This window comes from Symbiopectobacterium sp., assembly GCF_047692315.1.
Classification (GTDB): Bacteria; Pseudomonadota; Gammaproteobacteria; order Enterobacterales; family Enterobacteriaceae; genus Symbiopectobacterium.
Genome location: NZ_JBLLJS010000029.1, coordinates 171,371 through 219,290 on the forward strand (window position 1 = coordinate 171,371; position 47,920 = coordinate 219,290).

The following is a 47,920-nucleotide window of genomic DNA, read 5'->3' on the forward strand; positions in this document are numbered from 1 at the left end:
GCGTGCTAATCGCTCCGGCTGGTATCTGTACAATCAGGCACCCTCCATGGATGCCATCATCAGCCATCAGCCGCTGGAATATAACCGCTACCTGAACAAGCTGGTGGCGTGGGCCTATTTCAACGGACTGTTGACGCCGAATACGCGTCTGCACATTAAAGGCAGCGAACAGGTTGATATCGCGCGCCTGCGCGAGCTGGTGGATGACGTTTCTTGCCACTTCCCGCTACGTTTGCCGGCACCGACGCCTAAAGCGCTGTACAGCCCGTGTGAAATCCGTCATCTGGCGATTATCGTTAATCTGGAACACGATCCCACCACAGCGTTCCGCAATCAGGTGGTGCACTTTGATTTCCGCCATCTGGATGTGTTCAGCTTCGGTGAGCAACAGCAGTGTCTGGTGGGCAGCATTGACCTGCTGTACCGCAACTCATGGAACGAAGTGCGTACCCTGCATTTCAATGGCGAACAGTCGGTGCTGGAAGCGCTGAAAACCATTTTGGGTAAAATGCATCAGGACGCGGCGCTGCCGGAATCGCTGGAAGTATTCTGCTACAGCCAGCACCTGCGCGGTTTGATTCGTACGCGCGTGCAGCAGTTGGTTTCCGAGTGCATCGAACTGCGCCTGTCCAGCACTCGACAAGAGCCGGGCCGTTTTAAAGCGGTAAAAGTGGCAGGGCAGACCTGGGGTCTGTTCTTCGAACGCCTGAGCGTATCGGTGCAAAAGCTGGAAAACGCGGTGGAGTTCTACGGCGCGATTTCCAACAACAAACTGCAAGGGTTGCCCACGCAAGTGGAGACCAACCATATCCACCTGCCTGCGGTGATCGATGGCGTAGCCAGCGAGGGGATCATTCAGTTCTTCTTTGAAGATCTGCCCGAAGAGCAGGGATTCAATATCTTTATTCTGGATGAATCGAACCGCGTTGAAGTCTATCACCACTGTGAAGGCAGCAAGGAAGAGCTGGTGCGTGACGTGAGCCATTTTTACTCGTCGTCTCATGACCGCTTTACCTACGGTTCCAGCTTTATCAACTTCAACCTGCCGCAGTTCTACCAGATAGTGCAGTTGGAGGGACGGGCGCAGGTGATTCCTTTTCGCAGTACGACGCTATCTCATTTAAACATATCGCCGAGCAAAGAAGGTGCCTCGCCTGCGGTCAAACAGCGGCTGCATATGCTTTAGCGCTCTGGTTGTCCTTGGTGACAACAGAGCGCCTTCTCTCCTTAGTAGCCGAAAGAGACACCCTCACCTGATTGCGCACTGCACGCCTGCGCCAGCAGGGCAAAAAAGGGCTCACCGCTGCGATCGCAGACCCACTGCTCATTCTGATAAGTAAAGTGGTAACCACCGGCTTTGGTGGCTAGCCATACCTGATGCAGCGGCTCCTGGCGGTTGATAACAATCTTGCTGCCGTTCTCGAAACTCAGTGTCATGACGCCGCCGTTGGTTTCGTAATCGATGTCGGCATCACTGTCGAAGTCGTCCAATGCTTCTTCGATCGTCAACATTAACGCATCCGCTAATTGATGAAACTCACTGTCGTTCATTTTCGATTCCTATTGCTTTTCATGATCCACCTGCGATTATAGAGAGCATGCATAGATGATTGACAGGTCTTAATGACATGAAGCAGGTATTTCGTTCATTTTCTCTGGCGCTGACGCTGCTGGGATTGGTGGGTTGCGGGCTGAAAGGGCCGCTTTACATGCCAAATGGCGAACCGACCAACACCACAGACTCACAGAAAAACACGCATCAAAAACCGTCGATGCGTCCGTAAACGGCACGGTTGCATTTCTATAACGAATAACAGGTCACGATAACTATTACCGCGCCCGGTTACATCAGCGGAGTCAGAATAATGCAGTTCGCTAAAATGCACGGTTTGGGCAATGATTTTATGGTTGTCGATGCCGTTACACAAAATGTCTATTTCTCGCCGGAGCTGATTCGCCGTTTGTCGGATCGCCATCGTGGGGTAGGGTTTGAGCAATTGCTGGTGGTCGAGCCGCCATACGATCCTGAGCTGGATTTTCATTATCGCATTTTCAATGCAGATGGCAGCGAAGTGGCCCAGTGCGGTAACGGTGCACGCTGTTTTGCGCGTTTCGTGCGCATCAAGGGGTTGACCAACAAACGCGATATTGCGGTCAGTACCCATACCGGACGGATGGTGCTCAGCGTTACCGATGACGAACTGGTGCGGGTGAATATGGGCGAGCCGGATTTTGAACCGCAGCGCGTGCCGTTCCGGGCTGCCAAGGCGGAGAAAACCTATATTCTGCGCGCCAACGATCATTCGGTGCTGTGTGGCGTGGTGTCGATGGGTAACCCCCACTGCGTGATTCAGGTTGAAGATGTTAATTCGGCCAATGTTGAAACACTGGGCCCGGTGCTGGAAAGCCACGAGCGTTTTCCTGAGCGTGTCAACGTCGGGTTTATGAAGGTTGTCGATCGTAGCCACATACGCCTGCGGGTGTATGAGCGCGGTGCTGGCGAAACGCAGGCCTGCGGCAGCGGTGCCTGCGCCGCAGTTGCGGTGGGCATTCAGCAAGGGCTGTTGGCGGATGAGGTTCGCGTCTCGTTGCCGGGGGGCGATCTGGATATCCATTGGAAAGGGGTCGGCCATCCGCTGTATATGACCGGTCCTGCCACCCATGTTTATGATGGATTTATTCATTTATGAAGCATGTCGAGGAACAGGCAGAACGCCAGAACGCACTGAGTGACGAACTGATTTTGCAGTTCCTGCAACAGAATCCTGATTTCTTTATCCGTAATGCGCGTCAGGTCGAGCAAATGCACATCCCGCACCCGGTGCGGGGGACGGTATCACTGGTCGAATGGCAGTTGGCGCGTCAGCGGCATCAGATTGCGCAACTGGAAGAAGAGATTACCTTGCTGATGGAGCAGGCGCGCGGCAATGAAGTGCTGTTCCGTCGTCTGCTGGCGCTACAAACCGATTTGTCATCGGCCAATGGTCTGCATGACTTGCTGGAACGTCTGCAACGCTGGGCGCGTCAGCAGGGATTGGCCAGGGCGGATATCCGCCTGTTCAGCGACAAATGGCGCATCAGCGCGCCCTCGCGGTTTACCCATTTGGCGCTCTCTCGTTCGCTATTTGAACCGCTGCGCATACAGCGTTTGCGCGCCAGCAGCCACTATCTTGGCAGCCTGAACGGGCCGGAGTTGCTATTACTGTTACCGCAGGCGCGGCAGGTGGGTTCCGTGGCGCTGTCGCTGCTGGGAGAACACGAATCGCTGGGCGTGGTAATTTTCAGCAGCCGCGACAGTCATCACTATCAAGACGGCATGGGTACCGTGCTGCTGCAACACCTGGCCAACCTGCTGCCGGATATGCTGGCGCGCTGGGTTGAACGGGTATGAGCGAACCCGACCAGGCTGCGCTGCCTTCGCCATTGTTGACGTCGGTCGCGGTGTTTTTACGTTATCTGAAGGCAGAACTCCAGCTTAGCCCGCTGACGCAGAAAAACTATTGCCGCCAACTGGGGGCCATTGCTGCCATGCTCGATGAAATGGGCATTACCGACTGGCGCACTCTCGATGCGGCGGGAGTGCGTTCGGTGGCCGCGCGCAGCAAACGCGGTGGGTTGCAAGCGGCCAGCCTGGCGCTGCGCCTTTCCGCACTGCGCAGTTTTCTTGATTGGCAGGTGGCGCAAGGGGTGTTAACTGCCAATCCGGCGCGCGGTATTTCTGCGCCCAAAGCGGGTCGGCATTTGCCGAAAAACATGGATGTGGATGAAGTGAACCGCCTGTTGGAAATCGATCTTAACGATCCGCTTGCGGTGCGCGATCGCGCCATGCTGGAAGTGATGTACGGCGCTGGCTTGCGTTTAGCCGAACTGGTCGGCATGGAGTGTCGTCACGTTGATTTGGACGGCGGCGAAGTGTGGGTGGTGGGTAAGGGCAGCAAAGAGCGCAAACTGCCGCTGGGTCGTACCGCCGTGCACTGGTTGCGTGAGTGGCTGGAGCGGCGTGAGTTGTTTGGCCCGGAAGATGATGCCATCTTCATTACCCGACAGGGGAAACGCATTTCGATGCGCAACGTGCAAAAGCGTTTTGCCGAGTGGGGCATTAAGCAGGGGCTGAACTGCCACGTCCATCCCCATAAGCTACGTCACTCTTTTGCCACCCATATGCTGGAATCGAGCGGCGAGCTTCGTGCCGTGCAGGAACTGCTGGGGCATGCCAATCTTTCTACCACGCAAATTTATACCCATTTGGATTTTCAGCATTTGGCGACGGTGTACGATGCCGCGCACCCGCGCGCCAAACGAGGGAAGACATGATGCATTTTTACCGTCCACTGGCGCCGATTGCGGCCATGACGTTTGATTTAGACGATACGTTATACGATGACCGTGAAGTGATTCGGCGCACACAGGTGGAATCGGTGCGTTTTCTGCAAGCATTCCACCCGGCACTGAACGCGGTGCAGTCAGCCGATTTGCAGCGCGTTCGCGAGACACTGCGTGAGCAGGAGCCAGAGATATACCATGATGTTACGGAGTGGCATCGCCGGGCGGTAGAGCAATTGCTGCTTGAGGCGGGGCTCGATGCGGCAACGGCCAGCAGCGGTGCGCAGCAGGCGATGGCGCACTTTGCCCACTGGCGCAGCCAGATTACCCCTACGCAAGAAACGCACGATACGCTGCATGCCTTGTCCCAGCGCTGGCCGCTGGTTGCTATCACTAATGGCAATGCCGATCCCAGCCGCTTCGGGCTGGATCGCTACTTTCGGTTTATCTTGCGCGCTGGACCGGATGGTCGCGCCAAACCTTTCGGTGATATGTATCATCGGGCGGCGCAAGCGCTGGGTGTGGCACCGGGGCAGATTCTGCATGTGGGGGACGACTTGACCACCGACGTGGCCGCGCAGTGCGCAACGGATTGCAGGCCTGCTGGATTAACCTGCACGCGGGTAACCTGATGCAGATTGAGGATGCGCGGTTATTGCCGCACGTCGAAATTTCCCGGTTGGCATTGCTCACTACACTGCTATAATTCTGCTAATTTAGCTGTATAAATAACCAGTTAAGTAAGTGCCCCTGGGGTTACTGCTTGTCTGTTAACGGATGACTGTACCGATGGACATTTCTGAACTTCTTGATGACCTGAACAATAAACAGCGCGATGTGGTTGCCGCGCCGCGTGGAAACCTTTTGGTGCTGGCGGGTGCCGGGAGCGGCAAAACGCGCGTGCTGGTGCATCGTATCGCCTGGTTGATGTCGGTTGAGCAATGCTCGCCCTATTCCATCATGGCGGTGACCTTCACCAACAAAGCGGCGGCGGAAATGCGTCATCGCATCGAGCATTTGATTGGCACCAGCCAGGGCGGCATATGGATCGGCACCTTCCACGGTCTGGCGCACCGCCTGCTGCGCGCGCATCATCTTGATGCCGGTTTGCCGCAGGATTTTCAGATCCTGGACAGCGAAGATCAACTGCGTCTACTCAAACGCTTGATTCGGGCGCTGAATCTGGATGAGAAGCAGTGGCCACCGCGTCAGGCGATGTGGTACATCAACGGTAAGAAAGACGAAGGGCTGCTCCCGCAACATATCGAAAGTTATGGCAATCCCGTCGAGCAGACCTGGCTTAAGATGTATCAGGCCTATCAGGAAGCGTGCGATCGCGCCGGGCTGGTGGATTTTGCCGAGCTGTTACTGCGCGCTCACGAGCTGTGGCTGAACAAACCCCATATTCTCAATCACTACCGCGAACGCTTCACCAATATTCTGGTGGACGAATTTCAGGATACCAACCGTATTCAGTATGCCTGGATCCGCATGCTGGCGGGAGACAGTGCCAGTGTCATGATCGTGGGTGATGACGATCAGTCAATTTATGGCTGGCGTGGGGCGCAGATAGAAAATATCCAGCTGTTTTTGAATGACTTCCCCAAAGCCGAAACCATCCGTCTGGAACAGAACTATCGCTCTACCGGCAATATTCTTACCGCGGCCAATGCGCTGATTGCGCATAACGGTGGGCGGTTGGGTAAGAATCTGTGGACAGAAGATGCGCAGGGTGAGCCGATCTCTCTTTACTGCGCCTTTAACGAGCTCGATGAAGCGCGTTTTGTGGTTAACCGCATCAAAGTGTGGCAAGAAAATGGTGGCGCACTCAAGGACAATGCCATCCTGTATCGCAGCAACGCCCAATCGCGCGTGCTGGAAGAAGCCTTGCTGCAACAGAGCATGCCGTATCGTATTTATGGCGGTATGCGCTTCTTCGAGCGTCAGGAAATCAAAGACGCGCTTGCCTATTTACGCCTGATTGCCAACCGTAATGATGATGCGGCTTTCGAGCGCGTGGTGAATACCCCGACACGCGGTATCGGCGATCGGACCCTGGACGTAGTGCGTCAGACAGCGCGCGACCGGCAGGTGACGCTGTGGCAATCGAGCCGCACGTTGTTGCAGGAGAAAGCGCTGGCAGGGCGTGCCGCATCTGCGTTACAACGCTTCCTGGAGCTGGTGGAAGCACTGGCCTATGAAACTGCTGATTTGCCACTGCACGTGCAAACCGATCGTGTCATCAAAGATTCCGGCCTGTGGCAGATGTACGAGCAGGAAAACGGCGAGAAAGGGCAGGCCCGGGTAGAAAACCTGGAGGAACTGGTGACCGCGACGCGCCAGTTCAGCTATCAGGAAGAGGATATGGACCTGATGCCGTTGCAGGCATTTCTCTCTCACGCCGCGTTGGAAGCAGGTGAAGGGCAGGCCGATGCTTATCAGGATGCGGTGCAATTGATGACGCTCCACTCCGCCAAAGGGCTGGAATTCCCTCAGGTGTTTATCGTTGGCATGGAAGAGGGGATGTTCCCGAGCCAGATGTCGCTGGATGAGGGCGGACGCCTCGAAGAAGAGCGCCGTTTGGCTTATGTTGGCGTGACGCGCGCCATGCAGAAGCTGACCCTGACCTATGCAGAAAACCGGCGTTTGTACGGTAAAGAAACCTATCATCGCCCATCGCGTTTTGTCGGTGAGCTACCTGTCGAGTGCGTGGAGGAAGTCCGCCTGCGTGCCAGCGTCTCTCGTCCAGTCAACCACCAGCGGTTGGGTACGCCGGTGAGCCAGAGTGACAGCGGTTACGCGTTGGGCCAGCGCGTCCGTCATGCCAAATTTGGCGAAGGCACCATCATTAATCTGGAAGGCAGCGGTGAGCATTGCCGTTTGCAGGTCGCTTTCCAGGGACAAGGCATCAAGTGGCTGGTCGCAGCCTACGCGCGGTTGGAGACGGTATAACTCAGGCAGCAAAGCCGCCGTGTATCAAGGTAAAAAAGGAGATCAACCGGGATGACGTTAGACGAGATAATAACCGCTCTGCGCGGCAAAAAATGGGTGGACCTGACGCACAGCGTAACGGAATCTATTCCTATCTTTAGTTAGCGCTTTTCCCGGCGTGCAGCGTAACACGCTGTATACGGTTGAGCAGGATGGCTTTTTTGCCCAGCAACTGACCTTTGTGACCCAGACCGGTACGCACATCGATGCGCCTGCTCATTTTTCTCTGGGCAAACGCTGTCTGGATGGCCTTGCCAACAAGGAGTTGCTGCTGCCGCTTCGCGTGATCCACAAACAAGAGGCGGTGGCGCTTGATGCAGACTACCGTCTCAGCGTGCAGGATATTGTGGATTTCGAGCAACAATATGGGCAGATCCCTGCGGGTTGCTTTGTGGCATTCGCCAGTGGTTGGAGCCGACGTTGGCCGGATGTGCAGGCCTTTGCCAACAACGATGCCGAAGGCAATAGCCACACGCCGGGTTGGTCCATTGAGGCATTGCGCTTTCTGTTCGAACAGCGTCATGGTCACGAAACGCTGGACACCGACGCCGCCGTGGATTTTCGTCGCAACAACGGACTGATTGGCGAATTCTACGTGCTCGACCACAACGCCTGGCAGGTTGAGGTGATGAACAATCTGGATCAGGTGCCTGCAGTAGGGGCGTATATTCAGGTCAGCTTTCCCAATTTTGCCGGTGCGCCGGGCTTTCCGGTTAGGGCGATTGCCTATCTGCCCGACGACGATCGGTAAGCGAGACGGAGGCGGTGCGGGGTATGCCGCCTTCTCGACACGGGCTCATTGTCTGGCGTCGAATTGAACAATCCGAGCATCTTTTATCTGCCACAGTTTAAAAGTTGACAGCCTTTTTCATCTCGGCGTAACATGCGCCCATCATTATTTCCGGAGGGCCCCGCCTTGGACACACCCAGTCGATACTAGCTAATTAATTAATTGATTACTAACAATTTCTAAGGCTGCCCTGCTGTTTTTGCCGGTAGCCCTGGTGGTTATCAGTGATGTTGTATTCCTCCGTCATCATTTTGAGTCAGCACCGTCGGTTTGAAACCTGTTGGTGCCATGTCATCACCGTTTCTGTGCTTCAACGCGTCCGCCCTTCTCTGTTACCGCACTAGGAGCACATGGCCTATGCTGAGCGCATTTAAACTGGATAACTGCCGCTTATCCCGTCTGGAACTGGACGGCACCGATGATACCGCCGCCTCCGTGTGGGTGGATTTGGTCGAGCCTGAAGATGAAGAGCGTGAGCTGGTGCAAAACCGGTTGGGACAGAACCTGGCAACTCGCCCGGAACTGGAAGATATCGAGGCATCGGCACGTTTCTTCGAAGACGCGGACGATCACGCTGGAAACTCCCACCGTGGCATTCACCATTCGCGACGGGCGTTTGTATACGCTGCGCGAGCGTGAATTGCCTGCCTTTCGTCTGTACCGTATGAGTGCGCGCAACCAGACGCTGGTGGACGGTAACGCCTACGAACTGCTGCTCGATCTGTTTGAAACCAAGATTGAGCAGCTGGCCGATGAAATTGAAAACATCTACAGCGATTTGGAATCGCTCAGCCGCGTTATCATGGAAGGACGTCAGGGTGAAGAGTACGACGAGGCGCTCTCGACGTTAGCAGAATTAGAAGACGTGGGTTGGAAGGTACGCCTGTGTTTGATTACTCAGCGCGCATTGAACTTTTTGGTGCGCCGCGCGCGCTTGCCGAGCGGTCAATTGGAACAGGCACGAGAGATTCTGCGAGATATCGAATCCCTGCTGCCACATAATGAATCCCTGTTTCAGAAGGTCAACTTCCTGATGCAGGCGACGATGGGCTTTATCAATATTGAGCAGAGCCGCATTATCAAGATCTTCTCGGTAGTTTCCGTGGTGTTCCTGCCGCCGACGTTGGTGGCTTCCAGCTATGGAATGAACTTTGAATTTATGCCGGAGTTGCACTGGTCATTTGGCTATCCGGGGGCCATCGTGCTGATGATTCTGGCCGGACTGGCACCGTATCTCTACTTTAAGCGTAAAAACTGGCTGTAACGACATGTCCATGCTTCCCGGCGCAAGCCGGGAACGCCCTCATTTTCTGCTTCTACGATTATTTCCATATTAATTTAGTCCCCCCTTCTGTTTAGAATGAAACCTCTACCAGTTTTGTCATATCAGGTTGTCTCTATGGGAAGGGTTTCGCCCCTGGCGCAGTGGGTGGGGAGTGCTGCTGGTTGTTTCTCTGCTGCTCGGGCTGGCATTGCAGTGGTTTCATGTTCCGGCCGCATTTCTACTGGGGCCAATGATAGTTGGTGTGGTCATGGGGCTGAAGGGTGCAACGATTCGCATGCCACCGGCTTATTTTTGGGCCGCTAACGCTATTCTTGGCTGTCTGGTGGCGCAAAGCCTTTCTCTCTCCATTCTGAGTCCGCTGTTAAATGAATGGCCGTTGGTGCTGGGCATTCTGGTGGCAACCCTTGCCACCAGCGGTTTTTTCTGGCTGGCTACTGGTGAGATTCAGTGCCTTGCCCGGCACCACCGGCGCCTGGGGCGCGTCCCCCGGCGGAGCCTCGGCGATGGCCGCCATGTCGAGCGAGTTTGGTGCCGATGTGCGGCTGGTGGCGTTTATGCAATACCTGCGCGTGCTAATGGTGACCGCGGCGGCGGCGTTGTGTGGCGCGCTTGAGCCTCGGTGAAACTGCGGCACACAACACCGCCGCGTTGGTCTGGTTTCCTGCGATCGACTGGCGTTTTTTTGCCACGCTTGGCGTGGCATTTTGCGGCGTGCTATTGGGGCGCTGGCTGCGCCTTCCGTCCGGTGTGCCGCTGGGGCCGATGATCCTCGGCGCAGCGCTGCACTCTACCGGCACGCTGACGCTGCAAACCCCGGAGTGGATATTGTCATTGGCCTATGCGTTTATCGGCTGGAGCGTGGGACTAAGTTTTACCCGCCCGATTTTCCTGCTGGCGATCCGCACCTTGCCGCATATGATGGCCTCTATCATCGGGCTGATGGTGCTGTGTGGGGGCATGGCTTACGGCGTAACGCTGCTGCTGCCGGTAGATATTCTTACCGCGTATCTGGCGACCAGTCCCGGTGGGCTGGATTCTATTGCGGTCATTGCGGCGGGCAGCAACGTTGACATGGCTTTTGTGATTGCCATGCAAACGCTGCGGCTGTTTTCGACGTTGTTGTTTAGTCCGGTATTGTCGCGTTACATCTCACGCCACACTGCGATGGACGCGACGTAATTTTTGCTGGGCGATGAAGGCGTCAATGATAAACAGCGCCAGAGCCGCCCAGATAAAACCGAAGGCGACCATTTTGTCGCTGCCAAGCGGTTCGCCATACACGGTGACAGCGATAATAAACATCAGCGTTGGACCGAGATACTGGAAGAACCCGAGGGTGGACTGGCGCATTCTCACTGTGGCTGCGGTGAAAAACAGCAGTGGCATGGTGGTCACGATGCCCGCACTGACCAACAGCAGATTGAGCGTCGTGCTGTTATTGCCAAGGTGACTGCTCGGTGTATCGGCAATAAAAAACAGGTAGATAATTGCGGCGGGCAGCAGCCACAGCGTTTCAATCAGCATGCCGGTCTGGCCGTCTACGCCAAGTTTCTTGCGTAATAAGCCGTAGATAGCGAAGCTGAAGGCCAGCGCCAACGCAATCACCGGTACCGAGCCAAACTGCCATAACTGAATCAGTACGCCACTGAAAGCCAGCAATACCGCACACCATTGCAGGCGACGAAAGCGCTCGCCGAGAAAAATCATCCCCAGCATCACGTTAACCAGCGGGTTGATAAAATAGCCCAGGCTGGCTTCCAGAATGTGATCATGGTTGACCGCCCAAATGTAGAGCAGCCAGTTGCCGCCGACCAGTACGGCGGTCAGGGCAAGCATCAGCAGCGTTTTGGGTGAACCCATTACGTGCTGTACCTGACGCCATTTGCGGCTAACGCTCACCAGAACCAGCATAAACAGAAATGACCAGATAATGCGGTGCGTAAAAATCTCTGTGGCTGGAACTTGTCCAATCAGCTTGAAATAGACGGGCGCGATGCCCCAAATGAAATAGGCACCAAGGGCGAATAACACACCCTGGCGTGATTGCTGTTCATTCATGTGGAAGGCTTACTCAACGGTCGGAAGAACAGGTACTGTACGCGAAACCGCAGCGACTTTCATCTTATCCTCCGGTTTTAGTGCTTCGTTTTGCTAAATTAGGATTGTTCAGTCTTTTCTATCGTTACCGTGCGAATAATTCGCCATTATCCGACAATATAGGTGGCAGTGGCGGTGGCGATATGCACCTGTGCTTCGTTGTGCAACTCGGCGCGCGCCACGGCGATTTTATTCCCCCCGCGCAGCAGCGTACTGGTCAAGGTAAAGTGCTCGCCGCGACCCGGACGCAGATAGTCCACACGCAGATCGATGGTGTCCATTCGTGCCAGTCGTTGGTGAAATTCATGGGCGCTGATGCTTTGATGACGTAACAGGGCGCTGCCGACGCAGACCAGCCCCGCAGCCACATCCAGCCCAGCGGCGATCACCCCGCCGTGGAGAATTTTTTGCAGCGCATTCCCCACCAATCGCTCCTGACGATCGAACACCAGAATGGCATGGTCGGCCTCAAATTCACGCAGTTCAAGCCCCAGCTCCCGGTTAAATGGCATCTGGTAGATGAATATGTCGCTGACGCGCTGGCGAACGCTCTCCTGCGGTAACATTGCATCAGGAGGGAGTGTGTCATCTTGTTGTACAAGAGGAAGTGACATGGGGAGCGGCCCTCAGTAGAGATCGGAACAGAGAATAATGATAGTGTAACGTTAAATTTTTGTTTATTTTATGAGGCGTTTCTGTTTATTTCCAGAAAAGCATGAATAACTAGGAAGTGGATGATTCAAATATAGATTATGAAGCTAGAATAATAGCGAGCGTGTCTATCATTTTTCCTCACTTTCATGTTGGTCGGAGATACCGTATGCGCAAAATTGCGGGCATCGTGACGCTATTGTTGGCGGCACAGGTTCAGGCAGAAGAAGCAAAAATTCAGATTGTACACGACAGGCCCGCAGTGCGTGGCAGCATTATTGCCAATTTGCTGCAAGACCATGATAATCCTTTTATTCTTTATCCGTACGAAAGTAACTACCTGCTTTATACCTACACCACCAACATCAACAAACAGGCGATCAGCAGCTACGATTGGGCTAAAGAGGCGCGCAAAGACGAGGTGAATTTCCAGCTCAGTCTGGCCTTCCCTGTCTGGCGCGGCATCATGGGCGACAATTCGCTACTGGGTATTTCTTACTCTTACACGCAGCAGTCCTGGTGGCAGATGTCGAATGCCGATGAATCATCACCGTTTCGTGAAACCAACTATGAACCGCAAGTGTTTCTTGGCTGGGCGACCGACTACACCTGGGTGGATGGATGCTGCGCGACGTGGAGGTGGGGTTGAATCACCAGTCCAACGGCAAAGTGGATCCAACCTCACGCAGTTGGGATCGCGCCTATGTGCGCCTGATGGCGCAAAACGGCAACTGGAAGGTGGATCTCAAACCCTGGTTCCTGATTCCCGATCGTAAGGATGATAACCCGGATATCACCAAGTATCTGGGATATTATCGGGTACGTGTCGGCTACGTCTGGGGCGACAGCATCTTCAGCGTGGCAGGGCACTACAATTGGAACACCGGCTACGGCAATGCAGAGCTGGGCTGGAGCTACCCGCTGACCAAACATGTGCGCTTCTATACCAAGGTGTTCAGCGGTTACGGCGAATCGATGATCGATTACAACCACAAGCAGACGCGCTACGGTGTGGGCGTGATGTTGAACGATATCTTTTGAGGCGCGTTTTCAGAAACAGTAATTCTCGTGGTCAAAAGATTGCAGTTTTTATCGCAGGCGCTGAAAATAGCGCCTGTTTGATTTTATCGGTCACTGGCCGATGTGGCGCAAAGAGGATCGGGGAACTCGTGTCTACGGCGGAAGTGTTAAATAAGGAAGCGTTAGCGGCTCAGGTTTTGCGCGAGACGTTCGGTTATCAGCAATTCCGGCCCGGGCAGGATGCGGTTATTCAGGCGGCTGTCAACGGTCAGGATTGTCTGGTGATTATGCCGACCGGGGGCGGGAAATCGCTGTGCTACCAGATACCCGCGCTGGTGCTGGATGGCCTGACGCTGGTGGTGTCTCCGCTGATCTCTTTGATGAAAGATCAGGTAGATCAGCTTCTTGCCTATGGCGTTGCTGCCGCCTGCCTCAACTCTACCCAGACCCGCGAGCAACAGTGGGATGTGATGAACCGCTGTCGCAGCGGCGAGATCAAACTGTTGTATATCGCCCCTGAGCGTTTAACGACCGACAGCTTCTTTGACCAGCTTGTCCAGTGGAATCCGGCGCTGATTGCTATCGATGAAGCGCACTGTATCTCCCAGTGGGGGCATGATTTCCGGCCGGAATATCGCGCGCTCGGGCAAATCAAGCAGCGTTTCCCCACACTGCCAGTGGTTGCCTTGACGGCCACGGCCGACGAAACCACGCGCAGCGACATTGTGCGTCTGCTTGATCTGCACGAACCGCATATTCATCTGAGCAGCTTTGACAGACCCAATATTCGCTACACGCTGGTGGAGAAATTCAAGCCGCTCGATCAACTGTGGATGTTTGTGCAGGGGCAGCGTGGTAAAAGCGGCATCATTTATTGCAACAGCCGGGCGAAGGTGGAAGATATCAGCGCCCGTCTGCAAAACCGCGGCCTTAGCGTGGCGGCCTATCATGCCGGGCTGGATAACGAGCGGCGAGCACAGGTTCAGGAAGCGTTCCAGCGCGACGATTTGCAAGTGGTCGTGGCGACGGTCGCCTTCGGCATGGGCATCAACAAGCCGAACGTACGCTTTGTGGTGCATTTTGATATTCCGCGTAATATTGAATCTTACTATCAGGAAACCGGGCGCGCAGGGCGTGATGGCCTGCCAGCGGAAGCTGCGTTGTTTTACGATCCGGCGGATATGGCCTGGTTGCGCCGCTGCCTTGAGGAAAAACCGCCCGGTCAGCAGCAAGAAATTGAACGACATAAGCTTAATGCGATGGGCGCGTTTGCGGAGGCACAAACCTGTCGTCGTCTGGTGCTGCTCAACTATTTTGGTGAAGGGCGGCATGCCCCTTGTGGCAACTGTGATATCTGCCTCGATCCGCCTAAGCGCTATGATGGGCTGGTGGATGCGCAAAAAGCGCTCTCCTGCGTGTATCGCGTGGGGCAGCGCTTCGGTTTGGGCTATGTGGTGGAGGTGCTGCGCGGAGCCAACAACCAGCGTATTCGCGAGTGGGGGCACGACAAGCTGCCAGTGTATGGTATTGGCCGGGAGCAGTCTCATGAGCATTGGGTCAGCGTGCTGCGTCAGCTGATCCATCTGGGGTTCCTCACGCAAAATATTGCGTTGCACTCAGCGGTGCAGCTTACCGAATCTGCCCGTCCGGTGCTGCGCGGTGAGATACCCTTGCAGTTGGCGGCGCCGCGCGTGGTTAACCTGGAGCCGAAAGCGAACCAAAAATCGTATACAGGGCTTTATGATCGCAAGCTGTTTGCCAAACTGCGCAAATTACGCAAAGCCATTGCCGATGAGGGCGATATCCCCCCTTACGTGGTGTTCAGTGATGCTACGCTGCTGGAAATGGCCGATCGCTTGCCGGTAACGGCAAGCGAATTGCTGACGATTAACGGCGTCGGACAGCGTAAACTGGAGCGCTTTGGTACGCCATTTATGTCGCTGATCAGCGAACATCTGGACGATGTGCGCTGATCGGGCTTGAATTTCGTGGCTATGTAGTAAAAAAGGAAAATATCATGATGTTGTTTTTGACCGTGGCGATGGTGCATTTCGTCGCATTGATGAGCCCGGGGCCGGATTTCTTTTTTGTCTCCCAGACGGCGGCGAGCTGCTCACGTAAAGAGGCCATGATGGGCGTGCTGGGGATTTCCTTGGGGGTGATGGTGTGGGCCGCTATTGAGTTGATGGGGCTGCACCTGTTGCTGCAAAAAATGGCCTGGTTGCATGATGTCATTACCATCGGCGGCGGATTGTATCTGTGCTGGATGGGATGGCAGATGTTACGCGCTGCGCGCCGCAAAGGGGAACAGCAAACGGTTGAACCGGTGGAACTGCCTTCGAAAGGGAAAACCTTTATGCGTGGTCTATTGACCAATCTGGCCAATCCCAAAGCGCTGATCTATTTCGGCAGCGTGTTCTCCCTGTTTGTGGGAGACAGCGTTGGTACCGGTGCGCGTTGGGGGCTGTTTGCGTTGATCTCACTGGAAACACTGCTGTGGTTTAGCCTGGTGGCGCTGGTGTTTGCACTGCCTGCGATGCGTCGCGGCTATCAGCGTTTGGCCAAATGGATTGACGGTTTGGCGGGCGTTCTGTTCACTGGCTTTGGGTTGCATCTGATTATTTCGCGCTGAGCGACAGTGCCATAGACAACGCCATTGTTTTTTCTCGCCGCCGGTTGGCGGCGAGTTGCCGACTACACCTTACGCGCCGTTGCCAGCAGGGCACCCACCAACATAAACAATGAACCAAACAGGCGGTTGAGCAGGCGAATTTGGCGCGGCCCTTTCAGCCATACAGCAATGCGGGTGGCGAGCGTGGCGTAACCGATCATCACCATAATATCGACTGCCACGGTGGTCACGCCCAAAATCAGATACTGAGCGACCTGCGGCTGATGCGGCACTATAAATTGCGGAAACAGTGCGGCCAAAAAAACGATGCTTTTGGGGTTGGTAAGATTCACCAGAATGGCGCGACGAAACAACTGGCGGCGTGGCATAGTGCCCGCCAGTGCATGCAGGTCGAGCGAGCCGGCCGCTCGCCATTGCTGGATACCGAGCCAGATCAGATAGGCGGCACCGAGCCATTTCAAAATGTCAAAAGCCAGCAGCGATTGTGACAGCAGTGCTCCAAGACCGATACCCACCAAGACAATATGGATAGCCAGCCCGACTTGTAACCCGGCGATTGACGCCGCCGCCCCGCGATAACCGTGGCTGATGGCAGTGCTCATGGTGTTGATGGCACCCGACCCCGGTGAAAGGCTAAGAATAAGCGTTGTGAGTAAATAGGTTAACCACCAGTCGAGGGTCATAGCTGCTTCCTGATTGCGTCTTGTTGCGTTGTTTGCGATGCGTTACGTTGTTAAACATTGCTACCGAATGTGCCACAATACGCCATTGCTGATTGTTGTGCCAGCGATCACAAAACTCTCTTGTAGACCCTGCGTTGCAGGTGTTTAGCGCGGTGCCGTGCATCAAGGAGAAACGCGATATCACCCGAAATTTCCGGTCTTTTGTTAAGAGAAAAGCAGTTTTCGGCATTTGTCACCGGGACGCTGTTGGATTTCTAGCGTCAGCGAGAAGAGGGCTAATTTCCCGGCGTCGATGACGTGCCGATCCGTTTTGTGCGCTTTACCTCCCCGCAACACACGCGTTTGGTGGTGGTGTTCCCCGGCCGCATTGAAAGCTATGTAAAGTATGGTGAAGTCGCCTACGATTTGTTCCAGGCAGGTTATGATGTGCTGATCATGGATCATCGTGGCCAAGGGCGCTCCGGGCGGATGCTGGAAGACGGCAACCGCGGACATGTGGTACTCTTTGGCGATTATGTGGACGACGTCGAGCAATTCTGGCTGCGCTATGTCGATGCGGTTAAAACAGCCGATCCCGTGCGCTACAGCCGCTGCTTTGCACTCGCCCACTCAATGGGCGGCGCAATCCTGGCGCATTTTTTGGCTCGTCGTCCGGATGCGTTCGATGCCGTGGCGCTGTGTGCGCCTATGTGTGGCATCAAATTGCCGATGCCGGGCTGGCTGGCATCGCGTATTGTTGCCTGGGCAGAGCTGCATCCCCGTATTCGTGATTACTATGCTATCGGCACCGGGCAATGGCGACCGCTGCCCTATTTGATTAACGTGTTAACGCACAGCCGTGAGCGTTACCGTCGCAGCGTGCGTGCCTATGCCGATGAGCCTGGTCTGCGCGTTGGTGGCCCAACTTATCATTGGATGCGGGAATCGATGGCTACCGGGCGCGAGCTGATTGCACTGGCCCCACACATTACCACGCCCTTGCTATTGCTTCAGGCGCAGGAAGATATCGTGGTGGATAATCGCAGTCAGGATGCGTTTTGTCAGGCGTTGGCTCGGGCCGGACATCCCTGTATAGGTGGTGCTCCGGTTGTTATTGCGGGAGCCCGCCATGAACTGTTATTCGAAGAAGATGGGATTCGGACGCAGGTGTTTACCCATATTCTCAATCATTTTGCACAATATCCGTAAATGTTGCGGCCAGTGCCGCGCCATTCCCCTTAGAGGTGAGAGTTCACTGTTATGTTTCACGTTGTTGCTTCCGATTTAGATGGCACGCTGCTGTCGCCAGATCACACGCTGTCTCCGTTCGCCAAAGAGACCCTGAAACTGCTGACCGCACAGGGCATCCACTTTGTGTTTGCCACCGGACGGCATCATCTGGATGTGGCGCAAATTCGTGATGGGCTGGGGATCAGCGCCTTTATGATCACCTCTAACGGTGCGTGCGTGACAACACTCAGGGTGAACTTATCTTCAGCCACAATCTGGATCAGGATATTGCGCACGATCTCTATGGCATAGTGTACCACAACCCGGAGATGCTGACGCATGTCTACCGCGACGATGAATGGTTTATGAACCACCACCGCCCGGAAGAGGAGCGCTATTTTCAGGAGTCGGTTTTCAAATACAAATTGTTTGAACCGGGCCTGCTCGGTACCGATGGCGTGAGCAAAGTGTTCTTTACCTGTGACAGCCATGACAAGCTGTTGCCGCTGGAAGAGGCGATCAATGCGCGCTGGGGCGATCGGGTCAATGTGAGCTTCTCAACGCTCACCTGTCTGGAGGTGATGGCAGGAGGGGTGTCCAAAGGTTATGCGCTTGAGCAAGTCGCGAAACTGATGGGCCATACCCTAAAATCGTGCATTGCGTTTGGTGATGGTATGAACGATTTTGAAATGCTGTCGATGGCAGGCAAAGGATGCATCATGCGCAACGCGCATCAGCGTCTGAAAGATTTACTGCCGCAGTTGGAGGTCATTGGCAGCAATGCCGACGATGCGGTGGCACACTATCTGCGTCGCCTTTTTCTCACCGCGGTTTAATGGCGTTGCTGGCGGCGAAAGCCGCCAGCAGACAGAAGCGTTTAGCGATTAAGCGCGTTTCTCCATTTCTGCCTTATGTTTCTTCTCATTGATCATGGTGATAAACAGCAGTATCACAGCCATGATGCTGCCGCCGATCATTACCATAAAGCCGCCGTCCCAACCGAAGAAGTCAACGGTGTAGCCGACGATGGCGCTGGCCGCAACGGACCCGCCGAGGTAACCGAACAGGCCGGTAAAGCCCGCCGCAGTGCCCGCCGCTTTTTTCGGTGCTAGCTCCAGCGCGTGCAGGCCGATCAGCATTACCGGGCCGTAGATCAGGAAGCCGATAACAATCATACAGGCCATATCGATGCCCGGATTGCCAGCCGGGTTCAGCCAGTAGATCACTGTCGCGATGGTGACCAGCGTCATAAAGAACACCCCGGTGGCGCCGCGGTTGCCCTTGAACACTTTGTCAGACATCCAGCCGCAGATCAGCGTGCCGGGGATCCCCGCATATTCGTACAGGAAGTAGGCCCAGGAGGATTTATCCAGTGCGAAGTGCTTCACTTCTTTCAGATAAGTTGGTGACCAGTCGAGAATACCGTAGCGCAGCAGGTAAACGAACACGTTGGCGATGGCGATATACCACAGCAGTTTGTTCGGGAACACGTACTGCATGAAGATCTCTTTTGCCGTCAGTTCCTTCTCTGAGGTTTCGGTGTAATCCACCGGGTAGTCATTCTTGTACTCTTCGATAGGCGGCAGGCCGCAGGATTGCGGCGTATCGCGCATCATCACGAAGGCAAACATAGCAATCAGGATCGCGCCAAGCGCGGGCATGTAGAGCGCTGCTCGCCAGTCATGGAACCAGGCCATCCCCAGCAGGAACAACAACGGCGGGATACCGCCACCCACGTTGTGGGCGCAGTTCCAGACAGAAACAATCCCGCCGCGTTCTTTCTGCGACCACCAGTGCACCATGGTACGTCCACACGGCGGCCACCCCATGCCCTGGAACCAGCCGCACAGGAACAACAGTACAAACATGATGGCGATGCTGGACGTTGCCCAAGGCACAAAGCCCATAAACAGCATCACCGCCGCCGCCAAAATCAACCCAGCGGGCAAGAAGACACGCGGGTTGGAACGGTCGGAGACGGAGCCCATGATAAACTTGGAAAAACCATAGGCGATAGAAATCCCTGACAACGCAAAGCCAAGGTCGCCGCGAGAGAATCCCTGCTCAATCAGGTACGGCATAGCAAGTGCGAAGTTTTTCCTTACCAGATAGTAAGCGGCATAACCGAAAAAAATCCCCAGAAAAATCTGCCAGCGCAGACGACGGTACAGAGAATCGACCCGATCGTCGCTCACTCTGGGCTGGTGCTGGGCGGGTTTAAAAATACTCAGCATAACTTTCTCCAATACGCTTAAAAGCGATAATTATTTTGTGCTAAATCGCGCGTATGGTAGCGAAATGGCGCAGGGTTTCAATGTGAGCTACCGCTAAAATGTTACATTTTTATGAGTGCAATTATTGTGCTGCGCTTAACAAAACACCCCCATATAGGCCCCATGTTTGTGTGACTTTTATCGCGAAACGGTTACATACATAGTCTGTTATTTTCGTTTTTTGCTCGAATTTGCTCTTTATCAATCATTTTTTTCCTTTTCTGTGTCTGAATAACCTTAATGAAGATCCGGAAAGGTGACACCATCATGGAAAACAGCACAGCCTACCGCGAAACTGACGTCATCGTGATTGGCGGTGGCGCGACCGGGCGTAATCACGGGTTGCTGCACAGCGGTTCGCGCTATGCGGTAACCGACAGTGAATCCGCGCGCGAATATATTGAAGAAAACCAGATTTTACGCCGTATTGCCCGGCACTGTGTGGAACCGACCGATGGCCTGTTTCTGACACTTCCGGAAGACGATCTGGCCTACCAATCCCAGTTTATTGCGGCCTGTCAGCAGGCGGGCATCAACGCACAGGCCATTGATCCGCAGGAAGCTCTGCGCCTTGAGCCTGCGGCCAACTCGCAGCTTATTGGCGCGGTACGCGTACCGGACGGCACCGTGGATCCGTTTCGGCTGACCACGGCTAATATGGTTGATGCCTGTGAGCATGGGGTGAAGTATTGACCTACCACGAAGTGCTGGGGTTGATTCGTCAGGGCGATCGCGTCACCGGCGTGCGCGTTTTCGACCATAAACAACAACGCACTCTCGATCTCTATGCACAAGTGGTGATCAACGCCGCCGGCATCTGGGGACAGCGCATTGCCGAATATGCGGATCTGCGTGTGCGGATGTTCCCGGCCAAAGGGGCGTTGCTGATTCTGGGCCACCGTATCAACAATATGGTGATCAACCGCTGCCGTAAGCCTGCCGATGCCGATATTTTGGTGCCGGGTGACGCCATTTCACTGATCGGTACCACCTCAACCCGCATGGACTATGACCAGATAGACAACATGTCCGTCACCCCGCAGGAGGTCGAAATCCTGATGCGCGAAGGGGCGAAACTGGCTCCGATGATGGCGCAGACGCGCATTTTACGCGCCTATGCGGGCGTGCGTCCGCTGGTGGCCAGCGACAATGACCCGAGCGGGCGCAGCGTGAGTCGCGGCATCGTGCTGCTTGACCATGCCAGCCGCGACGGGCTGGAAGGGTTTGTCACCATTACCGGCGGTAAATTGATGACGTACCGCCTGATGGCGGAGTGGGTCACCGACAAGGTGTGTGTGAAAAGCTGGGGCAATCGACGCCTCCACAGGCGTTAGCGCAGCTTAGCCAATTCTTAAACGAGCGCTGGAAAGGCGTTCTCCCCATCGCGTGGGGCAACGCGCTGCGCGAGAGCGAATTCACCAGTTGGGTTTATCAGGGATTGTGTGGTTTGAGTGTGGAAGATCAGCAGGAGGAACATGATGCGGTATGACGTCGTCATTATCGGTGGCGGATTAGCCGGGCTCACCTGCGGTATTCGTTTGGCCGAGCAAGGAAAACATTGCGCCATTATCAGTTCAGGGCAAAGCGCCCTGTATTTTTCTTCGGGATCGCTGGACTTGCTCTCTTTTTTACCGGATGGCGAGCCGGTTCACCGTCCACTTGAGGAGCTGGCGGTACTGGCGCAGCAGGTTCCCGAGCATCCCTATTCCCTGATGGGAGAAGCAGTCGTGCGCCATTTAGTGCCCGAAGCGGAAGCCTTATTGGCTCGCTGTGGCGCGACGATGGCGGGCAGTCATCAGCAAAATCACCTGCGTCTGACGCCGCTTGGCAAATATCGCCCGTGCTGGCTTAGTCCACCGGAGATTGTGACGCGCGAACAGGGCCAGCCTCTGGCGTGGCGTGCCCCGCTGATTGTTGAAGGATTCCTGGATTTTCAAGCGTCTATCGTGGCCGATCTGCCCTGCCCGCGTTGGATCGTCTGCGCAGTAACCCCAGTGAGTTTCGTGCGGTAAATATCGCTCGCATGCTCGATCTGCCGGAAAACGCCGCCGCATTGTTGGCGGAGTTGGCACGACTGAGTTCTCACCATGATGCGGTCATTCTTCCGGCCTGCCTGGGTTTGGATGCGCCAAACGCGCTGGATGCGCTGCAAAACGCGTTGGGGAAACCCGTCGGTTTGTTGCCGACGCTCTCGCCATCGTTGCCGGGTGTTCGTCTGCATCAAGCGATAGTGCGCTGTTTTCGTCAACTGGGCGGGATGGTCATGCCGGGCGACAAGGTCGTGCGCGCCGATCTTTCTGCAACCGAAAAGGCGCTTTATACCCGTAATCATGTCGAGATCCCGCTGCGCGCTCAGCAGGTTGTGCTCGCCAGCGGCAGCTTCTTTAACAACGGATTGGTGGCGGAGTTCGATCGCGTAGTAGAGCCAGTGTTTGGTCTTGATGTGCACTATGCTGCTGAGCGTAGCGACTGGAGCCGGGAAGCGGTTCTGGCACCTCAGCCGTATCGGCAATTCGGTGTGAAAACCGATGAGAAGCTGCGCCCGAGCATCAAGGGCGTTACGGTGCCCGGCGTCTACGTCATTGGCGCGGTTATTGGCAGGGTTCGATCCTCTGGCGCAGGGCTGTGGCGCGGGGGTATCTTTATTGAGCGCGTTATCGGCTTCCGATACGCTGCTGCAAGGGGAGGTCGCATGAGCCTGCTCAATGACACCAGTTTTGACAACTGTATCAAGTGTACGGTGTGTACCACCTACTGCCCGGTTGCCCGGGTTAATCCGCTTTATCCGGGGCCGAAACAGGCCGGGCCGGACGGTGAACGTCTGCGTCTGAAAGATCCGGCGTTGTATGATGAGGCGCTGAAATATTGCACCAACTGCAAACGCTGCGAAGTGGCCTGCCCGTCGGATGTAAAAATTGGCGATATCATTCAGCGTGCCAAAGCGCGCTATAACCCGCATCGTCCTTCACTGAGTGACACCATCCTTAGCCATACCGATCTGATGGGGACGGTATCCACACCGTTTGCGCCGTTAGTGAACGCGGCAACCGGACTGAAACCAGTGCGGCAGTTGCTGGACGAGGCGCTGAAAATTGACCATCGACGTCAACTGCCCAAGTACTCGTTCGGCACCTTCCGCCGCTGGTATCGTCAGCAAGTGGAAGAGCAAAAACTGTTCAGCGAGCAGATCGCGTATTTCCACGGCTGCTACGTTAACTACAACCATCCGCAGTTGGGCAAAGACCTGATCCGCGTATTCAATGCGATGGGTATTGGCGTGCAACTGTTGGAAAAAGAGAAGTGCTGCGCCTGCTTTCTTGCCTTGGCATGAAAGCAGGCGCAGCAAAACGTGGGCTACCTGGAAAGCGCGGCGCAGGGTAAAAATTTAACCGTAGTAGCGACTTCATCAAGCTGTACGGCTACGCTGCGTGACGAATATCCTCACTTGCTTGACGTGGATAACCACGCGGTGCGCGATCGCATCACGCTGGTGACACGCGAGCTGTACCGCCTGTTAGAGCAAGGCAAAACGCTGCCGCTGCGCGTGGCTTATCACACGCCGTGTCATATGGAGAAAATGGGGTGGACGTCCTACACGCTGGATTTGCTGCGCCGCATTCCCGGGTTGGAACTGGTGGTGCTGGAATCCCAGTGCTGCGGTATTGCCGGAACTTACGGTTTTAAAAGGAAAACTACACCACCTCGCAGGGGATTGGTGCACCGCTGTTCCGTCAGATTGAAGAGAGCGGGGTGGATATGGTGGTGACAGACTGCGAAACCTGTAAATGGCAGGTAGAGATGTCGACCAGCAAACCTTGTGAGCATCCGATCACATTATTAACACGCACACTGGCGACGGAAAAATAATCCTTTACAGACGCGAATGATAATGATTATTATTGTTATGCATTCCAGAGAGACTAGTACGTGCATTGCTATGTTCTGACGCGCTCGCTGTGAAGGCACGACATTGCTCACATTGCTTCCAGTGTTTATTTAGCCAGCTCGGGTGCTGGCTTTTTTTGTCTGTCTTTCCCCCCCTCTTTTAAATTTTTTGAACTGATCGATGAGTTTTTTACGCTTTCTTATTCGCTGCCTCCCGATAGACTTAACACAACGACAACATTTGTGGAGGCGATATGATTTATTTACGACAGGCTGAGGCGCGTGGCCATGCGAACCACGGTTGGCTGGATAGTTGGCACAGTTTCTCCTTCGCGGATTATTACGATCCCAACTTTATGGGGTTCTCTGCGTTACGCGTGATTAACGAAGACCGCATTGAAGGCGGGCAAGGGTTTGGCACTCATCCGCACAAAGACATGGAAATTCTGACTTATGTGCTGTCCGACACGGTGGAACATCAGGACAGCATGGGAAACAAGGAGCAAATTCCGGCGGGTGAATTTCAGATCATGAGCGCAGGCACCGGGATTCGCCATTCGGAATACAATGCCAGTCAGGATGAACTGCTGCATCTGTATCAGATCTGGATCATTCCGGAAAAAGCGGGTATCACACCGCGCTACGAGCAAAGACGCTTTGATGCACCGCAGGGGCGTCAGCTGGTGCTGTCTCCGGATGCGCGTGACGGTTCGCTGAAGGTGTATCAGGACATGACGCTGTGGCGCTGGGCGCTGAAGCCGCAAGAGCAGTCGATATATCAGGTGCCGGCAGGCTGTCGCGTGTGGATTCAGGTCGTGCGGGGTGAAGTTGACATCAACGGTCAGCGCGCTGGCGAAAGTGATGCGCTGGCGATATGGGACGAAGAAACCCTCTCGGTACACGCCACGCAAGAGAGTGAAATCTTGCTGTTTGATCTGCCCCCAGTGTAACGGATAACGGTGCGTACAGGTGATGCACCGTTTTTTGTTCTTCTCAGGGAGCCTCTGCGGGAAGCAGCGTGCAGAGCGTTGCGCCGTCGGTCAATAACGCATCGACATCCTCATAGGATTGCGTGGTGACGATGCTTTTCTCTTCATGCCAGGTATAGAGCGGCACTCCGGGATCGTCGTGGCTTTCCTGCAACACATAACGTTGCAGTTTAACCGGCTGTGCGTCGGTTAAATCCTCTCCCACTTTTTCTGCGGTGATCAGGCGCAGCCCTTGCGGATAGCGCACCAACTGAAAAGAAAATCGAAAATCTTCTGCCGCGATGCAGCGATACGGTAATCGAACCAGATAAACGCATCGCTGTTAGGGATGGGCACCAGCGAATAACCGTCCGGCGTTTTGATGTAAAAGCTCAACCCGCGATTAGGATGAGAGGTGTTGTTTTCGAAGGTGGCAAGCACCGCCAAATCCGCTGAGGCCGGGTGTGCCAGTGCCAGGTTATTCACACCCTGTTGCAGCGGCACGATGCTCAAACCAGCGGCGCTCGGGCAGGCGGCCATTGTCGCGCCGCTGTAAAACAGCGCGGCGGCGAGCATTCGTCGAGAGTGAGTAAACAAAAACATAGCGGTGGTTATCCCTTCCATGCCCACGGCGGGCGAAAACAGGTCAGTAACGGCATCATTTCATCAGGTAAGTGCGTATGCCATCTAGGAACATCTGGGTCGACAACATGACCAGAATCAGCCCCATCAATCGCTCCAGCGCAGCGACACCTTTTTCACCCAGCAAACGCAAAAAGAGATCGGACATCAGCAGGATGATAAACGAAATGCCCCAGGCGATGCACAGAGCCAAGGTTAAATGCGGCAACTGATCGGGATATTGATGCGACAGCAGCATCAGTGCGGCCAGAATGGACGGTCCAGCGACCAAAGGGATCGCCATTGGCACCAGAAAAGGTTCTTCTCCGGCGGACAGCCCGCTGCTGTTGCTTTCCTGCGACGGAAATATCATGCGGATAGCAATTAAAAACAACACAATGCCGCCCGAAATCGAGACGGTTTCGATCCGCAGGTTGAGGAACGCCAGAATACGTTCGCCCGCAAACAGAAAAATCAGCATTAGCCCAAGGGCGATTACCATCTCACGAATCAACACCACCCGTCGGCGTTTCGGATCCAGATGTTTCAGTACCGACATAAAAATGGGCAAATTGCCCAGCGGATCCATAATTAACAGCAACAAAATGGTTGCTGAGATCATCTCGCTCATGGTGGTGGTTGACTCCTGTTATCCCTCAGATGATGCCACCGCATTAGCCTCGTTGCTGAAAAAGCCGGTGTCATCGAATAAATTCACTTGCGACTTCTGATACATTTTGTAAGGTTGATAGTCATCACTTTATGTAATATTTGCTGAGTTTGGTGATAAACCGATTTTTATTACCCCTCGCTCTGCCGTCATGATAGTCCTGCCGCCACGGTTTGCGTGCGTTTGCGTGCGTTTGCGTGCTTTTGCGTGCGTTTGCGTGCGGTAAACCTATTGTTCTGCAAGACATTCACCTGACGAGAACAGGGTAACAGAGTGTGTGTCGGCCGTCAGTACTGCCTGTGTGGCAGTCCAAATTCTTTGTGTCACCCCAAGGCAGGATTGTTACCATGAAAAATGTTGGTTTTATCGGCTGGCGCGGTATGGTGGGTTCCGTTCTGATGCAGCGTATGCAGGAAGAGCGTGATTTTGACCTGATTCGTCCGGTGTTCTTTTCCACGTCACAACACGGCCAGGCTGCTCCGGTGCTGGGTGGGCAGCAGGGCACGTTGCAGGATGCCTATAATCTGGATGCGCTGCGCGCGCTGGATATCATCATCACCTGCCAGGGTGGCGATTACACCAATGAGGTTTACCCGAAGCTGCGTGAAAGCGGTTGGCAGGGTTATTGGATCGATGCCGCTTCTCCGCTGCGTATGCGCGATGACGCCATCATTATCCTCGACCCGGTCAACCATGATGTGATCAAACAGGGTTTGGACAAAGGCATTAAAACCTTTGTTGGCGGCAACTGTACCGTCAGCCTGATGCTGATGTCGCTGGGTGGCCTGTTTGCGCACGATCTGGTGGAATGGGTGTCTGTCGCAACCTATCAGGCCGCATCCGGCGGCGGTGCGCGCCATATGCGCGAATTGCTGGTGCAAATGGGCATGCTGCACAATGATGTGGCGAAAGAGCTGCAAGACCCCGCTTCTGCCATTCTGGATATCGAGCGCAAAGTAACGGCACTGACGCGCAGCGGCACGCTGCCGACTGACAATTTCGGTGTGCCGTTGGCTGGCAGTTTGATCCCGTGGATCGACAAACAGTTGGATAACGGCCAGAGCCGCGAAGAGTGGAAAGGTCAGGCGGAAACCAACAAGATCCTGGGTACCCAATCCGTGATCCCGGTTGATGGTTTGTGCGTCCGCGTTGGTGCGCTGCGTTGCCACAGTCAGGCGTTCACTCTGAAACTGAAAAAAGATGTCGCGGTGCCTGAAATCGAACAACTGCTGGCAACCCATAACGATTGGGTGAAAGTGGTACTGAACGATCGCGAGATCTCCATGCGTGAGTTGACGCTTGCCGCAGTAACCGGCACGCTCTCAACGCCGGTGGGTCGTCTGCGTAAACTGAACATGGGGCCGCAGTATCTCTCCGCCTTTACGGTTGGTGACCAGCTACTGTGGGGCGCTGCGGAACCGCTGCGCCGTATGCTGCGCATCCTGCTGTAATCCTCGCTGCGTTGAATGCCCCGCATTGTGCGGGGCATGTCACACCGCTTCATTTTCTGCCGCTGATTTCTTTGTCCTGACGTAGCCTGTCACGCAGTGCGCACTTCGTTATCTTACCGGTCGATGTTTTGGGCAGCTCGCCAAAATGCACTGCTTTGGGTATCTTGTAAGCCGCGAGGCGCTGGCGGCAGTGCGTGACGATCTCTTCTGCGCTGGCCTGCATGCCGTCGCGTAACTCAATAAACGCACAAGGCACTTCGCCCCATGTCGCATCAGGCTGCGCGATGACCGCTGCAATGGCCACTGCGGGATGCTGATACAGCGCATTCTCGATCTCTATGCTGGAAATGTTCTCTCCGCCAGAAATAATAATGTCCTTGCCGCGATCTTTTAACTGGATGTAGCCATCTCTGGTCATCACGCCGAGATCGCCAGTGTGGAACCAGCCGCCGCGAAAGGCCTCCTCGGTTGACGTTGGATCATTGAGATAGCCTTTCATACAGAGATTACCGCGTACCATGATTTCGCCGAGCGTCTCGCCGTCTGCGGGTACGGGTAACAGGGTGTCGGGATCGCGCACGCTCACCTCCGCCTGCATGTGGTGGCAAGCCCCCTGTCGAATGTTCAACCGGGCGCGCTCATAGTCAGGTAGGCTGCGCCAATGGCGCTGCGGCGTACAGGCCGTTGCGAGGCCATAGACTTCCGTCAGTCCGTAGACGTGTAGCGCCTCAAAGTCCATCTTTTCGATTTTTTTGAGCAGTACGGGAGAAGGCGTGGCTCCCGCGACAAGCGTATGTACGCGATGGTTGATGTCCCCCTGTGCAGCGTCGGTGAGAGCCCGTTGCACAATCGGAGCGGCGCAATAGTGTGTAACCCGTTCGCGACGAATCAGTTCAAAGACGGTATTGACGTCGAATTTTCTCAGGCAAACATTCACTCCCGCGCGTGCTGCAATGGTCCACGGAAAACACCAGCCGTTACAGTGGAACATGGGCAGCGTCCATAAATAAACGGGGTGCATGGGCAGGTTCCATTCGAGCAGGTTGCCAAGGGCCGCGAGATAGGCACCGCGATGGTGGCAGACCACCCCCTTCGGCTGGCTCGTGGTGCCAGAGGTATAGTTAAGGGCGATGGCATCCCATTCGTCGTCAGGCAGTGTCCATTCGGGCTCATGAACCGCGTTTGCCAGAAAATGATCGTATTCGATAGCGCCAGAAAAAATACGCGGATTCGCCGGTATCCTGTCGGTTACCTTGATAAGCGGTAATTCAGGGAGCTCCCGCGCTACATGTCGGATAACATCGGAATACTCGGTATCAACGATCAGCATCTTTGCGTTGCCGTGGCGTAGCATGAACAGCAGTGATGCAGCATCGAGCCGGGTGTTGAGGGTATTCAGCACCGAGCCAGCCATCGGGACGCCAAAGTGGACCTCAACCATTTCCGGAATATTGGGTAGCAGCACTGCGACCGTGCTGCCGCGCTCAATGCCGGAGGCAGTAATGGCGCTGGTGAGACGGCAAGTGCGTTGGTAGGTTTCATGCCAGGTACGTCGGGTGTAGACGTAGACGATGGCTGGTTGGTCACCGTATACCGTGGCCGCATGTACCAAAAAATTGAGCGGTGAGAGCGGTGCGTAATTCGCGGCACACTTGTTGAGATTGGCGGTAAGGGGAGCTGTCATCATGTATTGTGCCTCTCAATCCGTACGACTAAAGCCACGAGCAGGCAGGCGGATAACAGCACGGCGTCGAGTACTATTGGCGCTCGTGCGGAAAACGCGTGTGATAGTAAAGGCGCCGCTGCTTGGCCGGCCGCCTGGCTGAGGAAAGTGCTGGTTCCTAATACGCCATAGGTCAGCGGAATTTTTTCAACCGAGACAGTGTTGCTCAGCAAGCGATGAAAACTGGTAAAGTAGAGTGCGCCACCCAGTCCACCGGCGGCGATGAGTAAGCCGAAGAAGAGCGGCCAGTGGGTGATTGCCGCCGCGGCTATCGGCTGGAGCGTCAACAGCGCCAGCGAGAGGACCAGCCGGTTGCCAACAGATAGCCTTGATGTCCAGGGCTTGGTGAGGAATAACGCAAGCCCGCCCAAGGCCGCCAGCGAAAATGAATACCCAAGCTGTTCAGTGGTCATTCCATTGGCGATAACGGCATAGACAGGCCAGCCCGACAGCCATAATCCCAGACAGAAAAACTCGATGTGATGGATAACAAAAAGGGGTTTCTGGCGCTGAATAATCTTGCACAGATCGCATCAGCGTAGCGTTTGCCGCGTGGGAATGGTGGTGCGGTTGGGGTAACGGGGGCGATAGCGGTATGACAGGAGAAGGCACAGCGTATACAGCAGTGCCGGGAAGACAAATGCGGCCTGAATACCATAGCAGGCCACCAAATATGCCACCGATCGCAGGTCCCAGCGTGCGGCCAATATTTTGTGACACCACATAACTGTCGTTTATCGCATCGAAAAAACGCAGGTGTGCCATACGATTCAGAAGCGTTCGCCAGGAAACGACAAAGTACGATTCAGAAGCGTTCGCCAGGAAACGACAAAGAGAGAGCCCTATCCCTTCCATCAGGCGCGCTGTCGTGAGCCAACCGGGATGTTGGGCGTATACCAGGATCACACTGCTGCCGACAGCGCAGGCCAACCCGGCAAAGTAGTAGCTTCCCGCGTTATCGGCGGTGATCATCAGCCCCGCACAAGGCTGGAAGACGGCCCGCCCGATGGCGGCACCAGCAACAAACAGACCCGCTTCATGGGCCGGCAAGTGTAGCGTTGCTGCCAACAGCGGAAAGAAGCTGACTGCCGTGCCGGATGCCGTCCAAAATAGCGTGCCCTGAGTAAAGCTTAAAAGGACTAATTTATGGGGTGATACCCGTTTCACATCACTGCTCCTTCATGTTCTGCGTTGGGTAACGCCCGCATCGCCTGACAGGTTTTGACCAGTAAAGACAGTGTGTCAGCGTGGCTTGCCAGTGGAGAACAGGCTTCACCACCGGCGAGAAAATCCAGCAACTGCGCGCGCCGGGCGAATACGTTCAGGCCGCACGTGATGGGCAACTGCGGTTCTTTCTCGGACAATTCGGCTCTGTCGATTTTTCGGATGGGTTCACCTGCAGCGACCTGCGGGTTGAGGGCGATAGTGATATCAAATTTTTCCGCCGTATCGGTTAGCTTGTGCAGCGAATCAGAAACCACGCGAATGGAGCACAGATTGCCAAGGTGAATGTGCACGGTTTCTTGCCGGATTCGGCCTGTTCCCGGCGGTTCGTCAGGGACGTGGCGTGCGGAAACCGATGTCTCCAGTAATTGCAGGCAAAAACCCATACGAAAACGCTGCTGGTGCTGATAGTGCCCGGTGAGGGTGATATCCAGTTCACCGCAGCCGTACGGGATTGCCTGATGGTTGATGTCTTGATAAATGCCCATGTGATGATAGGTTTCTGGTTTTAACACCTGTCCCAGATCTTGGTGTCTGACCCGCGTCACCTTCAGCACGGGATCTGCCATATCGACGTCCAGCAGGCGGCAGTTTAACCGCGCCAGCCGTGCCACCAGATCGATATAGTGGTAGCCTATCTGCATGCGTCGCTCACAGCTGACAACGAAACGAACATCGGCGAGTTGCTGCGCTTTCAGCAAGCATAAAAACTCGTGCCGAAGCTGCTCGGGCATTTTTTTGTGGGTCAGCGCGGTAATCGGCTTATCCATAAAGATATCCAGCCCTTGTTCCGTCGACCACAGCGCATAGGCAAGATGCGCTTTCGGCTCCGTACAAATCAGTGCCGCATCAACTCCCACAAGCTCTGGCATGTGATTCAGCCGTGAGCGAATTTCATCCAACGGCGGGAAATTGCGGTGCGCTTCGTCAAAGAAAATGTACCGCTCAGGGGATAATCCTTTTGCTGCCATTGCGCGCATGACGGCGTCTTTGCGCCGCTCGAGATCGACCACAATGGCAATTTCAATATCCGGGCGTTGTTTGATCAACACCTCGCTGTAACGATCGATAAAATGCGGGCCGCAGCCGATGATCATCAACCGTGTGATACGCTTATTTCTCTTCATCAGCGTAAAGCTCCTGCGGGCGGATAAGGGGGGCCTTACTGCTGACGCTGTCGTAATAGTGTGCGAGCCACCCGACGGTTCGACTCAGGCACAGCAGTAACGTATTCATTTCAGGTGGAAAACCTATACGCCGTAGCAAAATGCCATTGAACAGGTCCGGGTTGGGATGCAGCCCGCGCTGGGTGAAATAGGGCCGGTGATTCACGTGATGAACGATAGCGTCACACAGGTCTATATGAGGCGATACCGATGCAAAATCGGCACGGGCATTTTGCAATAGCCGTTGCATATAGGCGGCGCGCGGGTCGGGTTGTTTATAGAGGCGGTGCCCAATGCCTGGCAGACGACGCCCGTGGGTCAGACAATCATCAATGTAGCGAGAAACATCCTGCGATTCCCGCAGCAATTGGTCATGCTGCATGCCGACTTCGCGACTTGCCCTACCGTGTAATGGCCCTTTGAACGCGCACAGCCCTGCGACAATGGCGGCAAAAGGAGCGGCCCCGTTGCTGGCGGCAGTGCGAACGGCCAGTGTGGAACAGTTCAAACCGTGCTCGGCATGAAGAATCAAAAATCGGTTCATCAACGAGACGGTGATGGGTTCTGGCGGGCAGGAAAATGCGGCTTGCAGGAGTTGAGCGATGGCGTCATTACCCCAATATATCAACGCAGAGGTGTGCTGACTAGAGGGGCTGCCTGTACGGCGACCTTGGGCATAGCGGGCGATAGCGATGCCTGTTGCGGAGAGTAGGAACGCTGCAACCGGCAGCGGCCCGTTCAATTCCGTTTTCTTTACCTTCTCTGAGGCTAATGCGGTTAGCACCGAGCGTATCAGCGTGTCCACCGGGTCAAGATCGAGGCATGCGTGAAAGGCAGTGCGGGTAATTCACTGAGTTGAAAAACGTAACGCGCGATCAGCCGCTTAAAGGCAAGCGCGCTGATTGAATCGACCTCCCCTGTCAGAAGAAGCACGGCGACATCGAGAAAGTCCGCGCAATCGACCAACGTGGTGACGTCATATCCACGGTAAGTTATCTGGAGTGTGACAGGATCTATCCTGCTGACGTGACTCCGGCAAATCGCCGTGTGGAGTAATCCTTCATCGAGTGTGCACAATGCGGCATGATGACGCTGCGGTCTGAGTACCAGCGGGTTATCTATATGTTCGATATCAAAATAATCCGACAGATCGTGGTGATGATACTTCATGGGATCATCTCCTTTTTAGCGGCATGCGACACCCATGCCTGTGCTCTTTTCTGTGAGATTTTGCCTGACCGCATTTTCGACACGGTTGGCAAAGGTATTTAATCTCAACCAGTGTTGCGTGAGGCGTTGGTGCTTTCCTGCCATGAGTTCGATACACAGTGTTTCTTCTTCAATCGTTAACCGGGAAGCATGCTCGAGCAGGGGGGCGGCGAATTCACAGCCAGAAAAATAGGCGATTGCCTCGTCCCGGTTGGTGGGATAGTGGTGGCTTTGCAATTGCTGCAAGGGGCGAAGGCAGCCGTGGTCGGCCAGTTTCACCATCAGGCTTAACACGTAATGTGCGCGTTGCCCATAACATCCGCTTACCAGATAGCCGCGTGCGACCTGACGGATGGTGTAGAGGTTATTCACAATGGCGTTCACGATCGCTGATGGGGTATCTGTCTGCGCAAAACAGAACGGTCCGGCGAGGTGGCGTGTACCGTTGAGCAGGCCATAGCGCCGAAATGTTGGGTATTGCCGGATGTTGCTAAGGCTATAGACGGAGAGGGCCAGCTTTTCAAAGCGGTGCTGGATGCGTCGGACCTGCTCCAGCGTTGGATGGTCAACGACCATGAGATCGATATCCGAATCCGCTCGCATGTCGCCGCGAGCAGCACTGCCATACAGGTACAGTGACAGCAGACGGTCGCCAAAGGCCGCATGGAGCGCATCGGCAATTGGTGCCGTTATGGTGTGAAGCGCTGCCGGTGCTGTCTCGGCGCGTTGGGTTATCACGCCCTGTGTATCCGGGTAGCCTGCGGCAATGTGTTGTGCATAACACTCAGCGATAGTGCTCAGTCGTGCGGCGGCGGCGCGAAAAGCATTGACATCTTCCAACAGTGAGAGCTCAAAGGGCGGCCAGTGACTGTTGGCGTAGGTTAACCAGCGTATATCTTTTTTATTCATTCCCGCGACGGGCAGTGGAGAATGATGGCGCGTTTCTAACTGCCCCAGCAGTTTGCTGAGTCCATTTTCGGCGTAGCGCATCGCCCAGCCCAGTTGTCGCACGCCCCATACATGCGTTTTTGCGGGCAAATCGTGCAGGTAGTAGAGGCGAGCGATATGGGTCGTGGCGAAGGTTGCCTGCCGCAGTGCATCCGGGAAATCGGGTTCGTACGTCGCCAGTGTGCGTTCGACCTGTGAGTTACGGTAGTGCCAGGGGCAGGTGTGGAACTGCCAGCGACCATGAGCGGGATAGTCGGCCAGTTCCCTTTCTGTAAGATAATTCAGTGACAGCTCGGGAAATTCTGCTTGCAGATACTGCGTGGCAGATGCCGTTTTTCCCCCGCCATCTTCGTGCACAATCAAATAATAATGGCCTACAGCGCGTGATGAATAATCAGGCTGCCGTAAAAAGGCATCTGTCTCTGCGATGCCGGACAGGTTATCGCCAAACAGATATTTGGCTGTGGTGTAAAAATGCTGCGTACGGGCATCTGTTTTTTGATTCATGATGGCTATGGGTCCGTGTATTTGGCGTTATTGACGGAAAGAAAAGAGTCGGATATTTACTCGTTGGTGGTTTTTATTACCTATAAATACGTGCTTAACCCTATTTCCTATTACGTGTTTCAATAATAAGCTACAATCAGCTTTCTGATGATTTACTATGTATCTCATCGGAAACTTTTCGTATGGTAAATAGTCTGTAACATTGAAAATCGTTTTATGTAAGTGAGAGAAATGCTTTCCTTTGCGATGAAAGTAATGCGTTGGTCAGGCGATATGCTGTAAAAGGTCATAATCATATTTAACGGATATTTCTATTAGATGGGGCTGGTGTGTCTGAAATGCCTTTTCTAATGTATCCTGAAGCTCGGTAATATCTAAAACTTTTATGGCCGATACGCCATTGGCTTTAGCCAGAAGAGTGAAATCAACCGGGCCAAACTCGGTCAAATTGCTTTCTGCTTCAGAACGATCGAGATGTTGGTAATACTTGATAAGACCAAATGCTGAATCCGACAGAACGACGACAACCACCGGTAGCGAATAACGAGCGAGGGTTTCGAGATCCTGACTGGTGGAGTGAAATCCACCGTCACCGCAAAAGGCGATAACCCGGGCCTCAGAATGACATATCTGTGCGGCCATTGCACCTTTGGCGGCAAGGGAGCAGATAATCGGCGCATTGAGCTGCTGTGCAAAACGGCAAACACTCGCCTGCGCGTTGTCGCGGATAACCTGATTGCCAATGACAATCATTGGGTGTTTAGTATCGGCAATGTATTGAGTAGCACGGATAATATCGGCACGCGCAGGCTTGGCTTTCTTCGTCTGGGCGAGTGGCTTTACTGTTTGCAGAATGTCCATTGCCGCGTGATCGGGCACTTCCGTTTTGAGTAGATCCAGAGGGATACTGAGGTAAACGGGGCCCGGCAACCCCTCCAACGCACGCAGTAACGCCGTTTGTACCTGTGAAACCAATGCGTGCGCATTTTCCAGTTGCAGGCTGGATTTGGTGATTCCAGACATCAACGCCACGTTATCAATGCATTGATGCGTCAGGTTGAATCTGATCTGTGAGCGTGGAATTTGCGCGGGGCAGGCGACCATTGGAGAGCGGTCCAACATGGCGGAACATACGCCCGTTGCCATGTTGGTTAATCCTGGACCAAATGTGGCCCAACACATGTGGGGCATGCCGGTCAGTCGGCCTGCAACATCAGCCATAATTCCGGCAGCAAATTCATGTCTTGTTAAATAAAAAGCCACGCCAAACGATTTATCAAAGCTTATCGCTTCGGCTTCACCGCCAATAATGCCGAAACATTTTTTTATGCCCATGTTGGACATGGCCTTAAGAAACAGTTCATCAAATCGCATTTTCAACTCCTGTCCGTTAGGTCTGCTGGATAATTACGGTCCCGGATGTGTTAGGTATATTTAATAATCATGTCGAATGATTTCATTTATCAAAAATTGTATTTTTACCTTTGTGACTGTAAAAATCACAAGCTGTTATCTCTTAGAATAACAGTGAGTGAAATAGTAAGGCTTGGTAGTGCAGAGTATATATGTCATGCATCAATAGAAAATAAACGTCAGGTGAAAATCAAATGATCGCTATCAACGGTGAGATAGGCTTCGATTCTTATTATTGCTTCGGAAATTATTATGCGATTTTCTCGAGTTGTTTGATTTTCTACATTAAACATATTCGGCATGATAATGGTATTCAATTGGTGCTTATGTTCAATGAATATGAAACCTGCACATTTCTCTCTCCATCTGAAGAAGAAAGATATCCCTTAAGTCAACATCCTATTATAATACCTTCATTCTTAGTCCCAAAAATGGGTTTGCTGCGACGAGAGCAACATGCAACGACTGACCATCTCCATGGATGATGAACTGGCGCAGGACTTTGATGAACTGATGCGCCGTAAAGGGTATGCCAACCGTTCTGAGGCGTTGCGCGATATGTTGCGGCGCGAGCTCGGTGAAATGACGCTGGATCAGGATAAGCAAGGCCATTGTGTGGCGATATTGAGCTACATCTACGATCATCATGAACGCCAGCTTTCCAGTCGTTTAGCTGAGATGTAGCACGATCACCACGGGTTGACCGTTTCAACCATGCATGCCCACCTCAGTCATGATGAGTGCGTAGAAACCTTGATTCTGCGCGGAACCACGGCTCAGGTGGAGGTTTTTGCCGAATCGGTGATGGCGCAAACCGGCGTGCGACACGGCCGACTCAACCTGATACCGTGCTGAAATTCGCCCACTAAAGTGGGCAAGAATTAAGCAAGATCAAAGAAGTATGATTTTTTTTAAACTTCATACTTGGCAGTTAAACCGTCTGTACCAATCTGCTATAAATCACCTTACAATAACAACCTCTTCCCCCTTTAGGCGCGGTGCATAAAGCACGCTTGTCGACATGGTGTTGGCGCATTCGGCCTGAATGGCGTTTAACAGGAATGACCGAGTGAGCTCGATACTTGCTGAAGACAGTGACCTTGTCGTTGACGAAAATACCGCATTAAATCAGGACGTCCAGCGCTATTGGACGCACCGTGCCGCCGAATATAGCCACATCAACGCCACCGAACTAGCGAATGTCAAACGCGCCCGCTGGCTGAAAAAAATCATGGAATATACCCCCGACGCTCCCCTGCTACGCGTGTTGGATATTGGCACCGGCCCTGGTTTTTTTGCTGTGGCGTTGGCACTGGCCGGGCATCGGGTTACCGCTGTAGATATGACGGAAGCGATGCTTACCGAAGCGCGTGCCAATGCCGCTCATTACGGTGTGCACGTCGATTTTGTCTCCGCCGATGTGCACGCGATGCCGCTGGCTGATAATCAGTTCGATCTGATCGTCACGCGTAACGTGACCTGGAATCTGGCTGTACCGCTGCGCGCATACCGGGAGTGGCACCGCCTGCTGGCTCCCGGCGGTCGCCTGCTTAATTTTGATGCAAACTGGTATCTGCAACTTTTTGATGAGTCCTCGCGCCTCGGTTATCTGGAAGATCGCGCTAATGCGCGTTATCTCGGGTTGGATGATCACTACGTGAATACCGATACCCGTGCCATGGAGGCGATAGCCCGCCAGTTGCCGCTCAGTCGCGAGCATCGCCCGGAGTGGGATACGCAGGCGTTGCTCAAGTGTGGCTACCATAAAATCATGCTGGACACGCGCGTTGGCGATACGCTGTGGGATGAAACAGAAAAGGTTAACTACGCCTCGACGCCGATGTTTATGATCTGTGCGGAAAAATAGGGAGGTGGCATGAAGCTGATGACGGGGATTGGGTTGGCAGCGTTGCTGCTGGGTGTCGGGAGTGTGGTGGCGCAAACGCCCACGGCGCTCAATTATGTCAGCACCAAGGACATTCGTGATATCAACCCGCATCTCTACAGTGGGGAGATGGCGGCGCAAAATATGGTCTTTGAGTCGCTGGTGGTCAATACAGACAATGGCGTGCAGCCTTGGCTGGCTGAGCGTTGGACGATTTCGCCGGATGGCAAAACGTACACCTTTCATCTGCGTCATGGCGTGATCTTCAGCGACGGAGAGCCATTCGATGCGCAGGCGGTAAAACTGAATATCGATGCGGTGCTGGCCAATTATCAGCGCCATGCCTGGTTAGAGTTGGTGCTGCATTTGCGCCATCCCTACTACCCGACATTGGTGGAATTGGGGCTGACGCTCCCGTTTCGTTTCATCTCTCCGAAAAACTTTATCAACGGGCAAACCAAAGAAGGCGTGAGCGGCTACGCGGGCACGGGGCCGTGGCTGTTAAACGAGCAGGTAAAGAATCAGTATGCGATTTTCAGCGCGAATCCTCACTACTGGGGGCAGCACCAAAATTGCAGCGGGTTGTCTGGCGCGTAATTCCTGACAGGCAAAGTATGTTGATGGCATTCGAAAAAGGCGATATTCAGCTGATTTTTGGTGCCGATGGCGACATGCTGGACGGCGATAATTTTGCTGCATTGCAAGCGGCAGGGCGTTTTAAAACGCTGATCAGTGCGCCGATCGCCTCGCGGGCGCTGGTGATGATTGTGACATTATCACTATCACTGGCGATCGCATCACTGTGTGTAGTGAGTGCCGGGCGTTGGCCAGATAAACTGCTGCGTGCTGGCCTGTTTTTTCTGACTGCGATGCCCAATTATTGGGTGGGGCTGTTGCTGATCTGGTTGTTGGCGGTGAAATGGCAGTGGCTGCCGGTGGGGGGTATCGATGCGCCGGGGCGGTTATCCTGCCCGCGTTGACGCTGGCGTTAGGCTACCTTGGCACTTATGTACGCTTGCTGCGTGCCAATATGCTGGCGCATCTGCATCTGCATCAACCCTATGTCGACTATGCGCGCGCGCGTGGCTTAAGTTCGCGCCGTATCCTGTGGCGTCATGTCCTTGTTAATACACTCTATTCACCACTGGTCGCTCTCGGTATGAGCATCCCGAAGCTGTTTGCCGGTACGTTGATTATCGAGAACATCTTTTCCTGGCCGGGGTTGGGGCGTCTGTGCGTTTCGGCGATCTTTCAACGTGATTACCCAATGATGCAGGCCTATGTGCTGTTAATGGCGCTGCTGTTTGTGGTGGGTAATTTTCTCATCGATATTCTGCCGCTGTCGCACGATGAGGTGGTGCACGGGAAGCGTTCACTGCTCGATCGTATGCCGGGGGATGTGTGGCAAAAATTTGCCAATCTGCGCGCCTATTACGGATTTATGTGGGCGTTTCCCGGCAAAAAACTGCTGTTTATGGGCGGCGAGTTCGCTCAGGGGCGGGAGTGGAACCACGATACCAGTCTGGACTGGCATCTGCTGGATGAACCGGAAGGATGGCTCCGTGGCATACAGCAGTTGGTGAAGGATTTGAACCACTGCTACCGTGCGCAGCCGCCGCTCTATCAGCTGGATTTCCAATCGGAAGGGTTTGAATGGCGGGTGGTGGATGACCGGGAAAATTCGGTGTTTACCTTTGTGCGCCGTGACAGGCAAGGCAATGAGGTGCTGGTGGTGAGCAATTTCACCCCCGTGCCGCGCGAAGGTTACCGCATCGGTATCAATCAGCCAGCCGGGGCGTTGGCGCGAAATCCTCAATAGCGACTCCTGGCATTACCACGGCAGCAATCTGGGTAACGGCGGAACGCTGGAGAGCGAGGCCATCGGGAGCCATGGCCGCGCCCATTCGCTGGTATTAACGCTGCCGTCGCTGGCGACGCTGTATCTGGCGAAGGAGGTGCCATGACCTCACTGCTGCCGGGCAAGCCCGCGCCATTAGGTGCCAGCGTCGATCAACAGGGCATTAATTTTGCGCTGTTTTCTGCCCATGCCGAACGGGTGGAATTGTGTTTGTTTGATGCCCACCAGCAAGAACACCGGTTTACCCTGCCATCCCGCTCGGGGGATATCTGGCACGGCTATTTGCCGCTAACCGCGCAGGAGCCGATGGCGCGCCCCGGACTGCGTTATGGTTACCGGGTCTATGGCCCCTTCGCGCCGCAACAAGGTCATCGCTTTAACCCGCATAAATTGCTGCTTGATCCCTGTGCTCGCCAGTTAGATGGCTGGGTTGTTGATGACGATAGTCTACAAGGCGGTGTCGATGTGTTGGATGAGCGTGATAGCGCTCAGGTGATGCCAAAAGCCGTGGTGGTGGATGAAAGCTACGATGAAGATGACGCTCCGCCGTCCATCCCGTGGGGCGAGAGCGTGATCTACGAGGCTCACGTGCGCGGCCTGACGCAGTTACACCCCGAGATTCCCGCAGAGCTGCGTGGGACGTACAGCGGTCTGGCGCATCCGGTTATGACGGATTACCTGAAAACGTTGGGCATTACTGCCATTGAGTTGCTGCCAGTACAGCAACATGCCGACGAGCCGCGTCTACAGAAACTGGGGCTGCGCAACTACCGGGGCTATAACGTGCTGCTGCCGTTTGCCGTTGAAACCAGCCTGGCTGCGCGTGATGACGCGCTCAATGAATTCCGCGATATGGTCAAGGCGCTGTACCGTGCAGGTATCGAAGTGATTCTCGATGTGGTGTTTAACCATTCAGCAGAACTGGATGGCGAAGGGCCGACGCTGTCGCTGCGAGGTATTGATAACCAGAGTTATTACTGGCTGACCGAGCAGGGGGAATACCACAACTGGACGGGCTGTGGTAATGCGCTGCGCCTCAATCATCCTGCGGTGATCGATTGGGTCATGCAATGCCTGATTTTTTGGCGCGAAATATGCCACGTAGATGGTTTCCGTTTCGATCTGGCCACCGTTTTGGGCAGAACGCCTGCGTTTGACCCTACCGCTCCGTTGCTTACCGCCCTGCGCGAAGAGCCGCGTTTGCACGGCGTGAAATTGATTGCCGAGCCTTGGGATATTGGCGATGGCGGCTATCAACTTGGGCGTTTCCCCGCGCCCTTTGCCGAGTGGAGCGATCGCTACCGTGACGATATGCGCCGCTTCTGGCCGTGCGGCGATATTTCTCTGGGCGGTTTTGCCCGCCGATTTGCTGCCTCGAGCAATATTTTTCAGCAACATCCGCGTTTGCCGCATGCATCGGTTAACAAGCTCACCGCTCACGATGGTTTCACGCTGCGCGATCTGGTCAGCTTCAACCATAAGCACAACCACGCCAACGGGGAAGATAACCGCGACGGCACAGACAGCAATTTCAGCAACAACCATGGCACCGAAGGACTGGATGCCGATGACGCTACGCTGGCGCGCCGTGCAGCCAGCCAACGCGCGTTGCTGACCACGCTGCTGTTGTTGCAGGGCACACCCATGCTGCTGGCGGGGGGATGAGCATGGTCACAGCCAGCAGGGGAATAACAACGCTTACTGTCAGGATAACGACCTGACCTGGCTGAACTGGGAAACGGCGGATAACGCCTTGAGTGCCTTTACCGCCGGGCTGATTCGACTGCGACGCGCCATCCCGGCGCTACAGCAGGATGCCTGGTGGCAAGATGGGGATGGCCGTGTGCAGTGGCTGAATGAACGGGCGCAGCCGCTCACGCCGTCGGCCTGGGAGCAGGGAGGGCGCCGTTTACAAATCGTCCTGTCGTCTGATTGGTTACTGCTGATTAATGCGGGCGCGTCGCCGTGCGAGATGTCGCTGCCCGCAGGAGATTGGCTGGTGTCGCCGCCGTTTGAGGCCTCAGAAGTGCTGCGCACCAAGCCCGCCGTCCATTTTGGCGGAAAATTCCGTATCATCGATTTTGCCCTGTCGAACTGTCTGAATTCGGGGATTCGCCGCATCGGCGTGATCACCCAGTATCAATCCCACACGCTGGTGCAGCACATTCAGCGTGGCTGGTCTTTTCTCAATGCAGAGATGAATGAATTCGTCGATCTGCTGCCTGCTCAGCAGCGGCAGGAGACCGATCACTGGTATCGCGGTACCGCAGATGCCGTCTGTCAAAACCTCGACATCATTCGGCGTTATCGTGCGGAGTATGTAGTGATCCTGGCTGGCGATCATATCTACAAAATGGACTATTCACGTTTGCTCATCGATCACGTCGATAAACAGGCGCAATGTACCGTGGCTTGCTTGCCCGTACCGTTGAAGCGAACGCGTTTGGCATCATGAGCGTGGATAAACAGCGGCGTATTTTGATTTTTGATGAGAAACCGGATCAGCCCACGCCGATGCCGGATGATCCTGAAATGGCGCTCGCCAGCATGGGGATCTATGTTTTTAATGCGGACTATCTTTATCGTTTATTGCAAGAGCACGTCAACCAGCCGGGCTCTTCACTCGATTTCGGTAAAGATTTGATCCCGAAAATTGTCGCGCAACGCGATGCCTGGGCACACCCTTTTTCGCTCTCCTGCGTCACCTCGGGTGAGGCTGATTGCCATTACTGGCGCGATGTGGGAACGCTCGAGGCCTATTGGCGGGCTAATCTCGATCTGGCTTCTGTGACGCCGGAGCTGGATATGTACGACAGAAACTGGCCAATACGCTCCGCCATGGATCAATTGCCGCCCGCCAAGTTTGTACAGGATCGTTCGGGCAGCCATGGAATGACCGTGAATTCGCTGGTCTCAGGCGGTTGTATCGTATCGGGATCGGTGGTGACGCATTCAGTTCTGTTTCCCCGCGTGCGGGTGAACTCGTTTTGCAGCATCGATTCGTCCGTGTTGTTGCCGGATGTGAACGTGGGGCGTTCGTGCCGCCTGCGGCGCCGCGTCATCGACCGCGCGTGTGTACTGTCCGAGGGTACGGTGATTGGTGAAAACGCCGCTGAAGACAGCCGCCGTTTCTACCGCTCGGAAGAGGGGATTGTGCTGGTGACACGCGCCATGTCGGCGAAGCTGTAGTTCACGATGATGTCGTTGATGACGATGTCGTTCACGGCGTCGGAAGTGAGGGGAATGTGGGAGCAAGAATGCGGGTATTACATGTATGTTCAGAGCTGCTCCCGCTTGCTGATGTCTATCATGCGCGCAGAGCCGCCCCCTTTACGCCAGTTGTAATCCCAGTACACCATTCCCGGGTAATGCGCGGCGGCCCGCTGGCCGCAGTCATTAATTTGCTGCATGTTTTTCCAGCGCGAGATGCCGAGCGAGCTGCTGATAACGTTAAAGCCGTTTTCCGCAGCATAGAGAGCGGTGCGTTCGAAACGCATATCAAAGCACATGGTGCAGCGAACGCCGCGCTCAGGTTCCCACTCCATCCCTTTTGCCCGTTCGAACCAGTTATCCGTGTCGTAATCGGCATCAATAAATGGCACCCCGTGCTTCTTTGCGAAGCGAATATTTTCTTCCTTGCGGATGAGATACTCCTTCTGCGGATGAATATTGGGGTTATAGAAAAAAATGGTGTAGTTAATCCCTGATGCCTGAATGGCTTCCATCACTTCCCCTGAACACGGGGCGCAGCACGAATGCAGCAGGAGTTTGTCCGCCCCGTTAGGGAGCGTTAGTATCGGGCGTTTCAATGCAGTGCTGGTCATAAACACATTCTTTGACGTGGCTATACTTGCCAGAATTGTAGCATTGATAATGCGCAGGATGGCTAGCCGCCTAACCTTGGGTGTTTTCTTGCAACGCCGGGTGCGAGTTTTTTGCGCAGGGCAATTTTCATGATCTGTCTCATTTCCTGTGTAAATTCCCGCCCTTTTTCTGGGGAAATCGGTAGAATTTCCCGCCCTGATAACCCCCTGTGTTGAAGAGTTGACCGTGTCTACAAGCCTGATTGTTCCTGAACGCCATCTATTTTCTTATCCGCGCTATTGGGCCGAGTGCTATGGCACTGCGCCATTTTTGCCGATGAGTCGCGCAGAGATGGATGAGCTGGGCTGGGACAGTTGCGATATCGTGCTGGTGACGGGGGATGCCTATGTAGACCACCCCAGCTTCGGCATGGCGATCGTCGGCAGGATGCTGGAATCGCAGGGGTTTCGGGTCGGGATTATTTCCCAGCCGGATTGGACGCAGAAAAACGACTTTATGCGTCTGGGCAAGCCGGACCTGTTTTACGGCGTGACCGCGGGCAATATGGATTCGATGATCAACCATTACACCGCCGATCGTAAAGCGCGTCATGATGATGCGTATACGCCAGACAATATTGCCGGTAAGCACCCGGATCGCGCCACACTGGTTTATACCCAGCGCTGCAAGGAGGCCTTTAGCGATGTGCCGGTGGTGCTGGGCGGCATTGAGGCCAGCCTGCGCCGCATCGCCCACTACGACTATTGGTCGGACAAGGTGCGCCGTTCAGTGCTGGTGGATGCCAAGGCGGATCTGCTGATCTACGGCAACGGCGAGCGGCCGCTGGTGGAAATTGCACACCGTCTGGCAGCAGGAGAACCTATCAGCTCAATCGTCGATGTGCGCAATACCGCCGTGCTGCGTAAAACCGCACTGCCCGGCTGGACGGGCGTGGATTCCACCCGGCTGGACAGTCCTGGTCGCATTGAGCCTATCCTCAATCCTTACGGTGACGATCTGCCCTGCCTAGAGCACACGGTCAAAGGTTCCACCAGCGCTAAGCCCATTACCGTACGGGCGCACAAGCCAAAGCCGTGGGAAAAAACCTATGTGCTGTTGCCCTCGTTTGAGAAGGTGAAAAACGACAAGGTGATGTACGCCCACGCCTCGCGGATTTTGCGCCATGAGACCAACCCAGGCCGCGCGCGCGCCCTGATGCAAAAACATGGCGATCGCTATGTGTGGATCAATCCGCCTGCCATTCCGTTGCAGACGGATGAGATGGACGCGGTCTACGCCTTGCCGTATCAACGGGTGCCACACCCCTCTTATGGCAAATCACGCATTCCGGCTTACGACATGATTCGCTTTTCCATCAATATCATGCGTGGCTGTTTTGGGGGCTGTGCCTTCTGTTCGATTACCGAGCACGAAGGGCGAATTATTCAAAGCCGCTCGCAAGAGTCGATTGTGCAAGAAATTGAAGCGATCCGTGACGAAGTGCCGGGTTTCACCGGCATTATCTCCGATCTGGGTGGGCCAACCGCCAACATGTACGTGCTGCGCTGCCAGTCACCCAAAGCCGAGCAAACCTGCCGTCGTGCTTCTTGTGTCTACCCGGAAATTTGCGCGCACATGGATACCAACCATGAACCCACTATTCAGCTTTATCGCCGTGCCCGCGCCCTGAAGGGCATCAAGAAGGTGCTGATTGAATCCGGGGTACGCTACGATCTGGCGGTGGAAGATCCGCGCTATATCAAGGAATTGGCCGAGCATCACGTGGGCGGTTACTTGAAGATTGCCCCAGAACACACGGAACAGGGGCCGTTATCGAAGATGTTGAAGCCCGGCATGGGCAGCTATCACCGTTTCAAAGAGTTGTTTGACACCTATTCGCGTCAGGCGGGCAAAGAGCAGTATTTGATCCCGTACTTTATTGCCGCTCACCCTGGCACGCGCGATGAGGATATGGTCAATCTGGCGCTGTGGCTGAAAAAGAACCGTTTCCGGCTGGATCGGGTGCAAAATTTCTATCCGTCGCCGCTCGCTAGTTCCACCACCATGTATTACAGCGGCAAGAATCCGCTCAGCAAGGTGGATTATCACAGTGAAGAAGTGGTGGTGCCGCGCGGCGATCGCCAGCGCCGTTTGCATAAGGCGCTGCTGCGTTACCACGATCCGGCAAACTGGCCACTGATCCGTGAGGCATTAACTTCGATGGGCATGAAGCACCTGATCGGTAATCGCCGTGAATGTCTGGTGCCGGTGGCAACGGTCGATGAGCGCTACAATGCCAAACCCTATCACAAGAGAAGTTCGGCTCAGGATAAAAACACGCAGCCCGCACTGACCCGATTCACGGGAGAAGGGCGGCGGCCTGCGGTGAAGAAAAGCATTGGAAAGGAAGCGGCAAGCAGGGCCAGGCCGGAAAGGAGTGATCGGCAATCGCCTCACTCTTCCGTTACGGCCTGATAAAGCCACTGTAACCGGACGCGCAGAAACTGCACGGCCTGATGTTTGCGTGACAGCAGCGTGTCCACGGCGACGCCGGTTTCTTGCGCCAACTGTTTGAAGCTGTAGCCCTGCAACTCGGTTTTTTCAAAGGCCTCGCGTTGCAGCGGTGGCATCTCCTCCAGCGCCGCCGCTAGCTCTTCCCACACCAGTTGGTACAGATAGGCATCTTCTGCGCTATCGGGCGGACTGAACAGAATATCGGCCAGCTCATCGCCTTCCGGCCAGCTATCCGCAGCCATTTCCGTCAGCGACATGTCGTGCGGTTTGCGCGAGCGATCGACCAACTCGTTGCGCGCAGCGCGAAATAGCCAGGCAGAGACGTGCTCTATCGGATTGAGGTAGCTGTCAGCTTTGATAAGCCGATAGCTGATTTCCTGAAAGATATCTTCCGCCTCTGCCGTGCTGTGCGTGCGCCGGGCAATAAACGCACGCAGTCGTCGTTGGCAGGCTTCCAGTGAGGCGAGCAGTACGTTTTGCCTTTGCATGGCGTTAGCCATTACTCCGTTTTTCCGTTTTGGTCGGCGGGTTTGTCGCTCGCAACCGGGGCGTCATCATGATTGCCGTTATATTGTTGATGCCCGCCACGATGATGCGCGAAACGGCCACGATGAAAACGGTGACCGCACCGATCCTCGTGTGAGCCAAATCCCCGTTGGTGGAAAAAGGCGTCGCGCTCCTCCTGACTCATGGCTAACCAGCGTTCACGCATTTCGCGTCCGTGGCGGCCAAAGAATCCTCGGTAGCCTATGCCGCCGAACAGTATTTTACAAAGGATCAGCAGACCCAGCGCCTGGAAAAAGCCAATGCTTTGGACGCCAAAAATGGCAGGCAGCAAGGCATTCCACAGCAGCATCACCAGCGTGGCGATCGCCACAATAGCCAGCAGCCCAATACCCAGCATTTTAAATTTACGATCGTGCATGTCATTTACTCCGTGTTGTTCTGATAGTGAGGTAGACGAATCAGGCGGAGAAATATTTGCATCAGGACGCAATTTTTTTGCAAAAAATTGCTGAAGCCAGAGGCGGTGCGTATTGCGTCGGGATAACGGCGTGATGCCGTTACTGAGATAACATTAGCCGTTGACGCGGTGGGCAGGTGCGAGGCGTTGATTTTCAGCGCTATCCGCGAGCGGATCGTCTATGGCTTCAATCTTACCTTGCTCTGTCAGGCGATAGGCGACACCGGCGACGATGCCGTTTTCCCCTTCGTACACGGTGACAAAGCGCAGGCGTGTGCCGTCATGGTCGCTTAGTGCGGCACAGCCACCAGCGCCCAGCGTGAAATGTTGCACGCTGCAGGTAGAGCAAAACACGCTGTCGGCACCGCTGGCCTGTAGCGTGACGTTATCGCCGCTGTTGGTAATGCGGCTGCCCGCGCCCTGCGTACGAATATGGCTGCCATCACCTGCATTCGCCACGCGCGTCGATGCACCTTGGCTGGCGAGGTAATTGCGTCTGCCGCTGTTGGTGATGTGGGTGCCGCGACCGGCACTGCTGATTTTCGTGGCGTTACCGCAATTGGCGATGCGGGCGCGATCGCCCAACGCGCTGATGCGGCAGTTTTGCCCGCTATTGCTCATCTTGGCGGCAAAGCCGCTGCTCACCAACTGGCAGCCGTAGCCTGCGCTGGCGATACTGCCGTTATCACCGGACTGGCCGATAAAGTTGCCGTTGCCGGTGGAGGCCAGATTACTTTGAAAGCCGGAGCAGCCGAGATTTAGCGCATGATCGCCGCTGGCAAATTGCAAAGTGCATGAGAGTACTGGCGTGAAGCGGCCATTGGCGTGGCTGCGCGGGGTGATGTGCAACTGCTCTGTCTGACTGTGCGTGAGTTGCGCCGCCATTGCTCTCGTACTGCGGAGCTCCTGTTCGAGGAACGGCAGCGCGCCAAAGCTGTGCGCGTAGGTATAAATCCACCAGACTTTCTAGCCAGGCGCTGTGGCCATCGCCAATCAGCGCCTCGTGAATAGCCTGATAGCTGCCGCCCTCTGGAAAACGCCGCAGGAACCAGCGATACAGGGCGCGGCTTACGTGCAGCGCGCGCAACTGTTCACGCGTGATATGGGGTTCTCCGTTAGTGCCTGTGGTAGCCATCAACCATACTGCGGAAGGTCT

At 54.8% G+C, this 47,920-nt stretch carries 31 protein-coding genes and 17 pseudogenes (1 of these 48 only partly in view); 28 read left to right on the forward strand and 20 right to left on the reverse strand.

Features of this window, described 5'->3' with window-relative positions:
- Positions 1 to 1,186, forward strand: partial view of a class I adenylate cyclase gene (locus ACMZI0_RS18965; protein ID WP_415674122.1) — the final stretch only. 1,367 nt of this gene lie to the left of the window's left edge; the window shows 1,186 of its 2,553 coding nt (coding positions 1,368–2,553); its start codon lies beyond the left edge, outside the window; its stop codon occupies positions 1,184 to 1,186.
- Positions 1,187 to 1,227: 41 nt separating this feature from the next.
- On the opposite strand, the gene cyaY is transcribed toward ACMZI0_RS18965, so the two are convergent.
- A complete protein-coding gene (gene cyaY / locus ACMZI0_RS18970) occupies positions 1,228 to 1,551 on the reverse strand; it encodes an iron donor protein CyaY (RefSeq protein WP_415674123.1) in 324 nt (107 codons plus the stop codon).
- 77 nt (positions 1,552 to 1,628) lie between these two features.
- Between cyaY and lptM the strand changes: the two genes are divergently transcribed.
- The 9 genes and pseudogenes from lptM to ACMZI0_RS19015 all read left to right on the forward strand — a co-directional run bounded on the left by lptM (position 1,629) and on the right by ACMZI0_RS19015 (position 10,568).
- Positions 1,629 to 1,784, forward strand: a complete 156-nt coding sequence (gene lptM, locus ACMZI0_RS18975; RefSeq protein WP_415674124.1) for an LPS translocon maturation chaperone LptM — start codon at positions 1,629 to 1,631, stop codon at positions 1,782 to 1,784.
- Between the two features lie 81 nt (positions 1,785 to 1,865).
- On the forward strand, positions 1,866 to 2,690 hold the full coding sequence (dapF, locus tag ACMZI0_RS18980; protein WP_415674125.1) for a diaminopimelate epimerase: 825 nt from the start codon (positions 1,866 to 1,868) through the stop codon (positions 2,688 to 2,690).
- On the forward strand, positions 2,687 to 3,391 hold the full coding sequence (locus ACMZI0_RS18985) for a DUF484 domain-containing protein (protein ID WP_415674126.1): 705 nt from the start codon (positions 2,687 to 2,689) through the stop codon (positions 3,389 to 3,391). Before dapF ends, ACMZI0_RS18985 begins: the two co-directional genes overlap by 4 nt.
- Positions 3,388 to 4,314, forward strand: coding sequence for a tyrosine recombinase XerC (xerC, locus tag ACMZI0_RS18990; protein ID WP_415674127.1), 927 nt, complete (start codon positions 3,388 to 3,390; stop codon positions 4,312 to 4,314). The genes ACMZI0_RS18985 and xerC overlap by 4 nt, the downstream gene beginning before the upstream one ends.
- Positions 4,314 to 5,029 (forward strand): annotated as a pseudogene (yigB, locus tag ACMZI0_RS18995) (5-amino-6-(5-phospho-D-ribitylamino)uracil phosphatase YigB). The gene xerC and the pseudogene yigB overlap by 1 nt, the downstream one beginning before the upstream one ends.
- 83 nt (positions 5,030 to 5,112) lie before the next feature.
- Positions 5,113 to 7,275, forward strand: a complete 2,163-nt coding sequence (gene uvrD / locus ACMZI0_RS19000) for a DNA helicase II (protein ID WP_415674128.1) — start codon at positions 5,113 to 5,115, stop codon at positions 7,273 to 7,275.
- Positions 7,276 to 7,326: 51 nt separating this feature from the next.
- Positions 7,327 to 8,065: pseudogene (locus ACMZI0_RS19005) on the forward strand (cyclase family protein).
- 396 nt (positions 8,066 to 8,461) lie between these two features.
- Positions 8,462 to 9,368: pseudogene (corA, locus tag ACMZI0_RS19010) on the forward strand (magnesium/cobalt transporter CorA).
- A 127-nt stretch (positions 9,369 to 9,495) separates the two neighbouring features.
- Positions 9,496 to 10,568, forward strand: a pseudogene (locus tag ACMZI0_RS19015) (AbrB family transcriptional regulator).
- Here the strand turns inward: ACMZI0_RS19015 and rarD are convergent.
- Together rarD and ACMZI0_RS19025 are read right to left on the reverse strand one after the other, a co-directional pair.
- Positions 10,539 to 11,447 carry an EamA family transporter RarD gene (rarD, locus tag ACMZI0_RS19020; protein ID WP_415674129.1) on the reverse strand — a complete coding sequence of 303 codons (909 nt, stop codon included), beginning with the start codon at positions 11,445 to 11,447 and terminating at the stop codon, positions 10,539 to 10,541. The pseudogene ACMZI0_RS19015 and the gene rarD overlap by 30 nt on opposite strands.
- Positions 11,448 to 11,593: 146 nt before the next feature.
- The gene (locus tag ACMZI0_RS19025) at positions 11,594 to 12,100 is read right to left on the reverse strand and encodes a thioesterase family protein (protein ID WP_415674130.1); all 507 of its coding nucleotides are present in this window, start codon (positions 12,098 to 12,100) and stop codon (positions 11,594 to 11,596) included.
- A 206-nt stretch (positions 12,101 to 12,306) separates the two neighbouring features.
- On the opposite strand from ACMZI0_RS19025, the pseudogene pldA reads away from it, so the two are divergent.
- The 3 genes and pseudogenes from pldA to rhtC all read left to right on the forward strand — a co-directional run bounded on the left by pldA (position 12,307) and on the right by rhtC (position 15,789).
- Positions 12,307 to 13,178, forward strand: a pseudogene (gene pldA / locus ACMZI0_RS19030) (phospholipase A).
- 128 nt (positions 13,179 to 13,306) lie between these two features.
- Positions 13,307 to 15,130, forward strand: a complete 1,824-nt coding sequence (gene recQ, locus ACMZI0_RS19035) for an ATP-dependent DNA helicase RecQ (protein ID WP_415674131.1) — start codon at positions 13,307 to 13,309, stop codon at positions 15,128 to 15,130.
- A gap of 41 nt (positions 15,131 to 15,171) precedes the next feature.
- Positions 15,172 to 15,789: a threonine export protein RhtC gene (rhtC, locus tag ACMZI0_RS19040; protein ID WP_415674157.1), complete on the forward strand. Its 618-nt coding sequence runs from the start codon at positions 15,172 to 15,174 to the stop codon at positions 15,787 to 15,789.
- Between the two features lie 62 nt (positions 15,790 to 15,851).
- Here rhtC and rhtB read toward each other — a convergent pair whose 3' ends face one another.
- The gene (gene rhtB, locus ACMZI0_RS19045) at positions 15,852 to 16,472 is read right to left on the reverse strand and encodes a homoserine/homoserine lactone efflux protein (RefSeq protein WP_415674132.1); all 621 of its coding nucleotides are present in this window, start codon (positions 16,470 to 16,472) and stop codon (positions 15,852 to 15,854) included.
- 177 nt (positions 16,473 to 16,649) lie between these two features.
- Between rhtB and pldB the strand changes: the two are divergent.
- Positions 16,650 to 17,660, forward strand: a pseudogene (gene pldB / locus ACMZI0_RS19050) (lysophospholipase L2).
- Positions 17,661 to 17,711: 51 nt separating this feature from the next.
- Positions 17,712 to 18,517: pseudogene (yigL, locus tag ACMZI0_RS19055) on the forward strand (sugar/pyridoxal phosphate phosphatase YigL).
- A gap of 48 nt (positions 18,518 to 18,565) precedes the next feature.
- Here the strand turns inward: yigL and glpT are convergent.
- Positions 18,566 to 19,915, reverse strand: a complete 1,350-nt coding sequence (glpT, locus tag ACMZI0_RS19060) for a glycerol-3-phosphate transporter (RefSeq protein WP_415674133.1) — start codon at positions 19,913 to 19,915, stop codon at positions 18,566 to 18,568.
- A gap of 306 nt (positions 19,916 to 20,221) precedes the next feature.
- Here glpT and glpA point away from each other — a divergent pair.
- The 4 genes and pseudogenes from glpA to ACMZI0_RS19080 all read left to right on the forward strand — a co-directional run bounded on the left by glpA (position 20,222) and on the right by ACMZI0_RS19080 (position 24,789).
- Positions 20,222 to 21,443: pseudogene (glpA, locus tag ACMZI0_RS19065) on the forward strand (anaerobic glycerol-3-phosphate dehydrogenase subunit A).
- Positions 21,433 to 22,650, forward strand: a pseudogene (gene glpB / locus ACMZI0_RS19070) (glycerol-3-phosphate dehydrogenase subunit GlpB). Before glpA ends, glpB begins: the two co-directional pseudogenes overlap by 11 nt.
- Positions 22,647 to 23,821 (forward strand): annotated as a pseudogene (gene glpC / locus ACMZI0_RS19075) (anaerobic glycerol-3-phosphate dehydrogenase subunit GlpC). The pseudogenes glpB and glpC overlap by 4 nt, the downstream one beginning before the upstream one ends.
- A 272-nt stretch (positions 23,822 to 24,093) precedes the next feature.
- Entirely contained in the window at positions 24,094 to 24,789 is a 696-nt protein-coding gene (locus ACMZI0_RS19080; protein WP_415674134.1) for a pirin family protein, read from the forward strand.
- 43 nt (positions 24,790 to 24,832) lie between these two features.
- On the opposite strand, the gene ACMZI0_RS19085 is transcribed toward ACMZI0_RS19080, so the two are convergent.
- The 3 genes from ACMZI0_RS19085 to ACMZI0_RS19095 are packed head-to-tail and all read right to left on the reverse strand — an operon-like array spanning position 24,833 to position 26,059.
- Complete coding sequence (locus ACMZI0_RS19085) at positions 24,833 to 25,075, reverse strand: carbapenem self-resistance protein CarG family protein (protein WP_415674158.1); 243 nt, start codon at positions 25,073 to 25,075, stop codon at positions 24,833 to 24,835.
- Positions 25,048 to 25,410, reverse strand: coding sequence for a carbapenem self-resistance protein CarG family protein (locus tag ACMZI0_RS19090; RefSeq protein ID WP_415674135.1), 363 nt, complete (start codon positions 25,408 to 25,410; stop codon positions 25,048 to 25,050). Before ACMZI0_RS19090 ends, ACMZI0_RS19085 begins: the two co-directional genes overlap by 28 nt.
- Before the next feature lie 55 nt (positions 25,411 to 25,465).
- Positions 25,466 to 26,059, reverse strand: coding sequence for a YhgN family NAAT transporter (locus ACMZI0_RS19095; RefSeq protein ID WP_415674136.1), 594 nt, complete (start codon positions 26,057 to 26,059; stop codon positions 25,466 to 25,468).
- Positions 26,060 to 26,445: 386 nt separating this feature from the next.
- On the opposite strand from ACMZI0_RS19095, the gene asd reads away from it, so the two are divergent.
- On the forward strand, positions 26,446 to 27,549 hold the full coding sequence (gene asd / locus ACMZI0_RS19100) for an aspartate-semialdehyde dehydrogenase (RefSeq protein ID WP_415674137.1): 1,104 nt from the start codon (positions 26,446 to 26,448) through the stop codon (positions 27,547 to 27,549).
- Between the two features lie 49 nt (positions 27,550 to 27,598).
- Here asd and ACMZI0_RS19105 read toward each other — a convergent pair whose 3' ends face one another.
- The 8 genes from ACMZI0_RS19105 to ACMZI0_RS19140 all read right to left on the reverse strand — a co-directional run bounded on the left by ACMZI0_RS19105 (position 27,599) and on the right by ACMZI0_RS19140 (position 35,700).
- The gene (locus ACMZI0_RS19105; RefSeq protein ID WP_415674138.1) at positions 27,599 to 29,236 is read right to left on the reverse strand and encodes an AMP-binding protein; all 1,638 of its coding nucleotides are present in this window, start codon (positions 29,234 to 29,236) and stop codon (positions 27,599 to 27,601) included.
- Complete coding sequence (locus ACMZI0_RS19110) at positions 29,233 to 29,685, reverse strand: MFS transporter (protein ID WP_415674139.1); 453 nt, start codon at positions 29,683 to 29,685, stop codon at positions 29,233 to 29,235. Before ACMZI0_RS19110 ends, ACMZI0_RS19105 begins: the two co-directional genes overlap by 4 nt.
- Positions 29,675 to 30,439 (reverse strand): hypothetical protein, encoded by a 765-nt coding sequence (locus tag ACMZI0_RS19115; RefSeq protein ID WP_415674140.1) that lies wholly within the window; start codon positions 30,437 to 30,439, stop codon positions 29,675 to 29,677. Before ACMZI0_RS19115 ends, ACMZI0_RS19110 begins: the two co-directional genes overlap by 11 nt.
- A complete protein-coding gene (locus tag ACMZI0_RS19120) occupies positions 30,436 to 31,623 on the reverse strand; it encodes a Gfo/Idh/MocA family oxidoreductase (protein WP_415674141.1) in 1,188 nt (395 codons plus the stop codon). The genes ACMZI0_RS19115 and ACMZI0_RS19120 overlap by 4 nt, the downstream gene beginning before the upstream one ends.
- Positions 31,610 to 32,446, reverse strand: coding sequence for a citrate/2-methylcitrate synthase (locus ACMZI0_RS19125; protein WP_415674142.1), 837 nt, complete (start codon positions 32,444 to 32,446; stop codon positions 31,610 to 31,612). The genes ACMZI0_RS19120 and ACMZI0_RS19125 overlap by 14 nt, the downstream gene beginning before the upstream one ends.
- Before the next feature lie 8 nt (positions 32,447 to 32,454).
- A complete protein-coding gene (locus tag ACMZI0_RS19130; protein WP_415674143.1) occupies positions 32,455 to 32,832 on the reverse strand; it encodes a citrate/2-methylcitrate synthase in 378 nt (125 codons plus the stop codon).
- A 15-nt stretch (positions 32,833 to 32,847) separates the two neighbouring features.
- Positions 32,848 to 34,326 (reverse strand): nucleotidyltransferase domain-containing protein, encoded by a 1,479-nt coding sequence (locus tag ACMZI0_RS19135; protein ID WP_415674144.1) that lies wholly within the window; start codon positions 34,324 to 34,326, stop codon positions 32,848 to 32,850.
- Between the two features lie 264 nt (positions 34,327 to 34,590).
- Positions 34,591 to 35,700: a thiamine pyrophosphate-binding protein gene (locus tag ACMZI0_RS19140; RefSeq protein ID WP_415674145.1), complete on the reverse strand. Its 1,110-nt coding sequence runs from the start codon at positions 35,698 to 35,700 to the stop codon at positions 34,591 to 34,593.
- 495 nt (positions 35,701 to 36,195) lie between these two features.
- Here ACMZI0_RS19140 and nikR point away from each other — a divergent pair.
- From nikR to glgC, 7 genes and pseudogenes are all read left to right on the forward strand, one after another.
- Positions 36,196 to 36,594 (forward strand): annotated as a pseudogene (nikR, locus tag ACMZI0_RS19145) (nickel-responsive transcriptional regulator NikR).
- Positions 36,595 to 36,808: 214 nt separating this feature from the next.
- Positions 36,809 to 37,606, forward strand: coding sequence for a class I SAM-dependent methyltransferase (locus ACMZI0_RS19150; RefSeq protein WP_415674146.1), 798 nt, complete (start codon positions 36,809 to 36,811; stop codon positions 37,604 to 37,606).
- 9 nt (positions 37,607 to 37,615) lie between these two features.
- Positions 37,616 to 38,388 (forward strand): annotated as a pseudogene (locus ACMZI0_RS19155) (ABC transporter substrate-binding protein); the annotation flags it as partial.
- Between the two features lie 155 nt (positions 38,389 to 38,543).
- Positions 38,544 to 38,900 (forward strand): annotated as a pseudogene (locus tag ACMZI0_RS19160) (ABC transporter permease subunit); the annotation flags it as partial.
- Between the two features lie 54 nt (positions 38,901 to 38,954).
- Positions 38,955 to 39,588, forward strand: a pseudogene (locus ACMZI0_RS19165) (alpha amylase C-terminal domain-containing protein); the annotation flags it as partial.
- Positions 39,585 to 41,499 (forward strand): annotated as a pseudogene (gene glgX, locus ACMZI0_RS19170) (glycogen debranching protein GlgX); the annotation flags it as partial. The pseudogenes ACMZI0_RS19165 and glgX, both read left to right, overlap by 4 nt.
- A gap of 15 nt (positions 41,500 to 41,514) precedes the next feature.
- Positions 41,515 to 42,671 (forward strand): annotated as a pseudogene (gene glgC, locus ACMZI0_RS19175) (glucose-1-phosphate adenylyltransferase); the annotation flags it as partial.
- 95 nt (positions 42,672 to 42,766) lie between these two features.
- Here glgC and ACMZI0_RS19180 read toward each other — a convergent pair.
- Positions 42,767 to 43,306 (reverse strand): annotated as a pseudogene (locus tag ACMZI0_RS19180) (epoxyqueuosine reductase QueH); the annotation flags it as partial.
- Positions 43,307 to 43,532: 226 nt separating this feature from the next.
- On the opposite strand from ACMZI0_RS19180, the gene ACMZI0_RS19185 reads away from it, so the two are divergent.
- Positions 43,533 to 45,761 (forward strand): YgiQ family radical SAM protein, encoded by a 2,229-nt coding sequence (locus ACMZI0_RS19185; RefSeq protein ID WP_415674147.1) that lies wholly within the window; start codon positions 43,533 to 43,535, stop codon positions 45,759 to 45,761.
- Here ACMZI0_RS19185 and ACMZI0_RS19190 read toward each other — a convergent pair.
- The 3 genes from ACMZI0_RS19190 to ACMZI0_RS19200 all read right to left on the reverse strand — a co-directional run bounded on the left by ACMZI0_RS19190 (position 45,740) and on the right by ACMZI0_RS19200 (position 47,649).
- Positions 45,740 to 46,300 (reverse strand): RNA polymerase sigma factor, encoded by a 561-nt coding sequence (locus ACMZI0_RS19190; RefSeq protein ID WP_415674148.1) that lies wholly within the window; start codon positions 46,298 to 46,300, stop codon positions 45,740 to 45,742. The two genes, ACMZI0_RS19185 and ACMZI0_RS19190, sit on opposite strands and share 22 nt — an antisense overlap.
- On the reverse strand, positions 46,300 to 46,725 hold the full coding sequence (locus ACMZI0_RS19195; protein ID WP_415674149.1) for a hypothetical protein: 426 nt from the start codon (positions 46,723 to 46,725) through the stop codon (positions 46,300 to 46,302). Before ACMZI0_RS19195 ends, ACMZI0_RS19190 begins: the two co-directional genes overlap by 1 nt.
- Before the next feature lie 153 nt (positions 46,726 to 46,878).
- A complete protein-coding gene (locus tag ACMZI0_RS19200; RefSeq protein ID WP_415674150.1) occupies positions 46,879 to 47,649 on the reverse strand; it encodes a hypothetical protein in 771 nt (256 codons plus the stop codon).
- Between the last annotated feature and the right edge of the window lie 271 nt (positions 47,650 to 47,920).

Coding starts and splice junctions, on each gene's coding strand:
- ACMZI0_RS19105 (WP_415674138.1), bottom strand. CDS start 29,236: ATGATGACAGCTCCCCTTACCGCCAATCTCAACAAGTGTGCCGCGAAT.
- ACMZI0_RS19190 (WP_415674148.1), bottom strand. CDS start 46,300: ATGGCTAACGCCATGCAAAGGCAAAACGTACTGCTCGCCTCACTGGAA.
- ACMZI0_RS19120 (WP_415674141.1), bottom strand. CDS start 31,623: ATGAAGAGAAATAAGCGTATCACACGGTTGATGATCATCGGCTGCGGC.
- ACMZI0_RS19080 (WP_415674134.1), top strand. CDS start 24,094: ATGATTTATTTACGACAGGCTGAGGCGCGTGGCCATGCGAACCACGGT.
- ACMZI0_RS19195 (WP_415674149.1), bottom strand. CDS start 46,725: ATGCACGATCGTAAATTTAAAATGCTGGGTATTGGGCTGCTGGCTATT.
- ACMZI0_RS19110 (WP_415674139.1), bottom strand. CDS start 29,685: ATGACCACTGAACAGCTTGGGTATTCATTTTCGCTGGCGGCCTTGGGC.
- lptM (WP_415674124.1), top strand. CDS start 1,629: ATGAAGCAGGTATTTCGTTCATTTTCTCTGGCGCTGACGCTGCTGGGA.
- ACMZI0_RS19025 (WP_415674130.1), bottom strand. CDS start 12,100: ATGTCACTTCCTCTTGTACAACAAGATGACACACTCCCTCCTGATGCA.
- ACMZI0_RS19135 (WP_415674144.1), bottom strand. CDS start 34,326: ATGAATCAAAAAACAGATGCCCGTACGCAGCATTTTTACACCACAGCC.
- glpT (WP_415674133.1), bottom strand. CDS start 19,915: ATGCTGAGTATTTTTAAACCCGCCCAGCACCAGCCCAGAGTGAGCGAC.
- uvrD (WP_415674128.1), top strand. CDS start 5,113: ATGGACATTTCTGAACTTCTTGATGACCTGAACAATAAACAGCGCGAT.
- asd (WP_415674137.1), top strand. CDS start 26,446: ATGAAAAATGTTGGTTTTATCGGCTGGCGCGGTATGGTGGGTTCCGTT.
- cyaY (WP_415674123.1), bottom strand. CDS start 1,551: ATGAACGACAGTGAGTTTCATCAATTAGCGGATGCGTTAATGTTGACG.
- ACMZI0_RS19140 (WP_415674145.1), bottom strand. CDS start 35,700: ATGCGATTTGATGAACTGTTTCTTAAGGCCATGTCCAACATGGGCATA.
- ACMZI0_RS19200 (WP_415674150.1), bottom strand. CDS start 47,649: ATGGCGGCGCAACTCACGCACAGTCAGACAGAGCAGTTGCACATCACC.
- dapF (WP_415674125.1), top strand. CDS start 1,866: ATGCAGTTCGCTAAAATGCACGGTTTGGGCAATGATTTTATGGTTGTC.
- ACMZI0_RS19095 (WP_415674136.1), bottom strand. CDS start 26,059: ATGAGCGAGATGATCTCAGCAACCATTTTGTTGCTGTTAATTATGGAT.
- ACMZI0_RS19130 (WP_415674143.1), bottom strand. CDS start 32,832: ATGAAGTATCATCACCACGATCTGTCGGATTATTTTGATATCGAACAT.
- rhtB (WP_415674132.1), bottom strand. CDS start 16,472: ATGACCCTCGACTGGTGGTTAACCTATTTACTCACAACGCTTATTCTT.
- ACMZI0_RS18985 (WP_415674126.1), top strand. CDS start 2,687: ATGAAGCATGTCGAGGAACAGGCAGAACGCCAGAACGCACTGAGTGAC.
- rarD (WP_415674129.1), bottom strand. CDS start 11,447: ATGAATGAACAGCAATCACGCCAGGGTGTGTTATTCGCCCTTGGTGCC.
- ACMZI0_RS19090 (WP_415674135.1), bottom strand. CDS start 25,410: ATGTTTTTGTTTACTCACTCTCGACGAATGCTCGCCGCCGCGCTGTTT.
- xerC (WP_415674127.1), top strand. CDS start 3,388: ATGAGCGAACCCGACCAGGCTGCGCTGCCTTCGCCATTGTTGACGTCG.